Below are 54,730 nucleotides of genomic sequence, written 5' to 3' on the forward strand. Positions count from 1 at the left end.
GCTTCTCCTGCGCCTCGCGCCGCACGCGCACCACGATTTGCCCCTGCTGGGTGAATTTCACCGCGTTGCCGATCAGGTTCCACAAAATCTGCCGCAGGCGCGTGCCGTCGGTCACGATCTGCTGCGGCAGCGGCGTTTGCGGCTCCATGATGAACTGCAGCCCTTTCGGCTGCGCCAGCAGGCCGGAGAGATTCTCCAGATCCGCCAGGAAACCGGTGAAGTCCACCGGCTGGTTGTCGAGCTGCACCTTGCGCCGCTCGAGCTTGTCCATTTCGATAATGTCGTTGAAGATATTGCCGAGGGTGATGGCGCTGACGTGAATGGTCTTCAGGTATTTCAGCTGCTCGTCGTTCAGCTCGGTATCGAGCAGGATGCGGCTCAGGCCGACGATGCCGTTAAGCGGCGTACGCAGCTCGTGGCTGATGGTGGAGATAAAGGTGGTCTTCTCCCGGCTGGCGTTCTCCAGCGCGTCCTGGTAGCGCTTACGCTCGGTAATATCGCGGCCGAAGCCCATCAGCCCGTGGCGTTTGCCCACCCGGTCGTAAAACGGCACCTTGCGCAGTTCGAAACAGGCCTTGCGGCCGTCGGGATACACCAGCCATTGTTCGTAGGTCAGCGAGACGTTGTGGCGGAACACCTTCTCGTCGGTCTCAATGACCTTTTCGGCGATCTCCTGGCCGTAGACGTCGAACGGCGTCAGGCCGATCAGCTGCTTCTCGCTCTTACCGGTCAGCAGCTCCATCGCGCGGTTGCAGCCGGAGAACTCTTTGTCTTCGTTGCGGTAGTAGACCAGGTCCGGCGAGGCGTCGAGGAAGGAACGCAGCAGCGCCGACTGCTGGCCCAGCTCAATCTGCGCCAGCTCGCGCTGTTCCATCTCTTCCGTCAGCTTCTCCATCACCTGCAGGCGCTCTTCTTCCGCCTTGATGCGATCGGCGATCTCCTGATTCAGCTGACTGATATTGTCTTTGAGCTGCTGATTGAGCTCCAGATCGCGGTGGCGCATCTCTTCCAGCTTGTCCACCAGCCGCGCCAGCCGTTGGCGCGACTCCTCCAGCTGCTCCACCACCACCGAGAGGAAGTAGACCGCCCACGGGGTGATCAACAGGCCGAAGAAGATTGAACGCACCACGTCGATGCTTTCCACTTCGCCGCGCAGCAGCATGGTCACCGCCATCTGCACCACCATCGCCAGCACCACCAGCGCCGAGGCCAGCAGCAGCGAGAAGCGCACCAACCCCAGTTTCACCATTAAATCAACGTAGTACTGGGCCAACACCCGGATTTGCTTCATAGCGGCTCCCATCAGACACAATCTTTTGAATCATACCGTAAATTTTTCCGCCGTGTCTGAGAGTCAAGTCCTGCTAACGGAAAATAGCGGCGTCTGGCGTGCATCGGGCGGTTCATTGCCGTCGACACCGTGGAAAAGCACGTTGATCAATCCGCTCATACTTAGGGATTAATCACTTGTAACTAAAAGATTTTTTCTGTGACGCACCCCACACCTCAGCCGCTTGAGAAGGCCTTTCCGTTAATATATTAATGATGCACCGTGCATGACGCATGCTTTAGCAGACACGGATAGCGAAGCCCTGAGGCTTAAAGTAAGGGAAAGGATGTTATCCCGCGGTTTACTTTCACCGGCAGCAGCGTTGTGGCCAGCCCGGCAGGCTTCCTCATTTCCCTGACGTGAGGATTGACCATGTTAACCATCTATCGCACTACCCTGTTCGTCCTGTCTTTGACCGTTATTTTGCCCCTGAAGGCCGCCACTGCCGTGACCGGCTACCTGAATGCAGAGCAACGGCAAATCGCCACGCTGTTGCCGCCGCCGCCTTCAACGGATACGCCGCAGAATCGGGCGGATCTGCAGGCGGTGCTGGCCATTCAGGCTAACCGCACGGCGGAACAAATCGCCAAAGCCAAGCGGGACGACCACCTGGAAGACGCCGCCTTCCCCTTCGCCCGCGAGATCTTCGGCCCGACCTTTACCGTCGATCGCCATCCGCTCACCGCCGCCCTGTTCCGCCGGGTCTATCAGGACTTTGAACAAAGCCTGATGCCCGCCAAGGCCTTCTATGGCCGCCCGCGCCCCTATGAGGCCGACAGCCGCGTGAAACCGCTGCTGCCGCCGCCGGAAGGCGATTCCTACCCTAGCGGACACGCGATGGACAGCTACCTGACGGCACTCCTGTTGGCGCAGATGGTGCCGGAAAAACGCAGCGCGCTGTTTGAGCGGGCGGCAAGCAATGCGCAAAGCCGGGTGATTGCCGGCGTTCACTACCCGAGCGATCTGGAAGGCGGCAAGTTGGCGGCGACGGCGCTCGCCGCACGACTGCTGGCGAATCCGCAGCTGCAGGCCGATCTGCAGCGCGCCCGCGTGGAGGTGCGCGCCAACCTGCAGTTATAACGTCGGTGAATAATGCAGGGCGGCATCCAGCGCGCTGCCCTGCCCGCCGTATTGCTGCAGATAAGCACCCACCGCCTGCATGCCGCGCCAGCGGTTTTCGCACCACAGCGGCGCCAGCAGCGTAGGCCGACGGGCGCTGGCGGACAGGCGGTGATACACCACCTCGCCCGGCGTGTGGCGGATCATCTCCCCGGCGCTGACGGCGTAATCTTCCAGCGCCAGTTCGGGCAAGCGCCCGGCGCGCCACGCGCGGGCCAGGGTGCTACCGGTAACGACGTGCAGCGGATGCAGCTTGATGCCATCCACGCCGCTCTCCACCACCCGCTGCAGCGTGAGCAGATGATCGCGCTGGGTTTCTCCCGGCAGCCCGACGATCAGATGGCAGCACACCTTCAGCCCGCGCTGCCGAGCCCGTTGCGCGGTCTGCTGATAGCAGCGGAAATCATGGCCGCGGTTGATGCGTTTGAGCGTTTTATCGTGCGCCGTCTGCAGCCCCAGCTCCAGCCACACTTCATAACCCTCTTCGCGATACCCCGTCAGCAGATCCAATGCGGCGGGCGGCACGCAGTCCGGGCGAGTGCCGACGCACAGGCCGACCATGTCGCTCTGCGCCAACGCCTGCCGATACATCGACGCCAGCAGTTCGACCTCCGCATAGGTGCTGGTATAGGCCTGAAAATAGGCCAGATAGCGCCGCGCCCGGTCGACCCGCGCGGCCTGCTGCGCCAGCTGTTCGGCGATACTTTGCCGCTGCATCGCCTCATCGGCGAATGAAGCGACGTTGCAAAACGTACAGCCGCCGCGCCCCAACGTGCCGTCGCGGTTAGGGCAGTTGAATCCGCCATGCAGCGTGAGTTTATGGATCTTTTCGCCATGGCGGCGCTGGAGATCCGCGCCAAACATATTGACTAATTGCGGCAACTGCATAATCTTGGTGATTCTCTGTGTTCAAAGCCGCGATGCTAATAAGAAACGGCTTTTCCCGCGATGACAGAGATCAACGCTTTCCCCGCAAGGCGCCACCAGGCATAACTATTCATCATAAACGCAAATAAATTCACTATAATTCTGATGAATTATTCTAATCGTCACGCAACCGTTAACGGCAATATGACAACACGGTGAAAAATAGTCATAAACATCAACTAAGCAATATCTTATAGAATAAAACTCTGCCATTAACCCCCGCACTAGCATGGTGCAGAGATTAAGGGGTTGCACTATAGTGAGACAGCTCACACTTCTGCGGGGATCGGCGTTGCCCCACGATAGTGCAAAAATGCATTAAACACCTTATTTTTCAAATAAATAAATACCATAAATTCGATAAGAATCTATCTTAAGCCCACATTTGACCTGCGAATTCTTTCTCGCTAAGTTGGAAGTCCGCTGGAAGCTTTCTGGACGGGCAAACGTCTCGTCATATTTATGCAGTAATTGAAGACTCCCTCTTAAAACAAGTCCTATACCACTTGTGAGACCGTCACGAGAGGCCATTGATGGAGGGCGGAAAAGCAGATTGGCGGGGTTAACTTGCTGATTGGACTTCTGCCTGAAATTGGGAAGCCCCCTCGCAGTAGGTTGTGAGAGTCACGCAGAGCCTGGGGAGGTTCACGATATGTTGTACGATAAATCCCAAGAGAGGGACAACTGTGGTTTCGGCCTGATCGCCCACATAGAAGGCGAACCTAGCCACAAGGTGGTGCGCACCGCCATTCACGCGCTGGCCCGCATGCAGCACCGCGGCGCGATCCTGGCCGACGGCAAGACCGGCGACGGCTGCGGCCTGTTGCTGCAAAAACCCGATCGCTTCTTCCGCATGGTGGCGGAAGAGCGCGGCTGGCGTTTGGCCAAGAACTACGCCGTCGGCATGATGTTCCTCAGCCAGAATGAAGAGGAAGCGCGCCTCAGCCGCCGCATCGTGGAAGAAGAGCTGCAAAACGAAACGCTGTCGATCGTCGGCTGGCGCGAAGTGCCGACCAACCCGGACGTGCTGGGTGAAATCGCCCTCTCCTCCCTGCCGCGCATCGAGCAAATCTTCGTTAACGCCCCGGCCGGCTGGCGCCCGCGCGATATGGAGCGCCGCCTGTTCGTGGCGCGCCGCCGCATCGAGAAACGCGTGCAGGACAACAGCTTCTACGTCTGCAGCTTCTCCAATCTGGTGACGATCTATAAAGGCCTGTGCATGCCTGCGGATCTACCGCGCTTCTATCTCGATCTGGCGGACCTGCGCCTGGAATCGGCCATTTGCCTGTTCCACCAGCGCTTCTCCACCAACACTGTGCCGCGCTGGCCGCTGGCGCAGCCGTTCCGCTACCTGGCGCACAACGGCGAAATCAACACCATCACCGGCAACCGCCAATGGGCGCGTGCCCGTACCTACAAATTCCAAACGCCGCTGATCCCGGATCTGCAGGCCGCCGCGCCGTTCGTCAACGAAACCGGCTCCGACTCCAGCTCGCTGGACAACATGCTGGAGCTGCTGCTGGCGGGCGGGATGGATCTCATCCGCGCCATGCGCCTGCTGGTGCCGCCGGCCTGGCAGAACAACCCGGACATGGACGGTGATCTGCGCGCCTTCTTCGACTTCAACTCGATGCACATGGAGCCGTGGGACGGCCCGGCCGGCATCGTGATGTCCGACGGCCGCTACGCCGCCTGTAACCTCGATCGCAACGGCCTGCGCCCGGCGCGCTATGTCATCACCAAAGACAAGCTGATCACCTGCGCCTCCGAAGTCGGCATCTGGGATTACCAGCCGGATGAAGTGGTGGAAAAAGGCCGCGTCGGCCCCGGCGAGCTGATGGTGATCGACACCCGCAGCGGCCGCATCCTGCACTCGGCGGAAACCGACAACGATCTGAAAAGCCGCCATCCGTATAAAGAGTGGATGGAGAAAAACGTCAAACGTCTGGTGCCGTTCGAAGATCTGCCGGACGATCAGGTCGGCAGCCGCGAACTCGACGACGCACAGCTCGAAACCTACCAGAAACAGTTCGGCTACAGCAGCGAAGAGCTGGATCAGGTGATCCGCGTGCTGGGCGAGATCGGCCAGGAAGCCACCGGTTCGATGGGCGACGATACCCCGTTCGCCGTGCTCTCCAGCCGGCCGCGCATCGTTTACGACTATTTCCGCCAGCAGTTCGCGCAGGTCACCAACCCGCCGATCGATCCGCTGCGCGAAGCGCACGTCATGTCGCTGGCCACCAGCATCGGCCGTGAAATGAACGTGTTCTGCGAAGCCGAAGGCCAGGCGCACCGCCTGAGCTTCAAATCGCCGATCCTGCTGTACTCCGATTTCAAACAGCTCACCACGCTGGAAGGCGAATACTATCGCGCCGAGACGCTCGATCTGACCTTCGATCCGCAACAGCAGGATCTGGAGCAGACCATTCGCGCCCTGTGCGACGAAGCGGAACGTAAGGTGCGCGAGGGCGCGGTGCTGTTGGTGCTGTCCGACCGCGCCATCGCGCCCGGCCGCCTGCCGGTCCCGGCCCCGATGGCCGTTGGCGCCGTGCAAACCCGCCTGGTAGAGAAAAGCCTGCGCTGCGACGCCAACCTGATCGTTGAAACCGCCAGCGCCCGCGATCCGCACCACTTCGCAGTGCTGCTCGGCTTCGGCGCGACCGCCATCTACCCGTACCTGGCCTATGAAACCCTGGCCAAGCTGGTGGACAGCCAGGCGATCGACAAGAAATACCGCGACGTGATGCTGAACTACCGCAACGGCATCAATAAAGGCCTGTACAAGATCATGTCCAAAATGGGCATCTCGACCATCGCCTCTTACCGCTGCTCCAAGCTGTTCGAAGCGGTCGGCCTGCATCGCGATCTGGCGGATCTGTGCTTCCAGGGCGTGGTCAGCCGCATCGGCGGCGCCAGCTTCAGCGACTTCCAGCAGGATCTGCAGAACCTTTCCAAGCGCGCCTGGCTGAAACGCAAGCCGCTGGAGCAAGGCGGCCTGCTGAAGTTCGTGCACGGCGGCGAATACCACGCCTACAACCCGGACGTGGTGAACTCGCTGCAAAAAGCGGTGCACAGCGGGGAATACAGCGACTATCAGGCCTACGCCAAGCTGGTGAACGAGCGGCCGGTCGCCATGCTGCGCGATCTGCTGGCCATCACGCCGAAAGGCGAACCGATCCCGGTCGATCAGGTTGAACCGGCGGAGTCGCTGTTCAAACGCTTCGACACAGCGGCGATGTCGATCGGCGCACTGAGCCCGGAAGCGCACGAGTCGCTGGCGATCGCCATGAACGGCCTCGGCGGCTTCTCCAACTCCGGCGAAGGCGGCGAAGATCCGGCGCGCTACCGCACCAACAAGGTGTCGCGCATCAAACAGGTGGCCTCCGGCCGCTTCGGCGTGACGCCGGCCTACCTGGTGAACGCCGACGTGATCCAGATTAAGGTGGCGCAGGGCGCCAAACCGGGCGAAGGCGGCCAGCTGCCGGGCGACAAGGTGACTCCGTACATCGCCAGACTGCGTTACTCGGTGCCGGGCGTAACGCTGATCTCCCCGCCGCCGCACCACGACATCTACTCGATCGAAGATCTGGCACAGCTGATCTTCGACCTGAAGCAGGTCAACCCGAAAGCGGTGATCTCGGTGAAACTGGTTTCCGAGCCGGGCGTCGGCACCATCGCCACCGGCGTGGCGAAAGCCTATGCCGATCTCATCACCATCGCCGGTTACGACGGCGGCACCGGCGCCAGCCCGCTGTCCTCGGTGAAATACGCCGGCTGTCCGTGGGAGCTGGGCCTGGTGGAAACCCAGCAGGCGCTGGTGGCCAACGGCCTGCGCCACAAGATCCGCCTGCAGGTGGACGGCGGCCTGAAAACCGGCGTCGACATCGTCAAGGCGGCGATCCTGGGCGCGGAAAGCTTCGGCTTCGGCACCGGGCCGATGGTGGCGCTGGGCTGCAAATACCTGCGCATCTGCCACCTCAACAACTGCGCGACCGGCGTCGCGACTCAGGACGACAAGCTGCGCCGCGATCACTACCACGGCCTGCCGGAACGCGTGACGAATTACTTCCAGTTTATCGCGCGTGAAACCCGCGAGATCATGGCACAGCTGGGCGTGAGCCAGCTGGTGGATCTGATCGGCCGCACCGAGTTCCTGACTTCGCTTCCCGGCATTTCCGCCAAGCAGAACAAGCTGGATCTGTCGCCGCTGCTGAAAACCGCCACGCCGCATCCGGGCAAAGCGGTGTACTGCACCGAAAGCAGCAACCCGGCGTTCGACAAGGGCCTGCTGAACAAAGAGCTGCTGGCGCAGGCGCAGCCGCATATCGAAGCGAAGCAGGGTAAAACCTTCTACTTCGACATTCGCAACACCGACCGCTCCGTGGGCGCCATGCTGTCCGGCGCAATCGCCGACGTGCACGGCGATCAGGGCATGGCGGCCGATCCGATCAAGGCGCACTTCTCCGGCACCGCCGGGCAGAGCTTCGGCGTCTGGAACGCCGGCGGCGTCGAGCTGACCCTGACCGGCGACGCCAACGACTATGTCGGCAAAGGCATGGCCGGCGGCAGCATCGCGGTGCGTCCGCCGATCGGCTCCGCCTTCCGCAGCCATGAAGCCAGCATCGTCGGCAACACCTGCCTGTACGGCGCCACCGGCGGCAAACTGTTCGCCGCCGGCCGCGCGGGCGAACGCTTCGCGGTGCGCAACTCCGGCGCCATCACCGTGGTGGAAGGCATCGGCGACAACGGCTGCGAATACATGACCGGCGGCATCGTCTGCGTGCTGGGTAAAACCGGCATCAACTTCGGCGCCGGCATGACCGGCGGCTTCGCCTACGTGCTGGACGAAGACGGCGAGTTCCGCAAGCGCGTGAACCCGGAACTGGTGGAAGTGCTGGATGTCGATCAGTTGGCGATCCATGAGGAGCACCTGCGCGGCCTGATCACCGAACACGTGCAGGCGACCGGCTCTTCCCGCGCGGAAGAGATCCTGGCCAACTGGCCGGAGTGGGCGCCGAAGTTCGCCCTGGTCAAACCGAAGTCCAGCGATGTCAAAGCGCTGTTGGGTCACCGTAGCCGTTCCGCAGCCGAGCTGCGGGTGCAGGCGCAGTAAGAGGTAGGTCATTAATGAGCCAGAACGTTTATCAATTTATCGACCTGCAGCGTGTTGATCCGCCAAAGAAACCGCTGAAGATCCGCAAAATCGAGTTCGTCGAGATCTACGAACCGTTTTCGGAAACCCAGGCCAAGGCCCAGGCTGACCGCTGTCTGTCCTGCGGCAACCCGTATTGCGAGTGGAAGTGCCCGGTGCACAACTACATCCCGAACTGGCTGAAGCTGGCCAACGAAGGCCGCATCATGGAAGCGGCGGACCTGGCGCACCAGACCAACAGCCTGCCGGAAGTGTGCGGCCGCGTGTGCCCGCAGGATCGCCTGTGCGAAGGCTCCTGCACCCTGAACGACGAGTTCGGCGCGGTCACCATCGGCAATATCGAGCGCTACATCAGCGATAAGGCCATCGAAATGGGCTGGAAGCCGGACATGTCGCACGTGCAGCCGACCGGCAAGCGCGTGGCGATCGTCGGTGCCGGCCCTGCCGGGCTGGCCTGCGCCGACGTGCTGACCCGCAACGGCGTCAAAGCGGTGGTGTATGACCGTCATCCTGAAATCGGCGGCCTGCTGACCTTCGGTATCCCGGCGTTCAAGCTGGAAAAGGAAGTGATGGTCAAACGCCGCGGCATCTTCAGCGAGATGGGCATCGAGTTCCAGCTGAACACCGAAGTGGGCAAAGACATCAGCATGGAGACCTTGCTGAGCGAGTACGATGCGGTATTCCTCGGCGTCGGCACCTATCAGTCGATGCGCGGCGGCCTGGAGAACGAGGAAGCGCAGGGCGTGTACGACGCGCTGCCATTCCTGATCGCCAACACCAAGCAGCTGATGGGCTATGAAACCGAGCAGCACGAGCCTTACGTCAGCATGGAAGGCAAGCGCGTGGTGGTGCTGGGCGGCGGCGATACCGCCATGGACTGCGTGCGAACCTCGGTGCGCCAGGGCGCGACGCAGGTCACCTGCGCCTACCGCCGCGACGAAGCCAACATGCCGGGTTCCAAGCGCGAAGTGAAGAACGCCCGGGAAGAAGGGGTGGACTTCCAGTTCAACCTGCAGCCGCTGAGCATCGAACTGAACAGCGCCGGCCGCGTGGCCGGGGTGAAAATGGTGCGCACCCAGCTGGGCGCGCCGGATGCCAACGGCCGTCAGGCGGCGGAGCAGGTACCGGGTTCCGAACACGTGATCGACGCCGACGCGGTGGTGATGGCGTTCGGCTTCCGCCCGCACCGCATGGACTGGCTGGCGGCGCACGACGTGCAGCTCGATAAACAGGGCCGCATCCTGGCGCCGGAGGGCAGCGACAACGCGTTCCAGACCAGCAACCCGAAAATCTTCGCCGGCGGCGACGCGGTGCGCGGCTCCGACCTGGTGGTGACAGCGATTGCCGAAGGCCGCAAAGCGGCAGATGGCATCATGAACTACCTGGAAGTGTAAACCTTCCGTACCATCGGAGGCCCGGCATATTGCCGGGCCTCCGTTTTTAGCCTGCCACGCTTTGTCACTCCTTCCCCTCTCCTCACCGTCTCAACGCGCTATATTATTGAGTTGGCACCATTGCGGGGCGCGGCTGCGCCTGACACCGAGATAAGGATAGCGAACATGAAATGCTCCATTTCCCTGTTGGCCGGCGCGCTGCTGGCCGTCAGTTTCAGCGCTTCAGCCATGGCGCTGGATTCGCAGGAGGTTGGTTACAATATCGAAGCGCGCGGCGCGCGGCCGGTCGTGGCTCAGTTAGGCAAGGCCGGGCAGTTCAACGCCGTGGAAAACAGCATCCGGCTGGGGGACGACAATTGGATTGCCCTGGCGCCCAAGCTGGCCGGCGGCGGCAATGCCGGCTTTACCGCCGGCATCAAATCGGCCCTCTCCGCCGCCCTGATCTACAATCCGGCGGCGGTGTTGCAGGCGCTCAACAAAGGCAACGATCTGCCGCTCAATGACATTTGCACCGCGCCGCCGGAAGTGCAAGGCGACACCGCCGTCACCAGTTTCCGCCAGCGCGCAACCCGCGCCTTGTCCACCGTGCGCGTAGGCGATCTCAGCGCGCCGCGCGATGCCTGCATTGCCGCCTTGAAAGGCTGATTCATTTCTGCCGGGCAAAAAAAAGCACCCCATAGGGTGCTTTTTCGTATGTTCGCGCGGGCTTATTTCACCACGCGCAGCGCCGGGCGGCCACCGCGCGGCGGCTGCGGCGGTTCGTCGTCCGGGCCGTTGTCTTCCGCGGTGTCCGGGCGATCGCCGTCGATCACCGACATCAGCGTTTCCGAAGGGATCGTCTCATTGTCCAGGCCTTCGAACACGCCTTCGCTCTCGTCGTAGGCGGCTTCCGGTTCGAACATCGTGCCGGCGCCGTTTTCACGCGCATAGATCGCCAACACGGCGGCCATCGGCACCGAAACCTGACGCGGCACGCCGCCGAAGCGCGCGTTGAACTGCACGTCTTCGTTGCCCAACGCCAGGTTGCCTACCGCGCGCGGCGCGATATTTAGCACGATCTGGCCGTCACGCGCGAACTCCATCGGCACCTGCACGTCCGGGCGAGTCACGTCGACCACCAGGTGCGGCGTCAGCTGGTTATCCAGCAGCCAGTCGTAGAACGCCCGCAGCAGATACGGGCGACGCGGCGTCATCTGAGACATGTCCATCGCGCTTAGCCCCGGGTCTGCAGGCGCATTTCACGCTCGGCTTCGGTCAGGGAAGCCAGGAAGGCGTCGCGTTCGAAGACGCGGGTCATGTAGCCTTTCAGCTCTTTGGAGCCGGCACCGCTCAATTCGATGCCCAGCTGCGGCAGACGCCACAACAGCGGCGCCAGGTAGCAATCCACCAGGCTGAACTCTTCGCTCATGAAATACGGCGTCTGACCGAAGATCGGCGCGATCGCCAGCAGCTCTTCACGCAGTTGGCGACGGGCGGATTCCGCTTCCTGGCCGCTGCTCTTCTCGATCTTGTCCATCAGCGAGTACCAGTTCTTCTCGATGCGCAGCATCATCAGACGGCTCTCGCCACGGGCAACCGGGTAAACCGGCATCAGCGGCGGGTGCGGGAAACGCTCATCCAGGTATTCCATGATGATGCGGGATTCATACAGGGTCAGTTCGCGATCGACCAGCGTAGGCACCGTCTGGTAAGGGTTGAGGTCAATCAGATCTTGCGGCAGGTTATCCATTTCGACCTGCTCGATCTCGACGCTGACACCTTTCTCCGCCAGTACGATGCGTACTTGATGGCTAAAAATGTCGGTCGGGCCAGAGAACAGCGTCATTACCGAACGTTTGTTGGCAGCGACAGCCATGAAAACCTCCAAGTTATCTAGAAAATACTGCGAATAGCCAACTGACAGGCTGCTATCCTGAATAATCTTGCCGCAGGCCGGCAGCACGCAGCGCGACCCGAGCCCATGAAAAACCGGCCCAGGGGGTCAACTGCACGGCGAACAGGCGCAAAAGTGGGTGATAGTTTACCAGATTTTGCTTGTTTTGTGGGGGCGGTGCGGCGAATTCATGTTGAATTGTCTGATATGCCACAGATTTTAGTCGGGGATGGCGGATTTCAGGCATAAAAAAACCCGGTGAAGCACCGGGTTTTTTGCGTAAATCGCACTGCCGAAGCAGCGAAAATTAACGCTTGGAGAACTGCGGACGACGACGTGCTTTACGCAGACCGACTTTCTTACGTTCAACCTGACGAGCGTCACGGGTGACGAAGCCAGCTTTACGCAGTTCAGAACGCAGAGTCTCATCGTATTCCATCAGTGCACGGGTGATACCGTGACGGATAGCGCCAGCTTGACCGGAGATACCACCACCTTTAACGGTGATGTACAGATCCAGTTTGCCAACCATGTCGACCAGTTCCAGCGGCTGACGAACTACCATGCGGGCAGTTTCGCGACCGAAGTACTGTTCCAGGCTGCGCTGGTTGATAACGATGTTACCGTTGCCCGGCTTGATGAAGACGCGAGCGGCGGAGCTTTTGCGGCGACCAGTGCCGTAGTATTGATTTTCAGCCATTGCCATTAATCCCGATTAAATGTCCAGAACTTGCGGTTGCTGTGCCGCGTGATTGTGCTCGGTGCCCGCGTAAACTTTCAGTTTACGGAACATAGCACGACCCAGCGGGCCCTTTGGCAGCATGCCTTTAACCGCGATTTCAATCACGCGCTCAGGACGGCGGGCAATCATCTCTTCAAAGGTCGCTTGCTTGATACCACCGATGTGGCCGGTGTGGTGGTAGTACACTTTGTCTGTACGCTTGTTGCCGGTTACAGCAACTTTGTCAGCGTTCAGAACGATGATGTAATCACCGGTATCCACGTGCGGGGTGTATTCCGCTTTATGCTTGCCGCGCAGGCGACGAGCCAGTTCAGTAGCGAGACGGCCTAAAGTTTTACCATCTGCATCAACAACGTACCAGTCGCGTTTTACGGTTTCTGGTTTAGCTGTAAAAGTTTTCATTAGAAAGCTTACCCAATAATTAGTTACACGTTGGTGAACACCCAAACGCTCGAAAACAGTTGAGGCTCACACGACCATACAAGTCCAGCAAACCTACCCCTTCGAATAGCCATTGCCGGCACTATAAAGTTTTTGGGAAAAAAAACTTTGTTGTAACGTGGGGTCGCAAGATTATAGAGAAGTCGCTCACAAAGATCGAACGGTTTTTGAATGGAAAATAAATTTATCGCCGGCGGCAGGCAACCGGCGATAGGCCCGGCGGCAAGCCCGCCGGATTCAAGGCAAATGCGGCAGCTTGAGGTACTCTTCGCTCTGCATTTCCTGCAGGCGCGACAGGCAGCGCTGGTACTCGAACTTAAGTCGTTCCCCCTGGTAGATCTCGAACATCGACGCCTCGGCGCCGATCACCAGCTTGACGTGCCGCTCGTAGAATTCGTCCACCAGCGCCAGGAAACGGCGCGCGGTATTCTCTTTCAGCGGCCCCATCACCTGCACATTATACAGGATCACGCTGTGATACAGCCGCGACAGCGCAATGTAATCCAGCTGGCTGCGCGCCTCTTCGCACAGCGTGTGGAAATCCACCGCCAGCACGCCGTCCACCGAACGAATAGCCTGCAGCGGCCGATGGTTGATCTGCAGCACCGGCGCCTCCTCCCCCGCCTTGCCCGCCAGTTTGACGAACATCCGATCCAGGGTCGCGCGCGTCTGGTCGTTCAGCGGCGTCAGATAGAGGTGAGCCTGGGTCAGGGTGCGCAGACGATAGTCGATGCCGGCGTCGACGTTCATCACGTCGCAGAACTCGTTGATCAGATCGATAGCCGGCAGGAAACGCGCCCGCTGCAGGCCGTTGCGATACAGATCGTCCGGCGGGATGTTCGACGTAGCCACCAGCGTGATGCCGCGGGCGAACAGCGCCTGCAGCAGCGTGGCCAGCAGCATGGCGTCGGTGATGTCGGACACGAAGAATTCGTCGAAGCACAATACGTCGGTTTCGGCCTTGAAGCCGTCGGCGACGATGTCCAGTGGGTTTTCCCGCCCTTGCAGCTCGGTCAGCTCTTCATGCACCCGCAGCATGAAGCGGTGGAAGTGCAGACGCATTTTGCGATCGCCCGGCAGGCTGTGGAAGAACATGTCCATCAACCAAGTTTTGCCGCGCCCGACGCCGCCCCACATATACAGCCCCTGCACCGGGCGCTGCGGCGCCGTTTCGCCGCCTTTGCCCAGCAAACGGCTGAGCTTGCCGCGCAGCCCGCCGGCCGGCGCGCTCGCCGCCGGTTTTTGCAGCAAGGCCTGATAAATGCGATCCAGTTGAGTGACGGCCCGGCGTTGAACCTCATCGGCCTGATATTCCCCCGCCTCCAGCGCCTGCTGGTAGCGAGATAACGGTGATAGTGCCTGCATCTGTTCGATGTTCCCTAAGAACGCTTAGAAATTATTTAGCCAACGTTGGCGGCAAGTTGATGTCGATTCGCACCGTTATCGCCACAAATGCCCGCTGCGGGCGCCGCTGAAAACCCTGTAAACACTGGGTGGAAGCGCATCAGGATTCCACTCTGACAAGGTTAACGGTTATAGTGGATATTATTAAGTGAAAAATCCCTGCGGAACAACGAAGTCAAAATAGGAGTCATCATGACCTGGGAGTATGCGCTGATTGGTTTGGTCGTCGGTATCGTGATTGGTGCGGTGGCGATGCGTTTTGGCAACCGTAAATTACGTCAACAACAAGTCCTGCAGAACGAGCTGGACAAGAGCAAAACCGAGCTGGAAGAGTACCGTCAGGAGCTGGTCGGCCACTTTGCCCGCAGCGCCGAGCTGCTGGACAACATGGCGCGCGATTATCGTCAGCTGTATCAGCATATGGCGAAAAGCTCCAACAACCTGCTGCCGGATCTGCCGATGCAGGAGAACCCGTTCCGCTATCGCCTGACCGAAGCGGAAGCGGACAACGATCAGGCGCCGGTGGAAATGCCGCGCGACTATTCTGAAGGGGCCTCCGGCCTGCTGCGCGGCCAAAGCGCGCGCCGCGACTGATACCCCTTCTTCACCCGCGGGGCCACCCGCGGGTTTAACCCCGTTTGTGCCTTATTGACCTTCCTTCGCATTACCTTTACTGAACTTTGCACGCAAATTCACGGTCTTACCCTTCACTATGACAAGGTGATTGCCTTATCATCAAATTTTCATCGGCAGGTATTGAGAGAGTTATCATCAATGAAGAAAAAGTCGTTAATTCTTAGTGCATTGGCAATGAGCCTCGGCCTGGCGCTCAGCGCCGCACCGGTGGCCAACGCGGCCCTGCCCGTCGCCGTTCAGGGGCAGCCGCTGCCGAGCCTGGCGCCGATGCTGGAAAAAGTCTTGCCCGCCGTCGTGAGCGTACATGTCGCCGGCACCCAGGTGCAGCGTCAACAGCTGCCGGAAGAGTTCAGACGCTTCTTCGGCCCCAATTTCCCCGGTCAGCAGCAGAGCTCTCGCCCGTTTGAAGGGCTGGGCTCCGGCGTCATCATCGACGCTGCCAAAGGCTACGTGCTGACCAACAACCACGTCATCAACAACGCCGATAAAATCCGCGTGCAGTTGAACGACGGCCGCGAACTGGACGCCAAACTGGTCGGCCGCGATGAGCAATCCGACATCGCCCTGCTGCAGCTCAGCGACACCAAAAACCTGACCGCCATCAAGATGGCCGATTCCGATCAGCTGCGCGTCGGCGACTTCGCCGTGGCGGTCGGCAACCCGTTTGGCCTGGGCCAAACCGCCACCTCCGGCATCATCTCGGCATTGGGCCGCACCGGCCTGAATCTGGAAGGGCTGGAAAACTTCATTCAGACCGACGCCTCGATCAACCGCGGCAACTCCGGCGGCGCATTGGTCAACCTGAACGGCGAGCTGATCGGCATCAATACCGCCATTCTGGCGCCGAGCGGCGGCAACGTCGGCATCGGCTTCGCCATTCCGAGCAATATGGCGCAGAACCTGAGCCAGCAGCTGATCGAATTCGGCGAAGTGAAACGCGGCCTGCTCGGCATCAAGGGCAGTGAAATGACCCCGGACATGGCCAAAGCCTTCAACACCGACGCGCAGCGCGGCGCCTTCGTCAGCGAAGTGCTGCCGAAATCCGCCGCCGCCAAGGCCGGCATCAAAGCCGGGGATATTCTGGTTTCCGTCGACGGCAAGCCGGTGAACAGCTTCGCCGAGCTGCGCGCCAAAGTCGGCACCACCGCACCGGGTAAAACCCTCAAGGTGGGCCTGCTGCGCGACGGCAAACCGCAGGAAGTCTCGGTCACGCTGGACAACAGCGAGAGCGCCTCGACCAATGCCGAAACGCTGTCGCCGGCGCTGCAGGGGGTTTCCCTCAACAACGGCGCGCTGCCGAGCGGCGACAAGGGCGTGAAGGTGGAGAACGTGGATAAAGGCTCGACGGCGGCGCAAATCGGCCTGCAAAAAGGCGACGTGATCATCGGCGTCAACCGCCAGCGCGTGGACAGCATCACCGCGCTGCGCAAGGTGCTGGAAGCCAAACCGCCGGTGATGGCGCTCAATATCGTGCGCGGTAACGAAACCATTTATCTGCTGCTGCGTTAATTTGTGCAAAAACCGGGCTCGGTGACATACTGCGCCCGGTTAACTCATGCTATCCTCCGAACATCGTTCACCACACCACGAAAACTCCATGTTTGCTAAGCTCTTGCGTTCTGTCGTTATCGGTCTCATCGTTGCCGGCCTGCTGTTGGCCGCTCTGCCCGTGCTGCGCTCTTCCAACGGCCTGTTTGCAGAGAAAACCGAGAATACCAGCGACGAAACGCCGGTGAGCTACAACAAAGCAGTGCGCCGCGCCGCGCCCGCCGTGGTGAACATCTACAACCGCAACCTGAACGGCGCCGCCAACGTGCTGTCGCTCGGTTCCGGCGTGATCATGAACGAACGCGGCTATATCATCACCAACCGCCACGTGATCAAAGACGCTCAGCAGATCACCGTGGTGTTGCAGGATGGCCGCCGCTACGAAGCGCTGCTGGTCGGCTCCGACGGCCTGACCGATTTGGCGGTGCTGAAGATCGATCCCGGCAACCTGCCGGTGATCCCGACCAATAAAAATCGCGTTGCCCACGTCGGCGACGTGGTGCTGGCAATCGGCAACCCGTACAACCTGGGGCAGACCGTGACTCAGGGCATCCTCAGCGCCACCGGGCGCATCAGTATGAGCACCACCGGCCGGCAGACATTCCTGCAGACCGATGCCTCAATCAACCGCGGCAACTCCGGCGGCGCGCTGGTCAACTCGCTGGGCGAGCTGATCGGCATCAATACCCTGACCTATGACAAAATCACCGACGGCGAAACGCCGGAGGGCCTCGGCTTCGCCATTCCGATCGAACTGGCCACCAAAATCATGGACAAGCTGATCCGCGACGGCCGCGTGATCCGCGGCTATTTCGGCATTCAGGGTAAGGAGATCATTCCGCTGCGTTCCTCCAATTCCGGCATCGATCGCCTGCAGGGCATCATCGTGACCGAAATCACGCCGAATGGCCCGGCGAGCAGCGCCGGTTTCCAGATCAACGACATCATCATCAACGTGGATAACAAACCGGCGGTGTCCGTGCTGGAGACCATGGATCAGGTGGCGGAGATCAGGCCGGGCACCGAGATACCGGTTATCGTGCTGCGCGACGGCAAACGCATTACGTTGAAAATGACGGTGGGCGAATTCCCGGAAGACAACAATTAAAAAAGGGCCGGCATTGATAGCCGGCCCTTTGATTTTCATCCTGCCGACGCAGCCGCGCCGGCGCTAATGACTTACTCGCCTTTCACTCGCTCGATGTTCGCACCCAGCGCGCGCAGCTTGTCTTCAATACGCTCATAGCCGCGATCGATGTGGTAGATACGATCGACGACGGTCACGCCGTCGGCGATGCAGCCGGCGATCACCAGGCTGGCGGAAGCGCGCAGATCGGTCGCCATCACCTGAGCGCCGGACAGCTGCTCAACGCCGTGGCAGATCACGGTGTTGCTCTCGATTTCCGCGTGCGCGCCCATGCGGATCAGTTCCGGCACGTGCATGAAGCGGTTTTCGAAGATGGTCTCGGTGATGACGCCGGTGCCTTCCGCCACCAGGTTCAGCAGGCTGAACTGGGCCTGCATGTCGGTCGGGAAGCCCGGGTGCGGCGCGGTGCGCACGGTGACCGCTTTCGGGCGTTTGCCGTGCATGTCCAGGCTGATCCAGTCTTCGCCCACTTCGATATCGGCACCGGCTTCGCGCAGCTTGGCCAGCACCGCATCCAGTGTGTCCGGACGAGTGTTGCGGCACATCACTTTGCCGCCGGAAACCGCGGCGGCGATCAGGAAGGTGCCGGTCTCGATGCGGTCAGGCAGCACGCGGTACACGCCGCCGCCCAGACGCTCGACGCCCTCGATGGTGATCTTGTCGCTGCCGGCGCCGCTGATCTTCGCGCCCAGCGTATTGAGGAAGTTGGCGGTATCGACAATTTCCGGCTCACGCGCGGCGTTCTCGATAACGGTGGTGCCGGTCGCCAGGGTCGCGGCGCTCATGATGGTCACGGTCGCGCCCACGCTCACCTTGTCCATGACGATGTGCGCGCCCTTCAGGCGGCCCTCGACGGACGCCTTGACGTAGCCTTCTTCCAGCTTGATCTCGGCACCCAGCTGCTCGAGGCCGGTGATGTGCAGATCGACCGGACGCGCGCCGATCGCACAGCCGCCCGGCAGGGAAACCTGACCGCGGCCGAAACGCGCCACCAGCGGCCCCAGCGCCCAGATGGAAGCGCGCATGGTTTTCACCAGATCGTAAGGGGCGCAGAACTCGTTCACGCCGCTGGCGTCCACGAAGACAGAACCGTTGCGCTCAATCTTGGTACCCAACTGGTTGAGTAGTTTAATGGTGGTGTCGATGTCCTTCAGTTTGGGGACATTCTGCAGCTCGACCGGCTCTTCCGCCAACAGGGCGGCGAACAGGATCGGCAGGGCGGCGTTTTTGGCCCCGGAAATAGACACTTCACCGCTCAGGCGAGTCCGACCCTGCACACGAAATTTATCCATCTGACTACTCTCTGTTATCTAATCTGAAGCTGCCCGCCCGGCAGGGCAAACAGCCTTAAAATCCGTTGAGTTTGCGGTCTCGCTGCCACTCTTCAGGGGTGTACGCCTTGATAGACAAGGCATGAATGCGGTTGTCCGCAATGTATTCCATCAGCGGTGCGTAAACCGTCTGCTGTTTTTTGACGCGGCTCATGCCGGCGAACAATTCGCCGACCACGATCGCCTGGAAATGGCTGCCGTCGCCCGTCACATGTACTTCATCCAGTGCCAATGCCTGCATCAGCACGTCTTTAATCTCGTTGGTTTCCATAGTATCCAGTTCTGCCGCTAAAGGATCATAAACAGCCTAGTATCTTAGTGGAATACGATGTTTTCTTAAACTAAAGAAAAAGCCCCTGCATAACAGGGGCTTTGTATCGTTTTACCACGCAAGGGCGGCGTAAAACGCCGCTAACCGGCGGTATCGACAGGCATTATCGCCTGCAGGTTGTAGAGCGCAATCAGCGTTTTCAGGCGCTCGGTGGCGCCGAAAATTTTCAGCGCGACGCCGCGCTCGCGCTGCTCTTCCTGCAGATGCAGCAACAGAGCCAGCCCGGCGGAGTCTACGCGCTGCAGTTGCGCCACGTCGATCGCGGTTTTATCCGCCATCAGCGCGTCGCGCTGCCGCCACAGCGGCTGCAGCGTTTCCCGGTCCAGTTCACCGCGCAGGATCAGCGTCTGCTGCTCTGATTCGAAGCTGAGCGCTGCCGACATCAGTTTTTCTTGTCCAGCGTGATAGGCTGCGCGGCGGCGGCCTGCAGCTGTTTGGTCAGGCCGTCGATGCCCTGAGTACGCAGCGTGGACGCCCACTCGTTCTGCTTGGTGGTGATCATGCTGACGCCTTCGGCGATCATGTCATAGGCCTGCCAATAGCCGGTTTTGCTGTTCTTGCGCCATTGGAAATCCAGACGCACCGGCGGGCGGCCGCCGTTGTCGATGATGGTGACGCGAATGGCCACGATGTCGGCATTGCCCAGCGGCTGTTCAGGCGCGATCAGGTAAGTCTGGCCGTGATACATCGCCAGCGCCTGGCCGTAAGCCTGCTCCAGGTAAGCCTGGAAGGCGGTGAAGTAAGCTTCGCGCTGCGCAGGCGTCGCCTCTTTGTAGTAGCGCCCCAGCACCAGCGCGCCGGCGTATTTCACCTGCACGAACGGCATCAGTTCCTGATGCACGATGGAGCGCAGGTAGTTCGGGTCCTGCTTGATCTTCGGCTGTTCATTCTTCAAACGGCTGAAGGTCTTCTGCGCCGCTTCTTGCATCATGCTGTAAGGATTGGTTTGGTCGGCTGCGCTCGCCAGCGGTGCAACCACCAGCAGAGCCACCATCAGTAAACGTTTAAACATGCAGGTATCCTCTCTTAATGATTTGGAACAGCGGGTTGCGGTGCGGCGCCGGCAGCCGGCTCAGCGGCCGCGTCTCCCGGTTTGGCGCTGTCCTGACCGCCGCTTTTATACAGGAACTGGCCGATCAGGTCTTCCAGAACCATGGCTGATTTGGTGTCCTGAATGGTGCCACCGTCTTTCAGGATGGCGGTGCCCATATCAGGATCTTCGAAGCCCACGTTAAGCGCCAGATATTGCTCGCCCAGCAGGCCGGAGGTGCGGATCGCCAGCGAGCTGGTATCCGGGATTTGGTCGTACTTTTTCTGGATATCCAGCGCCACGCGCGGCGTGTAGGTTTTCGAATCGAGTTCGATGTCCGCCACGCGGCCGATCACCACGCCGCCAATCTTCACCGGCGAACGCGGTTTCAGGCCGCCGATGTTGTCGAACGTCGCGTAAATGCGGTAGGTCGGCTCGCTGCCGATCGATTTAAGGTTCGCCACCTGCAGGCAGATAAACACGATGGCGCACAGCGCGATCAGCATAAATGCCCCAACCCAGATTTCACTCTTCTTCGTTTGCATCGAATCAATTCCCAAACATCAGTGCTGTCAGCACGAAATCCAATCCCAACACCGCCAGTGACGAATGCACCACGGTACGCGTCGTCGCCCGGCTAATCCCTTCAGAGGTAGGCACGGCGTCGTACCCGTTGAAAATGGCAATCCAGGTTACGGTAATGGCGAATACCACGCTTTTGATCAGGCAGTTGAGCAGATCTTTTTTCCACTCTACGGCGCCCTGCATCGCCGACCAGAAGAAGCCGCTGTCGATGCCCTTCCAGTCCACGCCGACCACCGAGCCGCCCCAGATGCCGATCGCCACGAAAATGATGGTCAACAGCGGCATGCTGATCAGCCCCGCCCAGAAACGCGGCGCCACGATGCGCCGCAGCGGATCGACCGCCATCATCTCCAGGCTGGAGATCTGCTCCGTCGCCTTCATCAGGCCGATTTCCGCCGTCAGCGCGGAACCGGCGCGGCCGGCGAACAGCAGCGCCGTCACCACCGGCCCCAGCTCGCGCAGCAGCGACAGCGCCACCATCATGCCGAGGCTGGCCTCGGCGCTGTAGGTGGTGAGCACGATATAGCCCTGCAGGCCCAGCACCATGCCGATGAACAGCCCGGAGACCATGATGATCAGCAGCGACTGCACGCCGACGCTGTAGAGCTGTTTCAACAACAGCGGCCACTGCTTGCCGGGTTCCGGCCGGCCAATCAACGCGTTGAACAGCATCAACCCGGCGCGGCCGAAGCTGGCGCTGGTGTTGATGCCACTGCGCCCCAACGACGCTAACGCTCTTAATAACATGAGCTTATTTACTCCCTAAGCCTAGCAGTTCGGTCTGATAATCCCCGGCCGGATAGCGGAACGGCACCGGCCCATCCGCTATACCATCCAGAAACTGGCGCACGCGCGCATCAGGATTGTTCTGCAATTGCTGCGTGGTGCCTTCGGCGATCACCCGGTGATCGGCCACGATATAGGCGTAGTCGGCGATGCTCAGCACCTCCGGCACGTCGTGCGACACCACGATGCAGGTAATGCCCAGCGCATGGTTCAGCTCATCTATCAGCTTGACCAGCACCCCCATGGTGATCGGATCCTGGCCGACGAAAGGTTCGTCGAACATGATCATCTCCGGGTCCAGCGCGATCGCGCGCGCCAACGCCGCCCGGCGCGCCATGCCGCCGGAAAGCTCATTGGGCATCAGCTGGGCCGCGCCGCGCAGCCCCACCGCTTCCAGCTTCATCAGCACCGTGCTGCGCAGCAGGGGTTCAGGCAGGTTGCTGTGCTCGCGCAGCGGGTAGGCCACGTTTTCGAACACGGTCAAATCGGTGAACAGCGCGCCCGACTGGAACAGCATGCTCATCTTTTTGCGCGCGTCGTATAACTGACGGCGGGACAACGCGGGAATGTTGTCGCCGTCGAACCAAATCTCCCCGCTGTCCGGCGCCAGCTGGCCGCCTATCAGGCGCAGCAGCGTGGTTTTGCCGATGCCCGATGGCCCCATGATCGCCGTGACCTTACCGCGAGGCACCGTCAGGTTGATGTCTTCAAATATCCGTCGGTCGCCGCGCGAGAAGCTCATGTCGCGCACTTCGACCAAATTATCTGCCTTTTGGAGCATGTTAATGGACCCTTTACGACTCATCTTTTGCTGAATCTACCCGTGATGTTAAAGCAATGGGCGCAATCCGTCTCATCTTTACAAAAACTTACTGCCATTTCGCAACCAATGGTGCCATTGGTTTTACTTTTCCGCGCCACCCGGTCAAAATTGGCGCCATAACGAAAAAAAACGAAACTGTTCAACTATTAGCCGGGAAAAACCGTTGCTGCGGCTCACGCGCGCGCAACGGAGGGCAAGCAATACCGCCGCATTGACGGCTTTAACCAACGAACCGGGATAATACCCGACAAAGGACCCTGCATGTTTCTCGCGATAGCATTATTAATCGTTGGTTTATTTCTACTGGTGTATGGTGCAGACCGCTTAGTTTATGGTGCTGCCGTGATTTCCCGCTCGCTCGGCGTCCCGCCGTTGATCATCGGCATGACCATCGTCGGCATCGGCACTTCGCTGCCGGAGCTGATCGTGTCCACCACCGCCGCGCTGAACGGGCAGATAGATATGGCCGTTGGCAACGTATTAGGTTCCAACATCACCAACATCTTATTGATCCTGGGCGTGGCGGCGCTGATTCACCCGCTGGCCGCGCGTTCCGAGATACTGCGGCGCGAACTGCCGTTGATGTTAGCGGTCACAGTATTGTGCGGTTTCGTGTTGATGGACGGCACCCTGAGCAGGCTGGACGGCGTGCTGCTGCTGGCCGCCGCCGCCGGCTTCATCCTGCTGATGCTGAAAATCGCCCGGCTGGCGCAGCGCGAGGGCAGCGACAGCCTGACCATGGAGCAGATCGCCGAGCTGCCGCAGGACAGCAGCAACACCGTGGCGGTGCTGTGGCTGGTGCTGGCGTTTATCATTCTGCCGCTCTCTTCCAGAATGGTGGTCGATAACGCGACGGTGATTGCGCACTATTTCGGCCTGAGCGAACTGGTGGTCGGCTTGACCATTATTGCCATCGGCACCAGCCTGCCCGAATTGGCTACCTCCATCGCCGGGGCGCTGAAGGGCGAGGATGATATGGCGATTGGAAATATCATCGGCTCCAATATTTTCAACACGGTGATCGTGCTGGGCGTCCCCGCCCTGCTGTCGCCGGGCAGCGTAGACGCCGCCGCCTTCCAGCGCGATTACTGGGTGATGCTGGCGGCCAGCGTGCTGCTGAGCGTACTGTGCATCGGCCGCAAGCATCGCATCGGTCACCTGGCGGGCGCTCTGTTATTATGTGGCTTTATTGCGTATCTTGCGGTGCTGTTCTTTAACCCTTTCAGTACTTTCGGCTAAACCGACGGGAATGAGTATGTCGAACATTGAGTTGCAACCGGGCTTCGATTTTCAGCAGGCCGGCAAAGAAGTGCTTCAGATAGAGCGTGAAGGGCTGGCTCAGCTCGACAGCTACATCAACGCAGACTTCACCCGCGCCTGCGAAACGATCGCCGCCTGCGGCGGCAAAGTGGTGGTGATGGGCATGGGCAAATCCGGCCATATCGGCTGCAAGATCGCCGCGACCTTCGCCAGCACCGGCACCCCCTCATTCTTCGTTCACCCGGCGGAGGCCAGCCATGGCGATTTGGGCATGGTCACCCCACAGGACATCGTGCTCGCCATCTCCAACTCCGGCGAGTCCAGCGAGATCCTGGCGCTGATCCCGGTATTGAAACGCCAGCAGATCACCCTCATCTGTATGACCAACAATCCGGAAAGCTCGATGGGCAAGGCGGCGGATATCCACCTGTGCATCAAGGTGCCGCAGGAAGCCTGCCCGCTGGGGCTGGCGCCGACCACCAGCACCACCGCCACGCTGGTGATGGGCGATGCGCTGGCCGTCGCGCTGCTGAAAGCGCGCGGTTTCACGCAGGAAGATTTCGCGCTGTCGCATCCGGGCGGCGCACTCGGCCGCAAACTGCTGCTGCGGGTTAGCGATATCATGCACAGCGGCGACGAAATGCCCCACGTCAGCGCCGACGCCTCGTTGCGCGACGCGCTGCTGGAAATTACCCGCAAAAATCTGGGCCTGACGGTTGTCTGCGACGATTTGATGAAAATCGCCGGCATCTTCACCGACGGCGACCTGCGCCGGGTATTCGACATGGGCATCAACCTGCACGAGGCGAAGATCGCCGATGTCATGACGCCGGGCGGCGTACGGGTGCGCCCCAACATCCTGGCGGTCGATGCATTGAACCTGATGCAACAACGCCACATCACCGCGCTGCTGGTTGCCGATGGCGACCAGTTGCTGGGTGTGGTACATATGCATGACATGCTGCGCGCCGGCGTCGTTTAATTAAGGAATAGAACGGAATGGGTATGGTAGAAACCTGCTACGGGCCGGTAGAACAAGAGGTTATGGCGCGTGCCGGGAACATCCGCCTGTTGATTTGCGACGTTGACGGCGTGCTGTCGGACGGCCTGATCTTCATGGGCAACAACGGTGAAGAATTGAAAGCGTTCAACGTGCGCGACGGCTACGGCATCCGCTGCTTGAAAACCTCGGACATCGAGGTGGCGATCATCACCGGTCGCTCCGCCAAGCTGCTGGAAGACCGCGCGCAGACGCTCGGTATCACCCATCTGTATCAGGGGCAATCCGATAAGCTTTTGGCCTTCCGCGAACTGTTGGATAAACTGTCGTTAACGGCGGATCAGGTCGCCTATATCGGCGATGACCTGATCGACTGGCCGGTAATGGCGCAGGTCGGCCTGGCGGTCGCGGTGGCGGACGCCCACCCGCTGCTGACGCCGCGCGCCCACTACGTCACCCGCATTGCCGGCGGCCGCGGCGCGGTGCGCGAACTGTGCGACATCATTCTTTTGGCTCAAAATAAGCTGGAGGACGCCAAAGGGCTGTCGATATGAGTAAAACCAAACTGTGGATCACCATCCTGTTGACGGTGATCGTTCTGGCGCTGATCGGCTGGAACATGACGGATTTTAGCGACGACACGGCCCCTGGCCCGGTCAACGATAAGGATCCGACCTACCAGAGCCAGCACACGGTCACCGTGGTGTACAACCCGGCCGGCAAGCTGAATTACAAACTGGTGGCGGAAGACGCGAAGTATTACACCGCCGGCGAGCTGAGCTGGTTCACCCAGCCGGTGATGACGCTGTTCGATGAGAATGCGGTGGCCACCTGGTCAGTTCGCGCCGATCGCGCCAAACTGACTAAAGACCGGATGCTGTATCTGTATGGTCACGTCGAGGTAAACAGCCTGACCACCACCTCGCAGCTGGAAAAAATTAAGACGGACAACGCTCAGGTAAACCTGGTCACCCAGGACGTCACCTCCGATGACGAAGTCACGATTTACGGGACCAATTTTACCTCTAACGGCATGAAAATGCGTGGGAACCTGCGGACCAAAACCGCTGAGCTGATTGATAAGGTTAAGACCAACTATGAAATTCAGAACCAAAAACCAACTCCGTAACCTGTTGCTCGGCAGCTTAGTTTTGGCCGCCAGCGCCCCCGCTCTGGCGCTGAAATCCGACTCCAGCCAGCCGGTCAGCATCGACTCGCTCAAGCAGTCGTTGGACATGCAGAGCAACGTCAGCACCTTCACCGACAACGTGGTGATCAAGCAAGGCACCATCGATATTCGCGCCGACAAGGTGGTGGTCACCCGCCCGGGCGGAGATCAGAATAAGACCTATATTGAAGCGTTCGGCAACCCGGTAACCTTCTACCAGATGCAGGACAGCGGCAAGCCGGTCAAAGGCCACGCGCAGAAAGTGCGTTACGACGTGGCGACCCAGCTGGTGACCCTGACGGGCAACGCCTATCTGGAGCAGCTCGACAGCAACGTGAAAGGCGATCGCATCACCTATCTGGTGCAACAGCAGCAAATGCAGGCGTTTAGCGACAAAGGCAAACGCGTGACAACGGTTCTGGTACCGTCGCAGTTGCAAGACAAAAACGAGCAGAAAAAGAGTAACTAATCACTTATGGCAACACTCATCGCAGAAAACCTGGCGAAAGCCTACAAGGGCCGTAAAGTTGTCGAAGACGTCAGCCTGAAAGTGAAATCCGGCGAGATCGTCGGCCTGCTCGGGCCGAACGGCGCCGGTAAAACCACCACCTTCTACATGGTGGTCGGCATCGTGCCACGCGACGCCGGGCGCATCGTGATCGACGAAGAAGACATCAGTCTGCTGCCGCTGCACGCCCGCGCGCGCCGCGGCATCGGTTACCTGCCGCAGGAAGCCTCGATCTTCCGCCGCCTGAGCGTGTACGACAACCTGATGGCGGTGCTGGAGATTCGCCCCGACCTCACCAGCGAACAGCGCGAAGACCGCGCCAAGGAGCTGATGGAAGAGTTCCATATCTCCCATCTGCGCGACAGCCTCGGCCAGGCGCTGTCCGGCGGTGAGCGTCGCCGTGTCGAAATCGCCCGCGCGCTGGCGGCCAACCCGAAATTCATACTGCTGGACGAACCCTTCGCCGGGGTGGATCCGATCTCCGTTATCGATATCAAGAAAATCATCGAGCACCTGCGTGACAGCGGCCTGGGCGTGCTGATCACCGACCACAACGTGCGCGAGACGCTGGACGTGTGTGAACGCGCCTACATCGTCAGCCAGGGCAAACTGATTGCTCACGGCACGCCGGATGCTATTCTGGCCGACGAGCAGGTTAAACGCGTTTATCTGGGCGAAGAGTTCCGCCTCTAAGCGCCGGCGCGCCCTGCGGGGCGACACCGTTAACGGAAGTAGACAGAAAACTATGAAGCAAGGTTTGCAACTCAGGCTCAGCCAACAGCTGGCCATGACTCCTCAGCTCCAGCAGGCGATCCGCCTGCTGCAGTTGTCCACGCTTGAGCTTCAGCAAGAAATCCAGCTGGCGCTGGAGAGCAATCCGCTGCTTGAACAGACCGATCTGCACGACGAAATCGACGCCAAAGAAACCCAGGAGACCGAGGGGCTCGATACCCGCGAGGCGCTGGAACAGAAAGACATGCCGGAAGAGCTGCCGCTGGACGCCACCTGGGATGAGATCTACACCGCCGGCACGCCGTCCGGCACCGGCACCGACTACAGCGACGACGAACTGCCGGTCTATCAGGGCGAGACCACCCAAACGCTGCAGGATTACCTGATGTGGCAGGTGGATCTGACGCCGTTCTCCGATACCGACGCCGCCATCGCCACCTCCATCGTCGACGCGGTGGACGACACCGGCTATCTCACCGTGCCGCTGGAAGACATTCTGGAAAGCCTGGGCGACGAGAACGTGACCCTCGAGGAAGTCGAGGCGGTATTGAAGCGCGTGCAGCGTTTCGATCCGATCGGCGTCGCCGCGCGCGATCTGCGCGATTGCCTGCTGGTGCAGCTCTCCCAATACGCCAAAGACACCCCTTACCTGGCCGAAGCGCGGCTGATCATCAGCGACCATCTGGATCTGTTGGCCAACCACGACTTTCGCAGCCTGATGCGATCAACCCGGCTAAAAGAAGATACACTGAAAGAAGCGATGCTGCTGATTCAGTCGCTCGATCCGCGCCCGGGGCAGTCGATCAATACCGGCGAGTCGGAATACGTGATCCCGGACGTGCTGGTGCGCAAGACGCAGAACAAATGGACGGTCGAGCTCAACGGCGACAGCGTGCCGCGTTTGAAGATCAATCAGCAGTACGCCGCGCTGGGCAACAGCGCCCGCAGCGAAGCCGACGGCCAGTTTATCCGCAGCAACCTGCAGGAAGCCAAGTGGCTGATTAAAAGCCTGGAGAGCCGCAACGAGACGCTGCTGAAGGTCACCCGCTGCATCGTCAGCCAACAGCAGGCGTTCTTCGAGCAAGGCGAAGAGTTTATGAAACCCATGGTGCTGGCGGATATCGCCCAGGCCGTGGAGATGCATGAATCGACGATCTCGCGCGTCACCACGCAGAAGTTTCTGCACAGCCCACGCGGCATTTTTGAATTGAAGTATTTCTTCTCCAGCCACGTGAATACCGACAGCGGCGGCGAAGCCTCCTCGACGGCGATCCGCGCGTTGGTGAAGAAATTGATTGCGGCGGAAAACCCCGCCAAGCCACTCAGCGACAGCAAGCTGGCCACCCTGCTCGCCGATCAGGGGATCATCGTGGCGCGGCGCACCGTCGCCAAGTACCGAGAGTCTTTGTCCATCCCGCCGTCGAACCAGCGTAAACAGTTGGTTTGACCTCTATTGAGAAGGAAGACACTATGCAGCTCAACATTACCGGACACCACATCGAAATCACCGATCCGTTGCGCGAGTTCGTGAACAACAAGTTCGCCAAACTCGAACAGTATTTTGATCGCATTAATCAGGTGTATGTTGTATTAAGTGTGGAAAAAGTGCAGCAAATTGCGGAAGCAACGGTGCACGTGAATGGAGGCGAGTTGCACGCCACCTCGGAAGACGAGAATATGTATGCCGCAATTGATACGCTGATCGACAAATTGGCACGTCAATTGAACAAACATAAAGACAAATTGAAGCAACACTGACACCCTAACCCACTCCATGAGGCGGCATCCGTCGCCGCCTCGCCCTTCGGCGCGTGACCCGCATGGGTGACGCGCCGAACGGTAATCAGGGTTAAAACCGACGAAAAACCGCCTTGCCGGGTGCGCCCGGCGGCGCGGTTTTAAGTGAAGATGAGATGAACAACGAATATATGCAATTAAGCTCGGTGTTAAACATCGAGTGCACCAAAAGCTCGGTACACTGCACCAGCAAGAAGCGGGCTTTGGAAATTATCAGCGAACTGGCCGCCAAACAGCTCAATCTACCTTCGCAGGTGGTGTTTGACGCGGTTCTCACCCGGGAGCGCATGGGCAGCACCGGTATCGGCAACGGTATCGCCATTCCCCACGGCAAACTGGAAGAGGACACACTGCGGGCCGTTGGCGTGTTTATCCGTCTCGACCAACCCATCGCTTTCGACGCTATCGACAACCAGCCGGTCGACCTGCTGTTCGCGCTGCTGGTGCCTGCCGATCAGTGCAAAACCCATTTGCATACCCTGTCGCTGGTCGCCAAACGCCTGGCCGACAAAACCGTATGCCGCCGCCTGCGCGCCGCGCAAAGCGACGAAGAACTTTACCAAATCATCACCGAGTGATGCCCGGCCGGCGTGACTTCCAGCCCGGATAACGTTACTGTTTCACGATGATGGATCCGGCCTCGGCCGGAATAACAAAGTTTCCACCGGTGGCGATGAACGCCGCCGCGATGCCAGGGGAGTTGCCACATGGTGCTGATGATTGTCAGCGGCCGTTCCGGTTCCGGAAAATCCGTCGCCTTGCGGGCGCTGGAAGACATGGGTTTTTACTGCGTTGACAACCTGCCGGTGGTGCTGCTGCCGCAGCTCGCCAATACGCTGGCGGAACGCAATATCTCCGCGGCGGTCAGCATCGACGTGCGCAACATGCCGGAATCGCCGGAAGTGTTCGAATACGCGATGACTCAGCTGCCGGACAGCTTCTCGCCGCAGCTGCTGTTCCTCGACGCCGATCGCAACACGCTGATCCGCCGTTACAGCGACACCCGCCGCCTGCACCCGCTCTCCAGCAAAAACCTGTCGCTGGAAAGCGCCATCGACGAAGAGAGCGATCTGCTCGAACCGCTGCGCTCGCGGGCTGACCTGATTATCGATACCTCGGAAATGTCGGTGCACGAGCTGGCCGAAATGCTGCGCACCCGCCTGCTGGGCAAGCGTGAGCGCGAGCTGACCATGGTGTTCGAATCCTTCGGCTTCAAGCACGGCATCCCGATCGACGCCGACTACGTGTTCGACGTGCGCTTCCTGCCGAACCCGCACTGGGATCCGAAGCTGCGGCCGATGACCGGTCTGGATAAGCCGGTCGCGTCGTTCCTCGATCGCCATACCGAAGTGCACAACTTCATCTACCAGACCCGCAGCTACCTGGAGCAATGGCTGCCGATGCTGGAAACCAACAACCGCAGCTACCTGACGGTCGCCATCGGCTGTACCGGCGGCAAGCACCGCTCGGTGTACGTGGCGGAACAGCTGGCCGATTACTTCCGCTCGCGCGGCAAGAACGTGCAGTCGCGCCACCGCACGCTGGAAAAGCGCAAACAATGACGGTCAAACAGACGGTTGAAATCAAAAACAAGCTGGGCATGCACGCGCGCCCGGCGATGAAACTGTTCGAGCTGGTACAAAGCTTCGACGCCGAAGTGATGCTGCGCAACGAAAGCGGCACCGAAGCCGAGGCCAGCAGCGTCATCGCGCTGCTGATGCTGGACTCCGCCCAGGGCCGGCATATCGAAGTCGAAGCGACCGGCCCCGACGAAGTCAACGCACTGGAGGCGGTCGTCGAGCTGTTCAACTCCGGGTTTGATGAAGATTAGCCGCTGAGCCCAATCCCCCATATCCTCTCCCACTCAGCTCCGGCTCAAGCAGTCCAGCGCCACCGCTTTAAAGCTGTCGAAGCTGTCGCTGCTCAGCAGGAGGCTCATTGAGCGTTCACGCACGAAGGTGACGAACAGCTCGTAGATCGCCATCGCCTCTTCATAGTCGCTCTTGCTGATCGCCAGCAGGAAAATCACGTGCGCGACCTCGCCTTCTCCCCAGGCGACGCCCTGCGGCGCCAGCAGCGTCACCACCACGGTCTTTTTGGCCAGCAGCCCCAGCGAGTGCGGCAGCGCGATGCCCTCGCCCAGCAAGGTGGAGACGATCGCCTCGCGTTCGACCACCGACGGATAAAAGTCCGCGCCGACGTACCCTTCCCGCTCCAGCTGGCCGCACACCCGGCTGAACAGTTCCGCCTGCGTCAGCGGCTCGTTGAGCACCATGAAATGCTCGGCGTCGAAAAACTTCTCCAGCATGTACGGTCGGGTGCGATCCACCAGCACCAGCTTGCCCAGCTGCTCCAGCTGGTAATCGGTTGGGAACGGCGACATCACCACCACCGGCTTGTTCTTTTCGCCGATGCGGGCGGTGGAAATCACGAAGTCTTCGTCGATATGCGCAAGCATCTCGTAATCGCGCAGCGAGACGATGCGCGTCATCACCAACTGCGGATACTTACGCGCAATCTGCGCCTGGATCATGCGCACCGTCGAGTTGCCGGTATCGCACACCAGCATCACCTGCGGGTGGCGTTCATAACCGATGTTGTAATGCCGCTCCAGCCCCACGCCGATGTGCAGCACCAGGTAGCCTATCTCATTCTCGCTCAGGGTATAGGGGGTGTATTTGCCCCAGCTGGAGACCGCCGCCAGCGTCACGTCGTAAGCCATCGGATAGTGCTGCTTGATGTTGGCCAACAGCGGATTGGGGATATTGATCTGGTATTTCACCCGCGTAATCATGGTCTTGATATGGGTGAGCAGATCGGCCCGCAGCTGCTCGTCGCCCTGCAGGTTGTAGTTATAGTGTGCGTTGATGTAGGACAGGATGTAGTCCACCAGCGCTTCTTCATCGTCGGCGTTGATCTCGGTCGGCTGCACGTCCTGCACGCGCCGCGCGGCGATATTGACCCGCAGATAGGCCTCTTCGGCCATCGAGATCTCTTTGCCGGAGGCCGAACGCAGTTCCGCCGCCAGGCGGGTCGATACCTGGCGCACCGCGTCGTCGCCGTCTTCCACCTCGAAGTCCGGCAGCGGATAGCCGTCGTTGATGCGCCGCAGCGCCACCGCGCAGTAGAAGATCAGGTACTGCTCGCCCTCGTCGGTCAGGCGAATGGCGTATTGCGACAGCAGCGGGTGCAGCAATCCGGCGAACGCCGCTACCTGCGGCTGCAGCAGGATCTCGTTGTTGAGCAGCGGGTTCTCGGCGTCGGCCAGCTGCAGTTGGAACAGCAGATCGGTCAGGCAGGCGCGGATCGCCATCTCCGTGCCGAACAGCTTCATGCCGTAACGCGGCTTGGTTTCAATCGTCAATTGATAGTGCGCCAGACGCTCTCTCACCTCAGCCATGTCGTTTTGCAACGTACCGCGGCTGACGAACCACTCGTCGGCCAGATCTTCCAGTTTAAGGGAGAAGGCTGAGGTCAAAAAACGCACCAGCAGATAATGCACACGCTCCTGCGCGCTGCGCGGGGTGGCATGCTTGCGGCGCTCCTGATGCTGCAGGGCGCTGAACAGCGCGGCGTTATCGACCTGCAGGCGATAGCCGGCCCCGCGGTTATGCACGAAACGCGCGCCGTATTTGTCCAGAATCTCGTTCAGCGCGGTGATGTCCGCCCGCACCGTGCGGGTGGACACGGCGAAACGCTTCGCCAGCTCATCCTGCGGCAAAGTCTCGGTTTGCAAAGCATCGAACAAGTAAGCCAAACGCGGGTAAGGAAATCGCACCATTCTGTGTCCGTCAATCAGGCGACCCGCCCGGCGAACCGGGCGGGCCACGGGTTACTTCGGCGGCGGCAGAAACGCCATTTGCGAGGGGCTGCCGATCGGCAGATAGCCGCCCACAACGCTGAGTTTGCCGTCCGTCGGGTTTACGCTGAAGCGGGTGATGTTATCGCTGCGCTGGTTCAACGCATACAGATAGCGGCCATCCGGGCTCAGCGCCAGCGAACGCGGGTAATCGCCGCGCGTCCAGGTTTCCGCCACCGGTTTCAACTCACCGCCGGCGCCCACGCTGAACTGGGCAATGCTGTTATGCAGCCGGTTGGCGACGTATAGCGTGTCGCCGTTCTTGCTGAGCGCCAGCCCCGAAGCGAAGCTGGTGCCCTGATAGTCGGCGGGCAGCGCGGAAACCGCATGCAGTTGTTTCAGAGTACCTTTTTGGCGATCAAAACGGTAGCTGGTCAACGTCGAGGCCTCTTCGTTCACCAGCAGCACGGTTTCTCCGTCCGGATGGAACACAAAGTGACGTGGACCCGCGCCGGCGGAAGAGGCGGCGATCCACGGTGGATCGTTCGGCGTCAGCCGGCCGCTCGTGGCGTCAAAGCGCCATTGGTAGATGCGATCCAACCCCAGATCGGTGGAGAACACGAACTTGCCGCTCGGATCGCTGGCGATCATATGGGCATGCGGGCCGTTGTGATCGCTGATGGCGAAGCTGCCGTTCACCGCCGCCGCCGGTTTGGCCGCGCCCGCCGGGCCCTGCTGTTGCTGCACCGAGCTGGCGGCGCCCAGGCTGCCGTCCGCTTCGATCGGGAAAGCCGCCACGCTGCCGCTGACGTAGTTGGCCACCAGCAGATGGCGCCCGTCCGGTGTCGATGAGAGATACACCGGCCCCGCTCCCTGCGAATCCACCTGGTTGAGCTGCGTCAGGCCGCCGTCGGCCGGATTGACCCGGTAAGCGGTGATGCCGCCGTGCTTGCCGCCGTTGAAATCGGCCACTTCGCTGGCGACATACAGCGTCTTGCCATCAGCGCCCAGCGTCAGCTGCGCCGGATTCGGCACTTTGCTGACCAGCGTAACCTGGCTCAGCGCGCCGCTGACCGGATCGACCTGCACCCGGTAAACGCCTTCGCCGTTGGGATTGTAGGTGCCGATATAGGCGAAATGAGATGACGTGGAATTCATTGCATCCTCAGCATGCAGCGCCGGGCCGGTCACGGCCAGCAGCGCCAGGAACAACGCGGTGCGTCGGGTTGGAGCCTGCCAGTTTCGCATAGTTATCCTCAGACCTGAGTATAGGTAACGGCGCGGCATGCCGCGCCAGGGGAAAGCCTTCGCCTCCCAGCCTTTACCTCATCCCATTGCGCGTTCAGCCCACCAGCTTTTTGGTCATCGCCAGCAGAGTTTTCACGTCCTGTGGGCGCGTATCGCCGCTGGCGGCGTCGATGATCGAACTGTAGATATGCGGGATCACGCGTTTCACGCCGGCCGCCAGCGCGATCTCGACGATCGGCTCGTAGTTCTCCAGATCGATGCCGCCGGTCGGCTCCAGCATAAAGTCATGCTCGGCGCAGGCCTTGGCTACGTACTGATATTCGTCCTTGCACTTCAGGCCGCCCATCGGGAAATACTTGATGGAGCTGCCGCCCATGTCTTTCAGCAGGGCGATGGCGGTTTCCACCGGCACGATGCCGTCCGGCGCCGCGGCGCTCAATGGGCCGGTAGAGATCTTCACCCAGCCAACGCGGCCGGTTGGCGACACCAGGCCGTTGACCACGCTGTCGTTCTGGCCCAGCAGCGCGCGGCTGGCGCCAACGCCGGTAAACACCTGGTTGACGTGCTGCGGCTGCACCTGCTGAGCGATCAGGCTGACCATCGCCGACTGCTTCGGATCGCCGGCGCCCAGGCCGACCGAGAGCGCGTTTTCGATCAGGCGCGCATAGCGCAGCATGTCGGTCACCGCGCTGTCGACGTCCGGGTAGTTCTTGGAGAGCACGCCCACCAGCACATGGCCTTCCGCCGCGGCGTAGATGTCCTGCGCATTGGCTTTGGAGCCGGCCAGCACGTTCAGGCAGACGCGGTCGCGATAGTAGTTAGGCTGCAGCTTCATGCTTGTTTCTCCGTAAACAGGTTTTTGATACAGGTAAAGACGGTCATCAGCTGTTGCTCATCGACGCTGCGCACGTCGACCTCAATCTTGCCCTCGTTGGCCTTGTAGCCGCGGAAGTAGATGGCGATGTCGCCGGTTTTCAGCGCCTGGACGATGTCATAGGTCGACCGCCCCAGCACCGCTTCGTCGAAGGCGATCTCGGCGCGGGCGATATCGCGGCCGGCGCTGTCCCAGACGGTTCTGGCGCTGACGCCGGTCAGGGTGTTGAGGCTGTCGAGGAACGGCGTCATCCGCGCCACCATCTGTTGCCCGGTGGTTTTCTCAAGCGTCAGATAGCTTTCGATCGCCTGCGTCAGGCCGAGGATGCCCTCTTTGCCGACCTTCATCGCCCGGCCGATGCCGCCGGACTGCAGCTTCACCCACTCGACGTACTGTTTCTTGCCGATAACCAGGCCGCTGGTCGGCCCCTCGATGGCTTTGGCGCCACTGTAGATCACCAGATCGGCTCCCATCTGGTAGTAACACATCAGATCTTCTTCCGCCGCGGCGTCGACGATCAGCGGCAGGTTATGCTTGCGCGCCACCACCGCCGCCTGTTCGACGGACAGAATGCTTTTCTGCACGCAGTGGTGCGATTTGACGTACAGGATCGCCGCCGTCTGCGGCGTGATGCAGGCTTCAATCTGCTCCGGCGAACATTCGTTGGCGTAGCCCGCTTCCACCACCTTGCCGCCGCCCAGCGCCACCATGGTGTCCACCGGCGCGCCGAAGTTGACGTTGTGGCCGCGCGGCAACACGATCTCACGCGGCACGGCGATCGGCGCCGAGTGCAGGTTCACCAGCAGATTGGCGTTATCTTTGACGATCACCGCCGCCACCGACTGGGCGATGCCCGCCGAGGCGCAGGAAACGATCACCGCGTCCTCCACGTTGAGCAGATCGGCGATGTAGGCGCCGGTCTTGTTGACCAGATCCTTGATTTCGAAATAGTGATTCAGGCCGTAGTCAACGGCGTCGATCACATCCTGGCGCGGCGTGGAAACGCCGAGAATGGTCATGCGGCCGGAGGTGTTGATCACCTGCTTCAAACCGTATTTTTCATAAATCGAAGACATGGCTTGCCTCCCCTTGTTCGGTTAATAGGATTTCCCCGGCCACCACCGCGGCCAGCGGCACCAACAGCTGTTCGCCCTCGGCGGTTTGCCCTTCGGCGTCGGCGAACACCTGCGGTTCGCGGCGCAGTTCAAACAGCGTGAAATCGGCGTCATAGCCCGGCTCCAGCCGCCCTTTGCCGCTGAGCTGCAGCGCCGACGCGGCGTTCTCCGTCACGCAGGCGATCACCTGCGGCAGCGTCAGGCCGACGCTGAAAAATTTGGACATCACCGTCGCCAGGCTGTGCACCGGCCCGTTTATGCGGTTGCGGCAGTAAATATCGGAGCTGATGGTGTGCGGCAAAATGCCCAGCTTGATCGCCTGGCGCGCCACCTCGAAGCTGAAGCTGGCGGTGCCGTGCCCCACGTCGAGCAACACGCCGCGCCGCAGCGCGCGCTGGATCGACTCGCGCAGCGTGCCCGCCGGCGTCAGAATGCGGTTCGGTTTGCCGTTGTAGCAGTGGGTGATGATGTCGCCACGGGTCAGCAGATCGGCGATCTCGTCCAGATTCGGCGGGTTGTTGCCGATATGCACCATCAGCGGCAGCTGGCGGTTTTCCCACTGGATCTCTTTGGCCAACACCAGCGGCCGGGTGCCGTTCTTGCCCACCACGCTGCTGCTCATGCGCGCCTTGATGCCGATAATGAAACCGGGATGGTTGGCGATGGCCTGGCCAGCCTCGCGCTTGTCGATGTCCGTCAACTCCGCCAGCTCGTTCTGCCGCAGCAGGCCGATGCGCGAGATGTTGAGGAAGGCGAACACGTTGGTTTTGGCGCTGCGCGTCAGCTGATAAAAGGCGTCGATATCGTCGGCGCCGGTGCTGCCGGCATCGACCACGCTGGTGACGCCGCTGGCGACGCCGACCCGATCCGGCTCGTCATGGTAAATCGGCGAGTCGGGATAGCAGTGCACGTGCGCATCGATCCAACCGGCGCTCAGGCGGCAGTTGCCCGCCAGATCCAGTTGGCGAACGGCGCTGACGTCCGCCGCCAGCCGCCCCACCGAGGCGATTTTGCCGTCTTTCACCGCCAGATCGATCAGCGTGTCGTCCGCCAGTCTGGCGCCTCTGATTACTAAGTCATACATACCGCATTGCTCCTGTTAGCCCGGGCGCCGCCGCATCGGGCGGCACCTGGCGCAGGCCTCTCAAGAAATGGCTACCGGGAAGATCGCCCCCAGGATCATCGCGCCGAGGATCGCTCCGCCGGTGATCGGTTTACCCCAGATATAGAACAGCAGCGCGCCGAGCAGCGAACCGATGCCGATCGGGATCGAGGCGGTCATCGCCGACAGGATGATCAACGGCCCGAGGAAACGGCCCGACGAGTTGCCCGCGCCCATCATCACGTCCGCCCCGTAGGTGGAGTTGCTCTGATTGATGGTGAATTTGCGCGCCAGGATGATCACGTAACCGATCGCCAGGCCGATGACCAGGCCGGTCACCAGCGAAGCGGCGAAGTTGGCGACCGGGAACACGATGCCGGCTCCCAGCAGCAGCGCCGGCACGCCCAGCCCAACGCCGGTCTGGATCGCGCCGCCGATGTCCAGGATGCCCACCAGCGAGCCTTCGATGATGCGCGCGAACAGGAAGCTGGCGCCGAACGCCGCCACCGCGCCGTATACGCCGGTATCCATCCCCGCCCGCAGCATGGAAACGAACGCCACTTCGTTAAAGGCGCCGATGCCGTACAGGTAATACATGTGCGTCCCGGCGAACACGCCGGAGGACAGCAGGCCAACAAAAATCGGGAATGACCAGTCGGCGTACCAGAAGCCTTTTTGGGTTTGCTCTTCCATCATCCCGCTCCTTATTTACCGCTCAGGGTGTTGTGAATGGCGTCCAGCCAGCCCGGCACGCCGAGGCTGAAGGACTCGAGAACTTTCATGTCGAAGCCGCGGAAGAAGCCGCTCAGCACGAACAGCAGCACGATCACCGCCATCATGATCTTGGTGATCTTGTTCCAGCCGCTCTCTTCCACGCCTTTGCCGATCAGAATGCCCAGCACCAGGCCCGGCACGGCGTTGCCCATGATCAGCTGCGCCAGGCCGCCGAAGATGGTGCCCCAGAAGCCGGAACGGCGCCCGGCGTCGATCGCCGCCAGCCAGAAGATCACTGGCATCACGGTGTTCACCAGCAGGTTGGCCGCCGGCACCAGCACCTTGATCGCGGTGACCTGCAGCGCGGCCGGCACGGCGGAAGCGGTGGTATTGAGGAAGGCCACCACCAGCATGCCGATGATGCCGCAGGCGATGGCCATTTTTTTCGGATCGTGCAGCGTTTGCGCCAGATTGCGGTTCTTGACCATCAGGGCCGCCGCGCCCCAGTGCGGGATGATGCGGTGGTCGACGTCCTGCGTGAAGGAACCCGCCGCCACGGAAGACGCCCAGGCGTTGAAGAAGAAGCCCAGACCGAATGAGAAGTGGGAAGCCGGATCGCCCTCGCAGGAATTCAGCTCGCCCAGGGTGCGAAACGCCCCCATGCCCTGTGTTGTCGGCGCGTGGAACATGCGTGCGGCGCCGGCCCCTACGCCGACCCCCACCAGCCCACCGATAATAATCGATTTAAATAAGATGATTAAAAACATCAGTATACCCTTTCATTTATGCTAACGTTTTTATTTCGTGACGAAGACAACCTTCTCGGTATTGATAATGGTTACGTTCACGGTTATTTCCAAAGAAACGGCATAGCTCTTTCTTTCACGCGGCAAAAAGAAGAAAAGAAATTTCTCTTTAGTTATTTTCTCTTCCGCTCTCACGACGCTGACGTCCTGCGGCTCGATACGCAGCAGAATATTGTTGGTGGACTTTAATACCGCACCCTGCACATTAGCCAAGGCGGAAGCAAAAGCTTTCGCTTTGCTGTCGCCTTTACCCTCCACCTTTACCGATGTGGTATATTGCTCTTTCATTATGGATTGCCATGTTTTTTGATGTAGGCTTCCACCAATTTCTGGCCCAACTCTTCTTTATCCATAAAGCCGAAGCCCAGCACGTTGCAGCCTTCGTTAATTGCCGTCACGCCCTCTTCCACCGAACGCATGCCGTATTTGGCTTTGTAGCCGTGTTTGGTTTGCGCGGTAATCGCGCCGGCGCCGCCGCTGCCGCAAAAAGAGATGCCCAGCTGCGCGTTTTCCGCTTTCATGACGTCACCCAGCTTCATATCCGCCGCCACGCCGGGGATAACCACCGCTTTTCCGCCTGCGTTTTCAACGCCCTGGCCGACTTTTTGCCCTTTACCCAAACGATCGCCGATCACTACGGTAATTTGACCCATGGTATATTCTCCTGATTGAAATCGATGCGTTAACCGCTATGCGTTATTATCTTTCGCCACTTCGAAGTGCACTGACAATAAATAGGCTTCTTCGATAGGCAATGTGCCAAACTGATTCACCACGCGCTCCGCCATTTGCATGGATTCGGCGGAGATTTCGTCGAACAACGATTTATCCACCTCCGGCAACGGCTCGCCGGTTATTGAACGCAGCACCATGGCGCGAATATGCGATTCCAGCATCTGTTGCTGCACCGCATTGGTATAAATATTTTCAGCATTCAGCATCGCGGCAATATCCGCCAACACCCGAGCGGTGATCTCACCGGCTGCGCTGACATCGGATTGTTCAATTTCTTTTATCGAAGCAGATCCATCATTCACTTTTCAGTACCCCTAGATCCCACATTAATCAGTAAGCCGTAAAGCGCATCACCTGAATAACCCGCTTTCTGTGATGTCTTTACCCTACCCCCGGTAGGATTTTCTGTGTAGACCGGTTTTTTCCAGTTCGAAGTGGAAATCGCATGACGCGCGGGGATCCATTTCGCAAAACGGCGCTGCGGTGAAAAAGTTAATGAGATAACAAATAGATAACCGGGCTAACCGTTTCTTTCGCCACAATTGACGATAAAAGCCTTCGTGATCGGGATCTCTTTCTTTTCTCGTCCCAACCGCCTACTATCAATGGGACAAATCGACATTACCCACACCCCCGCTCCTCTGGCGCGGGGGTGTTGCTTTGTGTTGTTTTTCCGAATTTATGGGTGCACAGACTGGCACCCTTTGATTTGACTGGAGAGTGGAATGACCAAACCCATCATTACTATTAATGAGCTGGATGCGGAACGCCTGGATGCGCTATTGGAACAACCGGCCTTTGCCAACACCGACGTCGCCGCCGCGCTGAACGACGAGTTGGATCGCGCGGAAATCCTGCCGCCGGAGAAAATGCCGGCCAACGTGGTGACCATGAACAGCCGCGTGCGTTTTCGCGATCTGCACACCGATGAAGAGCACGTGCGCACGCTGGTTTACCCGGCATCGCTGAAAGACAGCCATGATCAGCTGTCGGTGATGGCGCCGCTGGGCGCAGCGCTGCTCGGCATGCACGTCGGCAAGCAGATTTCCTGGCAATTGCCGAACGGTGAAGAAGCGCGGATTGAAGTGCTGGAATTGCTGTACCAGCCGGAAGCGGCGGGCGAATACCACCGTTAAGCGGTTCTCAGGGCGGCATCCGGCCGCCCTTTCTGTTTCAAACGCAGATAGCGATCAGCACGGCGATCAGCAGCAGCACGTAGATTTTGGCATGCAGCGCATCGCTCACCTTAGGCAAACAGCGCCTGGCAAATACGATCCCCGCAATCCCCGCCACCACCAGCAGCCCCAGAACGTTCAGATTGACGTAGCCCAGATACTGCGGCCCGCTCATCTCGCGCCACCCTAACACGATATACATCAGCGCGCCGATCACCGCCACCGGGATCGACAGCGGGTTGGCGGCGCTGACGCAATACTTCATGTCGTAGCCATGGCGGCGCAGCAGCGGCACCGTCATCACGCTGCCGCCCACCCCCAGCAGGGTGGCGATGCCGCCGATCAGCGGCCCGCCGCCCCACAGCGTGGCGGGGGAAAGTTCGGCGCGCGCCGGTTTGATCAAAAAACCCCGGCGGAACAGACAGTCGGCGATGGTCACCGCCATATAGGCCACGAATAGCCCGCGGATCACGCCGTCCGCCAGCAGCGAGGAGGCGAACGCGCCCAGCGCCGCGCCGATGCCGATGAAAAAGATCAGCGGCACGATGGTTTCGCGCAGTAGGTTGCCGCTGCGCCAGTTGGTCAGCGTGGCGTAACTCGCGTTGAGGATCATCACCGCCGTCGAGGTCGCCACCGCGATATGCATCGCCTGGCCGGGCTGCTCGCCCGACGCGGAGATCAGGTGATAGACGAAGGGCACCACCACAAAGCCGCCGCCGAAGCCGAACAGAATGGTGGTGATGCCGGTCAGAAAACCGGCACCCAGTACAATCAAGGTTTCAATCATGGCCGTGCGCCCGCACGAAGTCGTCGAACCCGGCGCAGAACTGCCCCGCCAGCGGGTGGAAACGATCGCCGACGAACAGCCCCAGATACTGCTCGCGCACGGCGTCATGGTCCACCAGCTCAATGCCCGCCTGTTCCGCCTGCGCCAGCGTCTGCGCGTCCGGGAAGCCCCAATAGCGCGAATCGCCCTGCTTTTCCGCCGCTATCGCTTCGCTGTGCTCCGCCCGCATCAGCTGACGCGCCAGGAAGGAGCCACTCTGCACGCCCAACAGCATCATGTTTTCCAGGAACGACAGATCGTGACGCAGCTCGGCGGGCAGGCGGGCGATAACCGGGCCGGCATCCCAGTGCTCATCCATTTCATGCAGCGTTACCGCACAGTCCCTGTCACCGTTCATCAACGCGCGGAACAGCGTCATCACCCCGCGATAACGCGGCAAGTCCCCCGGATGCAGGTTCCACAGCAGCTTGCCACGTCGGCTGAAGGCGCGCACATAGTCGGCGGAGAATTTCTGATAACAGCGCAGGGAGATCACCCCATCCATATGCCCCAGGCTGCTGATAAACGCGGCGTCATTGATGTCGAGAACGCGATGCGCTTTGACCCCGGCGGCGGCCAGGAACAGGGCCGGCGGCTGATAGGCCCCCTCGCAGGCGGCGGCGTTGCGGCCAACGAACGGGAACACGAAATCGTTCAGCACTTCGCGCTCATACAGCCCCAGGCGGCGAACCGCCGGCTCCTGCGTGCGCCCGGCGCTTTTCGCCAGGGGGAAATACACCGTAAAGGCACACTCGCCCTTCAGGGTGGCGATCAGATCCTGACACACCAGCCAGGAGAAAATGTCGTTGCCGACAAAGAGCGCTACGTTTTTCATGCTTCAGCCTTCTTTGCGTTGAAAATAGGGTTGTTGAACACGATCTTGCTGATATCTCGCGTGATGGACTCCATCGCCGAGGTGTAAAAAAGATCGCCCTTGGCAGGCGCGCCGAGCGAGTAGAGATGCTGCTCGCGGCCGCGTCGGTCGGCGATTTTCAGCGTGTGCGGGTTGCACTTCACGCCGCCGAACAGGTTCTCTTGCACCAGCCCGTCTTGCAGCAGTTGCTGGCTCAGACGGTTGGGCGGCAGTTGATAGGACGGCGTGGTGCAGTTGAACAGATACTGCGCATGTACCCGCGCCTCATGGCAACGAAGGATAAACCCGTCCGTTCCCTTGCTGATATCCGCCAGGCCGCCACAGGCGCGCAGGCGTTGGCTCTCCAACGCCGCTACGATCTTGTTGGCGTTCTTGATCGGCATGGCGTGCCGATTGCGCATCCAGGAGGAGTTGTAAAAGCGCATGAAGACCTGCCGGTTGTTGGCATCCATCTTGACCCAGGCGGCGCACACCGCCGGGTGGATCGCCGCCAGATAGCTGCAGATATGCTCCCGGGCAAAACGCGCGCGATCGAGGCTTTCCGCCAGATCGCGGTAACAATCGCGCCTTTCCCCCAGCGCCGAGAGCACCGTCAACCGCTCCGGCCCCGGATAGTGGCGCGCCAGCGCGGCGTTGATCGCATGCACCAGCTGGTGCGCGTCAATGAAATCGCGGCCGGCGACAAAGCGCCGCACCCCCTCCACAAACGCCTCCGGCGGCGGACGCATCAGCGCCGGCTGCACGCTGGGGAACAGGCCCGAGCGCGACAGGGCGCAGATGTCGGTCGCCCCCAGGCGCTCCATCAGCTCAACGATGGCGTCAATCGCCGTCAGGCTGCAGCCGATCACGCCGATGCTCGAATAAGGGTTGATCGGCGGCAGATCCTGGTGGGCCTGATAAGCGATCACCCCATCCACCGGATAGAGACATTCCGGCGGGTTGTGCCCCGAACACAGCACCAGCGCGTTCATCTGTTCGGCGCCGCCACAGGTGGTGGTCAGCCGGTAGTCGGCTTCCAGCGGCGCGATGGCATTCACTTCGGCGGTTATGAAATTCAGCGCTACGTTGCTGTCCGCCGCCATATAAATCGTCATGTCGCGAATAAAATCGAGATATTCACGATACAGCCAGCGCGGCGGATAACGATCCTGGCAAAACTGTGGGAAATGCATGGTGATCCAATCGACGAAGTGCGCATCGTCGAAAATATCCGCCGACATATTTTCCGGCGTCATATTTAATATATGGCTGTCAAAATCGCTGCTGTATGCCATACCGCCCTTGAAGCCCTGCTTGTCGAACACCGTCAGGGAAAGCGGCCTTTTGCAATGATTAACCGACTTATTTTTTATAAAGTTATACGCAAAAGCGATCCCGGCGGCTCCGCCGCCAACCACACCGAACTTATACATGAAATATCACCTTATAGTCATTGAACTGCGCTAAGAACTATTGCTTCAGGTGTTGGAATAAAAAGACGATTTATTCCTTATTAACTTCTTGTATTGCGAGAACGAAAATCTTCGTCCCACCCCGGTGTGAAAACTTGCACGGGCTATATGGCCGATAAAATAGCGGCGCCCCGAACAAGCGTTATTTTTCTGCTCCGATAGTAGGGCGACGGCCGTTGGCTTGCTTTATATGAAAGGCCAACTATCATTGCGTTTCGGCCAATCTGCCCGCCAAAGGGAACACATGCGCAACGTCCGCATTGATGACATCGACCACGTAACGCGCGCGGTGATCGCCATCGGCACCGATTATCCGCCGGGGCACCTGCTGCCGATGCACAGCCACCGGCGCGCGCAGTTGTTGTACGGCGCCACCGGCGTCATGCACGTTTTCACGCAGCAAGGCAATTGGGTCGTCCCGCCGCAGCACGCAGTGTGGCTGCCGCCGCAGATGCCGCACGCGGTGAGGATGGTCGGCGTCACCACCCGCAGCCTGTATCTCGAACCCGGCGCGTTGCCCGCCGAACGGCCGCAGGTCTGTCAGGTGGTCAGCGTCACCCCGCTGATGCGCCAGCTGTTGATGGCGGCGGTGGATATGCCGCTGGAGTATGCACAAGAGGGGCGCGACGGAGCGCTGGCGACGCTGTTGCTGCATGAGCTGGCTCGGCTGCAGCCCTTGCCCCTGCACATCCCGCTGCCCGCCGATTCCCGGCTGGGCGAGCTGTGCCGCGCCTTTTTGCAGCACCCCGACGCTCACGACTCCGCGCAGCGGTGGGCCCCTCGTCTGTACATGAGCATTCGCACCTTCAGCCGCTTCTTTCGCGCGCAGACCGGCCTGCCGTTTTCGCAATGGCGCCAGCGCGCCTGCGTGGTGCTGGCGTTGGCGCTGCTGGCCGAAGGGCGCAGCGTAACGCAGGTGGCGATGGAGATGGGATATGACAGCAGCGCGGCGTTTTCAACCATGTTTCGCCGCGTGCTGGGGCAGGCGCCCTCCTCCTATCTGACGGAAGACGGGCGCGACGGTTGACGGGTTAGCGGAATTTCTTGTGGTTGGCGTCGCGGGTTTGCTTGAAGCCCTGCGCCAGCTGCTTCGCTTCGGCGACTTTGCCCTGATTGGCCAGCGCCAGCGCCTGATCGATCTGGCCGATCAGGGTATCCAGCCCGTGACGAAAATCTTTCATCTCCGGGCTGTCGGCGGCTTTGTCTTCCAGCTTCGGCGGGGTGCCCTGTTTGGCGTCCTGCGCGGCGGCGCGCATGTTTTGCAGGCTCTGTTTGAGGGTGGCGGCGGAATCGGTATTCAGCACCGTTTTGTAGTTTTCTGCCAGGGTGTCCATATCGTCGCCCAGATCGGCGGCGACCGCCAGCGAGCTGGCTGCCAGCAGCGTCAACGCCGCCAGCGCTTTCAGGGTATTCTGCATGTTTGCTCACCTTCCAGTTATTGTTTTAATTAACCCACCGTTACCATAGGCAAGGCCGGGCAAAACCGAAACCGGAGATTTGTAAGCAAGGTTAAGACTGGATAACGCGCGGCCGGCGGGCGCCGGCCGCGCCGCGGATCACTGACCGGCGATCTTCATTTCCGGCAGCAGCACCGAACCGCACTGGATATTGCTGCGGGTTTCGATATCGCTGCCGACGCTGACGATGTTGCGCAGCATGTCTTTCAGGTTGCCGGCGATGGTGATCTCGCTGACCGGATATTGGATCTCGCCGTTTTCCACCCAGAAACCGGCGGCGCCGCGCGAGTAATCGCCGGTGACGCCGCTGACGCCCTGGCCCATCAGCTCGGTGACCACCAGGCCGGTGCCAAGCTGTTTCAGCATGCCGGCGAAGTCGGCGCCCTGCCCGGCAATGCGCCAGTTATGGATGCCGCCGGCATGGCCGGTGCTGTGCAGGCCCAGCTTGCGCGCCGAGTAGCTGGTCATCAGCCAGGTTTGCAGCACGCCGTCCTTGACGATATCGCGCCGCTGGGTGCGCACGCCCTCGCTGTCGAACGGCGTCGACGCCAGCCCTTTCAGCAGGTGCGGATGCTCTTCGACGGTCAGCCACGCCGGCAGGATCTGCTTGCCGAGCGAGTCCAGCAGGAAGGTCGATTTGCGGTAAACGCTGCTGCCGCTGATGGCGCCCACCAGATGACCGAACAGCCCGGTGGCCACCTCGGAGGCGAACAGCACCGGCGCCTTCATGGTCGACAGTTTGCGCGGCGCGAGACGCGCCAGCGTGCGGCGGGCGCACTCCTGCCCCACCCACTCGGGGCTTTGCAGATCGCCCATCGCACGGCCGATGGTGTAAGCGTAATCCCGCTCCATATCGCCGTCCTGCTCAGCAATGACGCAGCTGGACAGCGAGTGGCGGCTGGAACAGTAGCTTTGCAGCATGCCGTGGCTGTTGCCGAACACCTTGATACCGTAGTGGCTGTTGAAGCTGCCGCCTTCGGTGTTGGTGATGCGCTTGTCCGCCGCCAGCGAAGCCTGCTCGGCGCGCGCCGCTAGCTCGATGCCGCGCTCGGCGTCCAGCTCGATCGGGTGGAACAGATCGAGATCCGGCGCCTCGAACGCCAGCAGATCTTTCTCCGCCGGGCCGGCGCAAGGATCCTCAGAGGTGTAGCGCGCGATATCCAGCGCCGCCTGTACGGTGCGGGCGATGGCGTCCGGGCTGAGATCGGTGGAAGAGGCGCTGCCTTTGCGCTGGCGGTGATACACGGTGATGCCCAGCGCGCCATCGCTGTTGAACTCGACGTTTTCCACCTCGCCGAAGCGGGTGCTGACGCTGATGCCGGTCGATTTGGTGACCGCGACTTCCGCCGCGTCGGAACCGGCGCGGGCCAGCTCCAGCGCCTGAGAAACGGCCTGTTCCAGCGCCTTGCGCTGTTCTGCAACTTGAGTGACTACTTTCATCAATCTGCCATAATTAATCAGAAAATCGTTGAGAAAAGTGCCGGAGCGGCGTAGTTGTGCACGCGGAGCGGCGCGCAAAAATCCTGAGATCTCTGCCGTTGAGTCTAACAGGAACCGCGTTGAATTTCGCATAAAGCCGAACGGCAAAGCCGGGATAACATGCAAAAGCCGTGCATCACTCGACGATCAGTTTTACCGACTTGCCAATATTCGCCATCATGTTGACCAACGCATCCAGCGTGAACTTCTCGGTTTTCTGATTCACCACGTCGGACACGCGCGGCCGGGAAGTGTGCAGATAACGCGCCGCCTCCTCCTGGCGATAACCTTCTTCCTCAATCCACGCGCTGATCTCACCCATCAGCTGTTTTTTCAGTGCGATAAGCTGCGCAATTTCCGCATTGGACTGCGCTTGCAATTGCCGAGCCTCGTCGGCGGAAAATCCAAGATCCGCAAACACATTGCCGCCTGCGGGCGTAACGTGGCGCGAATCGATATCAATCGGCTTGGTCATGACCTTTACTCCGCTCATTAATGACCGCGTCATAACGCGCTTTGATTATCTGAATATCGTGGCGGCTGGTTTTCTCCGCCTTCTTCTGAAAGCTGTGCAAGACATAGATCGCTTCGCTGAACTTTGCCACATAGACCACCCTGAATGCCCCACCGATGGCATATAAACGGATTTCGATAACGCCGCTTCCGCAGTTGGCCATCGGTTTCCAATTACCGGGTTCCAGACCTCTTTGCACTTTACTCAGTTCAAATCCTGCCGCTTTTCGCGCATCGATTGGGAAGGCCAGCAAATCCTCTAGCGATGAGCCACGCCAATCAATGGCTTTCTCGATGCCATCATCCATGAATATCACCTCCTTTTGTATAAAATTTTATACAGACAGGGTGATAAAAACAACCGTGCAAATTCCCAAGACGGGCAGCCAGGCGCGATAATCCCCCAACGTGGCAGCTATACTCAGTTTGCTCAAGGCACGCAATTGGCGGGTTGCCGGACAACCTGTTAGGATTAGCCTCTTTTTAACGGAGCCTACCATGAACAAACAGCCTGAAGACTGGCTCGACGATGTCCCGGAGAATGAAAACGAGGACGATGACGAGATTATCTGGGTCAGTAAAAGTGAGATTAAACGTGATGCCGAAGCGCTGAAAGACCTGGGGGCCGAAATGGTCGATCTGGGCAAAAACGCGCTGGATCGCATCCCGTTGGACGAAGATTTGCGCGCCGCCATCGAGCTGGCGCAGAAGATCAAGAAAGAGGGCCGTCGCCGTCAGCTGCAGCTGATCGGCAAGATGCTGCGCGCCCGCGATATCGAGCCGATCCAGACCGCGCTCGACAAGCTGAAAAACCGCCACAACCAGCAGGTTTCGCTGTTCCACAAGCTGGAAGCGCTGCGCGACCGTCTGGTGGAAGAAGGCGATGACGTGATTCCGTCGATCCTGGATCTGTATCCGGCCGCCGATCGCCAACAGCTGCGTTCACTGGTGCGCAACGCGCAGAAAGAGAAGGCCGCCAACAAGCCGCCTAAGGCTTACCGCCAGATCTTCCAATACCTGCGCGAGCTGGCCGAAGCGGCCGACTAAGCGCCGCCGCCATCCCGGGATGAACCCATTTCATCCCCGGTGATGGGCCGGTTCGCCGCTGCTTTCGCGGATATTGAAACGCAGGCTGCCTTCCAGCTCTTCTTCCGCCTCTTCAAACAGCAGAATGATCGCGCCGAAACGACGCTTGCTGCGGGCATTCAGGTGAGTGAACTCGATTTCCACCGGCAGGCCGATATCGCCGGTCACCACGTCCCACAGCGCGTCGAGGTTGGCGCCGAACCCCTCGTCCAGCGCAAACTTGTGCGCGAAATCGCGGTAGAAGGTCGGCACATCCTGGATCTGTTCGAAATCAAACTCTACTTTTGCCATCAAACTCACTCCACACGAATGAAGTTTTTGTAATGGTCGCGCGTGACGAAGATCAGACCGTCGCTCGAATACAGCAGGCGATCGGCGCCGCGCCGGCCACACTGATAATTGATGTCCGCTTCGCGCCAGACCCGGCCGCCGGCGCTCGGCAGTTGCCCTTCACGGTTAGAGAACCGATCGCCGCCAATCGCCTTGCCCGGCAATACCGCACAGAGGTTGCCTGAACGCGGATCCCAGCCCTGCTCGCGCGCCTGCTTCTTGGTGACGTAATAGCCCGGCAGCCGCTGATGCTGCTGCAGGTAACTCACCACCGTTTGCTGCTGCGTGAGCCGATCGATGCTCTGCTGCTGTCCCGCCGGCGCTTGGGCCACCGCCGGGTTGCCGTCGATCGCACGGTGCTCGTTGCCGCGCAGCGCGCTGAAGACGGCGATGACCACGGCGATGACAATCGCCAACAGAATCCGCTTGTTCATGACATTCCCTGAAATTATGCCGCCGAAGGCACCGCAGCGCCCCCAGGCTAGTTAGCTATATAGTCGACCTGGATGAAACTAAGATGACCGGCACGTCACATTTTCGCGGCGGTAAGAGTTTCATCCATTCATGACAATGATGCCACTTTCCAGCCGTTCTGGCACTCGGAGTCGCTCTGAAAAGGGGCCGCACCACATGAGACGGCCCGCCGTGCCAGGCGCTGCTTTCAGTATAGTCGGGGAAGGCGCCGCACAACGCGGCGCAACAGGCGGGAACGCATCAATCGATCAAGGCGTGGCGATAGCGATGCAGCATGTCGGCCAGGCGCTTCACCGGCCCGGTGACGCTGAGCGGCGCCTGATTGTCTACCAATTTTTGCTGGTACTCGTTCATTTCACCCAGCAAGCGATCGTAGTAATAGGCGCGCTTGACGTCGTTTTTGGCCGAGACCACCCGATCGGCGGTGCTGCGGATCTGGCGGTGGAAGGCCGACAGCTCTTCGCTGACCGGAATCTCCGCCCGCTGCATGCGCTGGTGGGCGATGATCAGGTTCAGCGCCAGACGATATTTGGCGATGTCGTTCGGGAACATCATCAGCAGCTGGTTAAGCTGCTGATACAGCGCAGGCAGGTGGTTCTGCCGACGGCGCGCCGCCTTGGTGGTCAGCGCCGACACCGCGCTGCTGACGAACTGGTTGAGCAACGTGCGGCCGGTGCGTTCGCGCGAATTGTCGCGGATCAACAGCAGCACCATCAGCCCGACGCAGCTGCCGAGGAACTGGCCGAGCGCTCCGTCGAGAAACTGGGTGACGTTGAACTCCATCGGGTTGCTCAGCACCAGAATGTTGATGGTCCCTGCCAGCAGCCCCAGCGAACCGAGCCGCCGCTTCTGCACCTCGATGCCGATGAAAAACGCCAGCAGGCCGAGGCTGAGGCACAGCAGCAAAATGCTCTGCTGTGTCGCCGGCAGGATCACCATGAAGAACAGGGAGCCGACCGGGATCGCCGCCAGCATGCCCAGCACGAAATCCATCGCCACCATGCGCGGCGCCGGGGTGCGCATCGCCAGCGAGGTGATTACCGCAATGATCACCATAAAGCCGCTGCCGGACGTCCAGCCGGTCCACAGCCACAGCAGGCAGCCGAACGCCGTGGCCACAAAGGTGCGCAGGCCGTTGATCATCGCATGATGCCCTTCCGCCGAGGTCGGCTTGACCACCGTTTCATTGCTCAACACGTCCTCTTCCACCGCGCTGATGCTGCCGTTGGTGTGTACGCCCTTCGACAGCAGCAGGTAGCGCGTTGCCGCGCCGACCCAGCCAGTGAGGGTCGGCAGCGTTTCTTCGGAGCGATGCGTGGTCAGCACCTGGCGCAACAGCTTCATGCGCCTGTGGATCTCCTGCGGGGTTTCCGCCGGCACCATCAGCTGTTCCCGCAGGCTCGCTTGCAGCGCGTCCGGGTGATTCAACAGGATCAGGTAGGTTTCGCAAGCCTGGGTAATCAGCGTCAGCGACAGGGTATGCAGCGCCTTCACCCGGCGATTGACCTTCTGCCAGCGCGAAGACTCCATCATCAGGTTGTTGCGCATGCCGTCCAGCGCCGTGGTGCTCTTCACCAGATTGCTCCAGGCGCGGTCGATGTCTTCTTTGTCGGCGTTGCTGATGCACATCTGCATCAGGCGATATTGATCCACCAGCAGCTGATCCACCGCCCGATCGATATCCTGCTTGATCGAACGCGGCGAGAACAGCAGATCCGCCAATACGGCGCTGACGATGCCCAGCACGATCTCGCTGCAACGCTCGATGGCGAACTGCGGCGCTTCCAGCAGATGGGCCTCGCTGGTGGCGACCGTCACGATGATGATCAGCGCGGTATAGCCGGCCAGGCCCCAGGCGTAGGAGTTCTCGACCTTGATCAGTGAAGAGAGCCAGGTGCAGAAACCGGCCCAGATGCAGCACAACAGCAGCATCACCACCGGCGCGCGGGCGGTGGTGATGATAATGAGCAGGCCGACGAAGCAGCCGATAAAGGTGCCGATGATGCGCAGCCAGCCGCGGTGGCGGATGGCGCCGGAGAAGGGTTCACCGCCGGCGGCAAAGGCCGGGCCGGCGGCGACGATGGCGGCAGTCATCGCCGACCAGCGCGGGGTTTCCAGATTGAGATGGAAGCCGACGAACAGCGCAAACACAATCGCGAAGCTGAGCTTGAAGGCGAATCTCAGCCGGATAAAGGTTGGGCTGTTCATTAGCCGAACTCACGCAGCCGGTGCATCAGGCGCACAAAAGGCGAGCCGCTGTCGGCATTGCGATCGTTCTTGCCGACGATCACCACGGTGGCGGTGGTGCCGGCCGGGTACGGATGCTGTTGGTCCTTGGCGTCCAGCAGGATCTTCACCGGCACGCGCTGCGCCAGGCGCACCCACTCCAGGTTGCTGTCGATCGAGGCTAATCCTTTGTTGTTCACCGTGCTGCTGCTGTTGTTCACCGCCGCCGCCACGCTGTCGACGGTGCCATGCATGATGCGGTTGCTGCCGAGCGGGGTGATCTCCGCACGATCGCCCTTATTCAGGCCGTTCAGCTTGGTTTCTTCCAGATAGGCCAGGATGTAGAAGGAGTCTTTCTTCACCAGCGCCACCGCCACCGAACCGCGGGTGATGTATTCGCCGGCGTGTACGTTGAGGTTGGTGATCCAGCCATCGGCCGGAGCGCGCACCGTGGTGCGTTCCAGATCCAGCTGCGCCAGCTCACGCGTCGCCACGGCCTTCGCCAGCTGGTGTTGCACGGTCTGCAGCGAGTTGTTCGACTGGTCGATTTCTTCCTGCGACATCGCCTGCACGCCCAGCTTCACGCGGCGGCCGGCCTCGCGCCGCTTTTCCGCCGCCAGCGTCTGATAGTAGGCGACGTCGGCACTGGCTTGCGCCAGCGCCTGCTCATAGCGCGGCCGATCGACCACGAACAGCACCTGCCCTTTCTTCACCAATTGGTTATCCACCACCGGCACGTCGGTCAGCAGGCCGCTGACGTCCGGCGCGATCGCCACCACGTCGGCGGTGAACTTGGCGTCACGCGTCCACGGCGACTCGGTGTAAAACACCCAGGCCTTGAATACCGCGACGATGCCCAGCAGCACAAGAATCAAAGTGATCGCGATTCGGGTTATTTTTATCGAAAAATTTTTCACAGCGACCTCAAACAAAAAGACATGAAATCAGATAAAACAAGCAGCAATACAGCGCGGTGTTAAACAGCGCCGGATGCCAGACAAAATCGTAAATCCCCGTCGGCTGCAGCAGGCGGCGCAAGAGGAAAAACAGCGCCAGCGACACCAGCAGCTCGAAAAACACCGGCGGAAACGACAGTCCGAAGATGACCATAACCGGAAGCAAACTCATCACTTTTTCCTTATTGTTCACTGCGCCGGGGAAAGACAGGTCTCGCCATTCACATTCTCTTTACATTTTAGCGTGCGCGCGCCACAAATCTTGACCAGGCAGCTTGTCCAGGTCACGAACCCGAAAAAAGGTTAAACTTTGGGGCAGACATCCACGACAGGGATTGCGAGGGTGCCGGAGGAGCGGCAGGATTGCGTTGCCGATCGCTCTCGCACGTTGGTAAGGTCTATTCACCCGACCACGTTATATTAGCCTGCTTACTATCAAGGCATCAACAATCTGTGATCTAAATCACTTTTAAGCCAGAGTGAATAATGGAAAGATTAAAACGGATGTCGGTATTCGCCAAAGTGGTTGAGTTCGGGTCGTTTACCGCGGCCGCGCGCCAACTCGGCATGAGCGTTTCATCGATCAGCCAAACCGTCTCGAAACTGGAAAATGAGCTGCAGGTCAAGCTGTTGAACCGCAGCACGCGCAGCATCGGCCTGACCGAGGCCGGCAAAATCTACTATCAGGGCTGCCGACGCATGCTGCAGGAAGTCAGCGAAGTGCATGAGCAGCTGTATGCGTTTAACAATACCCCCGCCGGCACGCTGCGCATCGGCAGCTCATCCACCATGGCGCAAAACGTGCTGGCGAACATGACCGCCGAGATGATGAAAGAGTACCCTGGCCTGACGGTCAACCTGGTGACCGGCATTCCGGCGCCGGATCTGATCACCGACGGGCTGGATCTGGTGATCCGCACCGGTGAGCTGCAGGACTCCAGCCTGTTCTCCCGCCGCCTGGGGCAGATGCCGATGGTGGTGTGCGCCGCCAAAAGCTACCTCAGCCAGCACGGCACGCCGCAAAAGCCGAGCGACATGGTCAACTTTTCCTGGCTGGAGTACAGCGTGCGGCCCGACAGCGAATTTGAACTGATGTCGCCGGAGGGCATCACCACGCGCATTTCCCCGCAGGGGCGCTTCGTCACCAACGACTCCTCCACCATGATCCGTTGGCTGAAAAACGGCGCCGGCATCGCCTACGCCCCGCTGATGTGGGTGATCGAAGAGATCAAGCGCGGCGAGATCGAGATCCTGTTCAAAAGCTACCATTCGGATCCGCGGCCGATCTACGCGCTCTATACCGAGAAGGACAAACTGCCGCTGAAGGTGCAGGTGTGCATCAACTACCTAACCGACTATTTCGAACGCGTGGCGGCGGTCTATCAGGGCTATCGCTGAGCGGCGCTCAAATAGCGGTGCGCCAGCGCGCCCAGCAGCATCAGCGCCAGCATGCCGAGGCCCCACAGCAGCCAGACGGCGTAGCCGGCCCAGTTCAGCAGCAGAGGAAAATAGCTCGCCAGCCAGCTGCCCAGCTGTTTCAGCCACGGCAGCCAGGCGTCCAGCACCGCCTGCGGCACCAGGCTCAGCGCGCTGTTCACCGGCAGCGATACGCCGCCGGCCGCTTCCGCCAACGCCGGGAGCCAGGCCAGCACGCCGGCTACGCCCCAGGCCAGCAGCGTCCATAGCGCCATGGCGCCCAGCAGCAACGCTAGCGTCCAACCGCCCCGGTTCACGGCACACCGCCGCCGCACTGCGGGCAAAAGCGGCTGCCCGGCGGCAGCGGCGCGGCGCACTGGCCGCAGGTGGCGCTCAGCGCGGCAAACGGCTGACCGCAGCGGTGGCAATAACGCGCGCCCGATTTATTCACCGCCCGGCATTCCGGACACTGCGGCCCCGGCTCGCCATGCTGGTTATAGCGGTTGCCATGATGCCCGCCGCCGTGGCCCGCGCGCTGATGACCGCGGTTAATACCGCCTTGCCCCAACAACCTTTTCAGTAAGCTCATCCCGCCTCTCCTCTGTGCATTGACGCTGAAGCTCACTGTAAACCCTGGAGTAACCTCCAGGGTAAAGCCCGGCGAGCAGGCTTTACGTTTCATTACATCGTAAAAGTGGCAAGGCTTTGATGCCGTTAACAAAAGCACCATCGGCATTATCCCACGCCGCCGCGCTGCGTTATGCTGCGGGAACCTCTCCCTGCATCAGGAATAATCATGAAAAAAATCATACTGGACTGTGACCCGGGGCATGACGACGCCATCGCCCTGCTGCTGGCCTGGGGCAATCCGCAGATCGACCTGCTGGCGGTCACCACCGTGGTGGGCAATCAGACGCTGGACAAAGTGACGCGCAACGCGCTGGCGGTGGCGCGCATCGCCAATATCACCGGCGTGCCCTTCGCCGCCGGCTGCCCGCGCCCGCTGGTGC

61 protein-coding genes (2 of these 61 only partly in view) are annotated in these 54,730 nt (G+C 60.4%); 23 read left to right on the top strand and 38 right to left on the bottom strand.

The genetic code is table 11. The features are described 5' to 3' along the window. A protein-coding gene (gene arcB, locus SSARUM_RS21030) for an aerobic respiration two-component sensor histidine kinase ArcB (protein WP_033649005.1) crosses the window boundary here: on the bottom strand, positions 1-1,291 show its 5' portion. It extends 1,049 nt beyond the left edge of the window; only the first 1,291 of its 2,340 coding nucleotides appear in the window; its start codon is at positions 1,289-1,291; its stop codon lies beyond the left edge, outside the window. A gap of 411 nt (positions 1,292-1,702) precedes the next feature. Here arcB and SSARUM_RS21035 point away from each other — a divergent pair, with 411 nt between their 5' ends. Beyond that, complete coding sequence (locus SSARUM_RS21035; protein WP_049196177.1) at positions 1,703-2,410, top strand: acid phosphatase; 708 nt, start codon at positions 1,703-1,705, stop codon at positions 2,408-2,410. On the opposite strand, the gene mnmL is transcribed toward SSARUM_RS21035, so the two are convergent. Continuing rightward, entirely contained in the window at positions 2,405-3,337 is a 933-nt protein-coding gene (mnmL, locus tag SSARUM_RS21040) for a tRNA modification radical SAM protein MnmL/YtqA (RefSeq protein ID WP_048321982.1), read from the bottom strand. The two genes, SSARUM_RS21035 and mnmL, sit on opposite strands and share 6 nt — an antisense overlap. A 691-nt stretch (positions 3,338-4,028) precedes the next feature. On the opposite strand from mnmL, the gene gltB reads away from it, so the two are divergent. The 3 genes from gltB (at position 4,029) to SSARUM_RS21055 (ending at position 10,567) form a co-directional block, all read left to right on the top strand. Continuing rightward, complete coding sequence (gene gltB / locus SSARUM_RS21045; RefSeq protein WP_060430952.1) at positions 4,029-8,489, top strand: glutamate synthase large subunit; 4,461 nt, start codon at positions 4,029-4,031, stop codon at positions 8,487-8,489. A gap of 14 nt (positions 8,490-8,503) precedes the next feature. Continuing rightward, entirely contained in the window at positions 8,504-9,922 is a 1,419-nt protein-coding gene (locus SSARUM_RS21050; RefSeq protein ID WP_038879621.1) for a glutamate synthase small subunit, read from the top strand. 165 nt (positions 9,923-10,087) lie between these two features. Beyond that, a complete protein-coding gene (locus SSARUM_RS21055) occupies positions 10,088-10,567 on the top strand; it encodes a hypothetical protein (protein ID WP_033649000.1) in 480 nt (159 codons plus the stop codon). A gap of 62 nt (positions 10,568-10,629) precedes the next feature. On the opposite strand, the gene sspB is transcribed toward SSARUM_RS21055, so the two are convergent. The 5 genes from sspB to zapE form a co-directional block, all read right to left on the bottom strand. Then, entirely contained in the window at positions 10,630-11,130 is a 501-nt protein-coding gene (gene sspB, locus SSARUM_RS21060; protein ID WP_004937084.1) for a ClpXP protease specificity-enhancing factor, read from the bottom strand. Positions 11,131-11,135: 5 nt separating this feature from the next. Next, positions 11,136-11,777, bottom strand: coding sequence for a stringent starvation protein SspA (gene sspA / locus SSARUM_RS21065; RefSeq protein ID WP_025304366.1), 642 nt, complete (start codon positions 11,775-11,777; stop codon positions 11,136-11,138). A 325-nt stretch (positions 11,778-12,102) separates the two neighbouring features. Further along, complete coding sequence (gene rpsI, locus SSARUM_RS21070) at positions 12,103-12,495, bottom strand: 30S ribosomal protein S9 (RefSeq protein WP_004937080.1); 393 nt, start codon at positions 12,493-12,495, stop codon at positions 12,103-12,105. A 15-nt stretch (positions 12,496-12,510) separates the two neighbouring features. Further along, a complete protein-coding gene (gene rplM / locus SSARUM_RS21075; protein WP_004937079.1) occupies positions 12,511-12,939 on the bottom strand; it encodes a 50S ribosomal protein L13 in 429 nt (142 codons plus the stop codon). A gap of 276 nt (positions 12,940-13,215) precedes the next feature. Then, complete coding sequence (gene zapE / locus SSARUM_RS21080) at positions 13,216-14,343, bottom strand: cell division protein ZapE (protein WP_033648999.1); 1,128 nt, start codon at positions 14,341-14,343, stop codon at positions 13,216-13,218. 231 nt (positions 14,344-14,574) lie between these two features. Between zapE and zapG the strand changes: the two genes are divergently transcribed. From zapG to degS, 3 genes are all read left to right on the top strand, one after another. Beyond that, positions 14,575-14,976, top strand: coding sequence for a Z-ring associated protein ZapG (gene zapG / locus SSARUM_RS21085; protein ID WP_004937074.1), 402 nt, complete (start codon positions 14,575-14,577; stop codon positions 14,974-14,976). A gap of 180 nt (positions 14,977-15,156) precedes the next feature. After that, the gene (gene degQ / locus SSARUM_RS21090; RefSeq protein ID WP_060430950.1) at positions 15,157-16,527 is read left to right on the top strand and encodes a serine endoprotease DegQ; all 1,371 of its coding nucleotides are present in this window, start codon (positions 15,157-15,159) and stop codon (positions 16,525-16,527) included. A gap of 88 nt (positions 16,528-16,615) precedes the next feature. Beyond that, positions 16,616-17,674, top strand: a complete 1,059-nt coding sequence (gene degS / locus SSARUM_RS21095; protein ID WP_033636127.1) for an outer membrane-stress sensor serine endopeptidase DegS — start codon at positions 16,616-16,618, stop codon at positions 17,672-17,674. Between the two features lie 71 nt (positions 17,675-17,745). On the opposite strand, the gene murA is transcribed toward degS, so the two are convergent. The 7 genes from murA to mlaF all read right to left on the bottom strand — a co-directional run bounded on the left by murA (position 17,746) and on the right by mlaF (position 22,557). Continuing rightward, a complete protein-coding gene (gene murA, locus SSARUM_RS21100; RefSeq protein ID WP_004937068.1) occupies positions 17,746-19,005 on the bottom strand; it encodes a UDP-N-acetylglucosamine 1-carboxyvinyltransferase in 1,260 nt (419 codons plus the stop codon). Between the two features lie 55 nt (positions 19,006-19,060). Then, the gene (gene ibaG, locus SSARUM_RS21105; protein ID WP_004937066.1) at positions 19,061-19,315 is read right to left on the bottom strand and encodes a BolA family iron metabolism protein IbaG; all 255 of its coding nucleotides are present in this window, start codon (positions 19,313-19,315) and stop codon (positions 19,061-19,063) included. 140 nt (positions 19,316-19,455) lie between these two features. Beyond that, positions 19,456-19,758, bottom strand: a complete 303-nt coding sequence (gene mlaB, locus SSARUM_RS21110; RefSeq protein WP_016930202.1) for a lipid asymmetry maintenance protein MlaB — start codon at positions 19,756-19,758, stop codon at positions 19,456-19,458. Next, positions 19,758-20,387, bottom strand: coding sequence for a phospholipid-binding protein MlaC (mlaC, locus tag SSARUM_RS21115; RefSeq protein WP_060430947.1), 630 nt, complete (start codon positions 20,385-20,387; stop codon positions 19,758-19,760). Before mlaC ends, mlaB begins: the two co-directional genes overlap by 1 nt. Positions 20,388-20,401: 14 nt before the next feature. Then, positions 20,402-20,950, bottom strand: coding sequence for an outer membrane lipid asymmetry maintenance protein MlaD (mlaD, locus tag SSARUM_RS21120; protein WP_033636129.1), 549 nt, complete (start codon positions 20,948-20,950; stop codon positions 20,402-20,404). Between the two features lie 4 nt (positions 20,951-20,954). Beyond that, positions 20,955-21,737 carry a lipid asymmetry maintenance ABC transporter permease subunit MlaE gene (mlaE, locus tag SSARUM_RS21125; RefSeq protein ID WP_004937059.1) on the bottom strand — a complete coding sequence of 261 codons (783 nt, stop codon included), beginning with the start codon at positions 21,735-21,737 and terminating at the stop codon, positions 20,955-20,957. Positions 21,738-21,741: 4 nt separating this feature from the next. After that, positions 21,742-22,557, bottom strand: coding sequence for a phospholipid ABC transporter ATP-binding protein MlaF (gene mlaF, locus SSARUM_RS21130; RefSeq protein ID WP_028127533.1), 816 nt, complete (start codon positions 22,555-22,557; stop codon positions 21,742-21,744). A gap of 303 nt (positions 22,558-22,860) precedes the next feature. Here mlaF and SSARUM_RS21135 point away from each other — a divergent pair, with 303 nt between their 5' ends. The 11 genes from SSARUM_RS21135 (at position 22,861) to npr (ending at position 30,895) form a co-directional block, all read left to right on the top strand. Then, positions 22,861-23,838, top strand: a complete 978-nt coding sequence (locus SSARUM_RS21135) for a calcium/sodium antiporter (protein ID WP_025160120.1) — start codon at positions 22,861-22,863, stop codon at positions 23,836-23,838. A 16-nt stretch (positions 23,839-23,854) separates the two neighbouring features. Beyond that, the gene (kdsD, locus tag SSARUM_RS21140) at positions 23,855-24,841 is read left to right on the top strand and encodes an arabinose-5-phosphate isomerase KdsD (protein ID WP_033648998.1); all 987 of its coding nucleotides are present in this window, start codon (positions 23,855-23,857) and stop codon (positions 24,839-24,841) included. A gap of 17 nt (positions 24,842-24,858) precedes the next feature. Continuing rightward, the gene (gene kdsC / locus SSARUM_RS21145) at positions 24,859-25,413 is read left to right on the top strand and encodes a 3-deoxy-manno-octulosonate-8-phosphatase KdsC (protein ID WP_021505108.1); all 555 of its coding nucleotides are present in this window, start codon (positions 24,859-24,861) and stop codon (positions 25,411-25,413) included. Next, entirely contained in the window at positions 25,410-25,988 is a 579-nt protein-coding gene (lptC, locus tag SSARUM_RS21150) for an LPS export ABC transporter periplasmic protein LptC (RefSeq protein ID WP_033636134.1), read from the top strand. The genes kdsC and lptC overlap by 4 nt, the downstream gene beginning before the upstream one ends. Next, entirely contained in the window at positions 25,957-26,496 is a 540-nt protein-coding gene (gene lptA, locus SSARUM_RS21155) for a lipopolysaccharide ABC transporter substrate-binding protein LptA (RefSeq protein WP_004937045.1), read from the top strand. The genes lptC and lptA overlap by 32 nt, the downstream gene beginning before the upstream one ends. Positions 26,497-26,502: 6 nt before the next feature. Beyond that, entirely contained in the window at positions 26,503-27,228 is a 726-nt protein-coding gene (lptB, locus tag SSARUM_RS21160; protein ID WP_004937040.1) for an LPS export ABC transporter ATP-binding protein, read from the top strand. 52 nt (positions 27,229-27,280) lie between these two features. Then, positions 27,281-28,714, top strand: a complete 1,434-nt coding sequence (gene rpoN / locus SSARUM_RS21165; RefSeq protein WP_033648997.1) for an RNA polymerase factor sigma-54 — start codon at positions 27,281-27,283, stop codon at positions 28,712-28,714. A 23-nt stretch (positions 28,715-28,737) separates the two neighbouring features. Next, positions 28,738-29,025, top strand: a complete 288-nt coding sequence (hpf, locus tag SSARUM_RS21170) for a ribosome hibernation promoting factor (RefSeq protein WP_004937038.1) — start codon at positions 28,738-28,740, stop codon at positions 29,023-29,025. 155 nt (positions 29,026-29,180) lie between these two features. Continuing rightward, positions 29,181-29,642 carry a PTS IIA-like nitrogen regulatory protein PtsN gene (gene ptsN / locus SSARUM_RS21175; protein WP_016930212.1) on the top strand — a complete coding sequence of 154 codons (462 nt, stop codon included), beginning with the start codon at positions 29,181-29,183 and terminating at the stop codon, positions 29,640-29,642. Positions 29,643-29,771: 129 nt separating this feature from the next. Then, positions 29,772-30,626, top strand: coding sequence for an RNase adapter RapZ (rapZ, locus tag SSARUM_RS21180; RefSeq protein ID WP_015379177.1), 855 nt, complete (start codon positions 29,772-29,774; stop codon positions 30,624-30,626). Beyond that, a complete protein-coding gene (gene npr, locus SSARUM_RS21185) occupies positions 30,623-30,895 on the top strand; it encodes a PTS phosphocarrier protein NPr (protein ID WP_033648996.1) in 273 nt (90 codons plus the stop codon). Before rapZ ends, npr begins: the two co-directional genes overlap by 4 nt. Before the next feature lie 33 nt (positions 30,896-30,928). Here the strand turns inward: npr and SSARUM_RS21190 are convergent, their stop codons facing one another. The 10 genes from SSARUM_RS21190 to SSARUM_RS21235 all read right to left on the bottom strand — a co-directional run bounded on the left by SSARUM_RS21190 (position 30,929) and on the right by SSARUM_RS21235 (position 39,738). Further along, positions 30,929-32,845: a BglG family transcription antiterminator gene (locus SSARUM_RS21190; RefSeq protein ID WP_060426828.1), complete on the bottom strand. Its 1,917-nt coding sequence runs from the start codon at positions 32,843-32,845 to the stop codon at positions 30,929-30,931. Between the two features lie 51 nt (positions 32,846-32,896). Continuing rightward, positions 32,897-34,111, bottom strand: coding sequence for a lactonase family protein (locus SSARUM_RS21195; RefSeq protein ID WP_060430946.1), 1,215 nt, complete (start codon positions 34,109-34,111; stop codon positions 32,897-32,899). 94 nt (positions 34,112-34,205) lie between these two features. Beyond that, the gene (gene dagF, locus SSARUM_RS21200) at positions 34,206-34,946 is read right to left on the bottom strand and encodes a 2-dehydro-3-deoxy-phosphogluconate aldolase (protein ID WP_033648993.1); all 741 of its coding nucleotides are present in this window, start codon (positions 34,944-34,946) and stop codon (positions 34,206-34,208) included. After that, positions 34,943-36,061 carry a DgaE family pyridoxal phosphate-dependent ammonia lyase gene (locus SSARUM_RS21205; RefSeq protein ID WP_033636145.1) on the bottom strand — a complete coding sequence of 373 codons (1,119 nt, stop codon included), beginning with the start codon at positions 36,059-36,061 and terminating at the stop codon, positions 34,943-34,945. The genes dagF and SSARUM_RS21205 overlap by 4 nt, the downstream gene beginning before the upstream one ends. Continuing rightward, positions 36,045-37,184, bottom strand: coding sequence for an amidohydrolase/deacetylase family metallohydrolase (locus tag SSARUM_RS21210; protein ID WP_060430944.1), 1,140 nt, complete (start codon positions 37,182-37,184; stop codon positions 36,045-36,047). Before SSARUM_RS21210 ends, SSARUM_RS21205 begins: the two co-directional genes overlap by 17 nt. A gap of 60 nt (positions 37,185-37,244) precedes the next feature. Beyond that, positions 37,245-37,895 (bottom strand): DUF4310 family protein, encoded by a 651-nt coding sequence (locus SSARUM_RS21215; RefSeq protein ID WP_033636148.1) that lies wholly within the window; start codon positions 37,893-37,895, stop codon positions 37,245-37,247. A gap of 11 nt (positions 37,896-37,906) precedes the next feature. After that, on the bottom strand, positions 37,907-38,683 hold the full coding sequence (locus SSARUM_RS21220; RefSeq protein ID WP_004937006.1) for a DUF4311 domain-containing protein: 777 nt from the start codon (positions 38,681-38,683) through the stop codon (positions 37,907-37,909). A gap of 30 nt (positions 38,684-38,713) precedes the next feature. Further along, positions 38,714-39,010: a DUF4312 family protein gene (locus tag SSARUM_RS21225; RefSeq protein ID WP_033636150.1), complete on the bottom strand. Its 297-nt coding sequence runs from the start codon at positions 39,008-39,010 to the stop codon at positions 38,714-38,716. Next, entirely contained in the window at positions 39,010-39,375 is a 366-nt protein-coding gene (locus SSARUM_RS21230) for a glycine-rich SFCGS family protein (protein ID WP_033636151.1), read from the bottom strand. Before SSARUM_RS21230 ends, SSARUM_RS21225 begins: the two co-directional genes overlap by 1 nt. Before the next feature lie 36 nt (positions 39,376-39,411). Further along, positions 39,412-39,738 (bottom strand): glycine dehydrogenase, encoded by a 327-nt coding sequence (locus SSARUM_RS21235; RefSeq protein WP_089185451.1) that lies wholly within the window; start codon positions 39,736-39,738, stop codon positions 39,412-39,414. Between the two features lie 444 nt (positions 39,739-40,182). Here SSARUM_RS21235 and rnk point away from each other — a divergent pair, with 444 nt between their 5' ends. After that, positions 40,183-40,593, top strand: a complete 411-nt coding sequence (gene rnk, locus SSARUM_RS21240; protein WP_004936993.1) for a nucleoside diphosphate kinase regulator — start codon at positions 40,183-40,185, stop codon at positions 40,591-40,593. 37 nt (positions 40,594-40,630) lie between these two features. Here rnk and SSARUM_RS21245 read toward each other — a convergent pair whose 3' ends face one another. The 3 genes from SSARUM_RS21245 to SSARUM_RS21255 are packed head-to-tail and all read right to left on the bottom strand — an operon-like array spanning position 40,631 to position 43,744. After that, complete coding sequence (locus SSARUM_RS21245; RefSeq protein ID WP_033636153.1) at positions 40,631-41,419, bottom strand: sulfite exporter TauE/SafE family protein; 789 nt, start codon at positions 41,417-41,419, stop codon at positions 40,631-40,633. Then, on the bottom strand, positions 41,412-42,293 hold the full coding sequence (locus tag SSARUM_RS21250) for a formyltransferase family protein (RefSeq protein WP_033648989.1): 882 nt from the start codon (positions 42,291-42,293) through the stop codon (positions 41,412-41,414). The genes SSARUM_RS21245 and SSARUM_RS21250 overlap by 8 nt, the downstream gene beginning before the upstream one ends. Then, positions 42,290-43,744: an FAD/NAD(P)-binding protein gene (locus SSARUM_RS21255; RefSeq protein ID WP_033648988.1), complete on the bottom strand. Its 1,455-nt coding sequence runs from the start codon at positions 43,742-43,744 to the stop codon at positions 42,290-42,292. Before SSARUM_RS21255 ends, SSARUM_RS21250 begins: the two co-directional genes overlap by 4 nt. Before the next feature lie 283 nt (positions 43,745-44,027). Between SSARUM_RS21255 and SSARUM_RS21260 the strand changes: the two genes are divergently transcribed. Further along, positions 44,028-44,810, top strand: coding sequence for an AraC family transcriptional regulator (locus SSARUM_RS21260; RefSeq protein WP_033648987.1), 783 nt, complete (start codon positions 44,028-44,030; stop codon positions 44,808-44,810). Between the two features lie 4 nt (positions 44,811-44,814). Here SSARUM_RS21260 and cybC read toward each other — a convergent pair whose 3' ends face one another. From cybC to SSARUM_RS21280, 4 genes are all read right to left on the bottom strand, one after another. Beyond that, positions 44,815-45,201, bottom strand: coding sequence for a cytochrome b562 (gene cybC, locus SSARUM_RS21265; protein WP_033636156.1), 387 nt, complete (start codon positions 45,199-45,201; stop codon positions 44,815-44,817). A 138-nt stretch (positions 45,202-45,339) separates the two neighbouring features. Next, positions 45,340-46,680, bottom strand: a complete 1,341-nt coding sequence (gene pmbA / locus SSARUM_RS21270; RefSeq protein ID WP_033648986.1) for a metalloprotease PmbA — start codon at positions 46,678-46,680, stop codon at positions 45,340-45,342. Between the two features lie 175 nt (positions 46,681-46,855). Then, entirely contained in the window at positions 46,856-47,194 is a 339-nt protein-coding gene (locus tag SSARUM_RS21275; protein ID WP_047570411.1) for a helix-turn-helix domain-containing protein, read from the bottom strand. After that, positions 47,178-47,540, bottom strand: a complete 363-nt coding sequence (locus SSARUM_RS21280) for a type II toxin-antitoxin system RelE/ParE family toxin (RefSeq protein ID WP_033648984.1) — start codon at positions 47,538-47,540, stop codon at positions 47,178-47,180. Before SSARUM_RS21280 ends, SSARUM_RS21275 begins: the two co-directional genes overlap by 17 nt. A 190-nt stretch (positions 47,541-47,730) precedes the next feature. Here SSARUM_RS21280 and yjgA point away from each other — a divergent pair, with 190 nt between their 5' ends. Further along, positions 47,731-48,279, top strand: coding sequence for a ribosome biogenesis factor YjgA (gene yjgA, locus SSARUM_RS21285; protein ID WP_004936968.1), 549 nt, complete (start codon positions 47,731-47,733; stop codon positions 48,277-48,279). A gap of 30 nt (positions 48,280-48,309) precedes the next feature. Here yjgA and SSARUM_RS21290 read toward each other — a convergent pair whose 3' ends face one another. The 5 genes from SSARUM_RS21290 to aaeX form a co-directional block, all read right to left on the bottom strand. Next, positions 48,310-48,609: a barstar family protein gene (locus SSARUM_RS21290; RefSeq protein WP_004936963.1), complete on the bottom strand. Its 300-nt coding sequence runs from the start codon at positions 48,607-48,609 to the stop codon at positions 48,310-48,312. A 5-nt stretch (positions 48,610-48,614) separates the two neighbouring features. Next, the gene (locus tag SSARUM_RS21295; protein WP_033648983.1) at positions 48,615-49,082 is read right to left on the bottom strand and encodes a ribonuclease; all 468 of its coding nucleotides are present in this window, start codon (positions 49,080-49,082) and stop codon (positions 48,615-48,617) included. Positions 49,083-49,362: 280 nt separating this feature from the next. Continuing rightward, positions 49,363-51,330 carry a p-hydroxybenzoic acid efflux pump subunit AaeB gene (gene aaeB / locus SSARUM_RS21300; protein WP_039569416.1) on the bottom strand — a complete coding sequence of 656 codons (1,968 nt, stop codon included), beginning with the start codon at positions 51,328-51,330 and terminating at the stop codon, positions 49,363-49,365. Next, positions 51,330-52,265 (bottom strand): p-hydroxybenzoic acid efflux pump subunit AaeA, encoded by a 936-nt coding sequence (gene aaeA, locus SSARUM_RS21305; protein ID WP_033648981.1) that lies wholly within the window; start codon positions 52,263-52,265, stop codon positions 51,330-51,332. Before aaeA ends, aaeB begins: the two co-directional genes overlap by 1 nt. 7 nt (positions 52,266-52,272) lie before the next feature. Then, complete coding sequence (aaeX, locus tag SSARUM_RS21310) at positions 52,273-52,476, bottom strand: p-hydroxybenzoic acid efflux pump operon protein AaeX (protein WP_004936952.1); 204 nt, start codon at positions 52,474-52,476, stop codon at positions 52,273-52,275. A gap of 314 nt (positions 52,477-52,790) precedes the next feature. Between aaeX and aaeR the strand changes: the two genes are divergently transcribed. After that, a complete protein-coding gene (aaeR, locus tag SSARUM_RS21315; protein WP_033636163.1) occupies positions 52,791-53,702 on the top strand; it encodes an HTH-type transcriptional activator AaeR in 912 nt (303 codons plus the stop codon). On the opposite strand, the gene SSARUM_RS21320 is transcribed toward aaeR, so the two are convergent. Both SSARUM_RS21320 and SSARUM_RS21325 read right to left on the bottom strand, forming a co-directional pair. After that, positions 53,693-54,037: a hypothetical protein gene (locus tag SSARUM_RS21320; protein WP_060430942.1), complete on the bottom strand. Its 345-nt coding sequence runs from the start codon at positions 54,035-54,037 to the stop codon at positions 53,693-53,695. The two genes, aaeR and SSARUM_RS21320, sit on opposite strands and share 10 nt — an antisense overlap. Continuing rightward, a complete protein-coding gene (locus SSARUM_RS21325; protein WP_041036845.1) occupies positions 54,034-54,309 on the bottom strand; it encodes a zinc ribbon domain-containing protein in 276 nt (91 codons plus the stop codon). Before SSARUM_RS21325 ends, SSARUM_RS21320 begins: the two co-directional genes overlap by 4 nt. A gap of 207 nt (positions 54,310-54,516) precedes the next feature. Between SSARUM_RS21325 and uriH the strand changes: the two genes are divergently transcribed. Then, a protein-coding gene (gene uriH, locus SSARUM_RS21330) for a uridine-preferring nucleoside hydrolase UriH (protein ID WP_170310559.1) crosses the window boundary here: on the top strand, positions 54,517-54,730 show its start. Its footprint extends 728 nt past the window's final position; only the first 214 of its 942 coding nucleotides appear in the window; the start codon lies at positions 54,517-54,519; its stop codon lies beyond the right edge, outside the window.

The organism is Serratia sarumanii (assembly GCF_029962605.1).
GTDB lineage: Bacteria > Pseudomonadota > Gammaproteobacteria > Enterobacterales > Enterobacteriaceae > Serratia > Serratia sarumanii.

What these genes read in the sequence shown, in the direction of transcription:
- dagF (WP_033648993.1), bottom strand. Translation starts at nt 34,946, where the DNA reads ATGAAGCTGCAGCCTAACTACTATCGCGACCGCGTCTGCCTGAACGTG.
- SSARUM_RS21295 (WP_033648983.1), bottom strand. Translation starts at nt 49,082, where the DNA reads ATGAACAAGCGGATTCTGTTGGCGATTGTCATCGCCGTGGTCATCGCC.
- aaeX (WP_004936952.1), bottom strand. Translation starts at nt 52,476, where the DNA reads ATGAGTTTGCTTCCGGTTATGGTCATCTTCGGACTGTCGTTTCCGCCG.
- murA (WP_004937068.1), bottom strand. Translation starts at nt 19,005, where the DNA reads ATGGATAAATTTCGTGTGCAGGGTCGGACTCGCCTGAGCGGTGAAGTG.
- SSARUM_RS21205 (WP_033636145.1), bottom strand. Translation starts at nt 36,061, where the DNA reads ATGTCTTCGATTTATGAAAAATACGGTTTGAAGCAGGTGATCAACACC.
- SSARUM_RS21245 (WP_033636153.1), bottom strand. Translation starts at nt 41,419, where the DNA reads ATGATTGAAACCTTGATTGTACTGGGTGCCGGTTTTCTGACCGGCATC.
- kdsC (WP_021505108.1), top strand. Translation starts at nt 24,859, where the DNA reads ATGGGTATGGTAGAAACCTGCTACGGGCCGGTAGAACAAGAGGTTATG.
- rapZ (WP_015379177.1), top strand. Translation starts at nt 29,772, where the DNA reads ATGGTGCTGATGATTGTCAGCGGCCGTTCCGGTTCCGGAAAATCCGTC.
- cybC (WP_033636156.1), bottom strand. Translation starts at nt 45,201, where the DNA reads ATGCAGAATACCCTGAAAGCGCTGGCGGCGTTGACGCTGCTGGCAGCC.
- SSARUM_RS21035 (WP_049196177.1), top strand. Translation starts at nt 1,703, where the DNA reads ATGTTAACCATCTATCGCACTACCCTGTTCGTCCTGTCTTTGACCGTT.
- rpoN (WP_033648997.1), top strand. Translation starts at nt 27,281, where the DNA reads ATGAAGCAAGGTTTGCAACTCAGGCTCAGCCAACAGCTGGCCATGACT.
- SSARUM_RS21250 (WP_033648989.1), bottom strand. Translation starts at nt 42,293, where the DNA reads ATGAAAAACGTAGCGCTCTTTGTCGGCAACGACATTTTCTCCTGGCTG.
- SSARUM_RS21220 (WP_004937006.1), bottom strand. Translation starts at nt 38,683, where the DNA reads ATGTTTTTAATCATCTTATTTAAATCGATTATTATCGGTGGGCTGGTG.
- mnmL (WP_048321982.1), bottom strand. Translation starts at nt 3,337, where the DNA reads ATGCAGTTGCCGCAATTAGTCAATATGTTTGGCGCGGATCTCCAGCGC.
- aaeR (WP_033636163.1), top strand. Translation starts at nt 52,791, where the DNA reads ATGGAAAGATTAAAACGGATGTCGGTATTCGCCAAAGTGGTTGAGTTC.
- rnk (WP_004936993.1), top strand. Translation starts at nt 40,183, where the DNA reads ATGACCAAACCCATCATTACTATTAATGAGCTGGATGCGGAACGCCTG.
- SSARUM_RS21215 (WP_033636148.1), bottom strand. Translation starts at nt 37,895, where the DNA reads ATGGAAGAGCAAACCCAAAAAGGCTTCTGGTACGCCGACTGGTCATTC.
- mlaD (WP_033636129.1), bottom strand. Translation starts at nt 20,950, where the DNA reads ATGCAAACGAAGAAGAGTGAAATCTGGGTTGGGGCATTTATGCTGATC.
- mlaF (WP_028127533.1), bottom strand. Translation starts at nt 22,557, where the DNA reads ATGCTCCAAAAGGCAGATAATTTGGTCGAAGTGCGCGACATGAGCTTC.
- ptsN (WP_016930212.1), top strand. Translation starts at nt 29,181, where the DNA reads ATGAACAACGAATATATGCAATTAAGCTCGGTGTTAAACATCGAGTGC.
- SSARUM_RS21290 (WP_004936963.1), bottom strand. Translation starts at nt 48,609, where the DNA reads ATGGCAAAAGTAGAGTTTGATTTCGAACAGATCCAGGATGTGCCGACC.
- lptC (WP_033636134.1), top strand. Translation starts at nt 25,410, where the DNA reads ATGAGTAAAACCAAACTGTGGATCACCATCCTGTTGACGGTGATCGTT.
- SSARUM_RS21190 (WP_060426828.1), bottom strand. Translation starts at nt 32,845, where the DNA reads ATGGTGCGATTTCCTTACCCGCGTTTGGCTTACTTGTTCGATGCTTTG.
- SSARUM_RS21260 (WP_033648987.1), top strand. Translation starts at nt 44,028, where the DNA reads ATGCGCAACGTCCGCATTGATGACATCGACCACGTAACGCGCGCGGTG.
- rpsI (WP_004937080.1), bottom strand. Translation starts at nt 12,495, where the DNA reads ATGGCTGAAAATCAATACTACGGCACTGGTCGCCGCAAAAGCTCCGCC.
- lptA (WP_004937045.1), top strand. Translation starts at nt 25,957, where the DNA reads ATGAAATTCAGAACCAAAAACCAACTCCGTAACCTGTTGCTCGGCAGC.
- lptB (WP_004937040.1), top strand. Translation starts at nt 26,503, where the DNA reads ATGGCAACACTCATCGCAGAAAACCTGGCGAAAGCCTACAAGGGCCGT.
- rplM (WP_004937079.1), bottom strand. Translation starts at nt 12,939, where the DNA reads ATGAAAACTTTTACAGCTAAACCAGAAACCGTAAAACGCGACTGGTAC.
- degQ (WP_060430950.1), top strand. Translation starts at nt 15,157, where the DNA reads ATGAAGAAAAAGTCGTTAATTCTTAGTGCATTGGCAATGAGCCTCGGC.
- pmbA (WP_033648986.1), bottom strand. Translation starts at nt 46,680, where the DNA reads ATGAAAGTAGTCACTCAAGTTGCAGAACAGCGCAAGGCGCTGGAACAG.
- SSARUM_RS21225 (WP_033636150.1), bottom strand. Translation starts at nt 39,010, where the DNA reads ATGAAAGAGCAATATACCACATCGGTAAAGGTGGAGGGTAAAGGCGAC.
- mlaB (WP_016930202.1), bottom strand. Translation starts at nt 19,758, where the DNA reads ATGTCGGCAGCGCTCAGCTTCGAATCAGAGCAGCAGACGCTGATCCTG.
- zapG (WP_004937074.1), top strand. Translation starts at nt 14,575, where the DNA reads ATGACCTGGGAGTATGCGCTGATTGGTTTGGTCGTCGGTATCGTGATT.
- zapE (WP_033648999.1), bottom strand. Translation starts at nt 14,343, where the DNA reads ATGCAGGCACTATCACCGTTATCTCGCTACCAGCAGGCGCTGGAGGCG.
- hpf (WP_004937038.1), top strand. Translation starts at nt 28,738, where the DNA reads ATGCAGCTCAACATTACCGGACACCACATCGAAATCACCGATCCGTTG.
- SSARUM_RS21255 (WP_033648988.1), bottom strand. Translation starts at nt 43,744, where the DNA reads ATGTATAAGTTCGGTGTGGTTGGCGGCGGAGCCGCCGGGATCGCTTTT.
- mlaC (WP_060430947.1), bottom strand. Translation starts at nt 20,387, where the DNA reads ATGTTTAAACGTTTACTGATGGTGGCTCTGCTGGTGGTTGCACCGCTG.
- gltB (WP_060430952.1), top strand. Translation starts at nt 4,029, where the DNA reads ATGTTGTACGATAAATCCCAAGAGAGGGACAACTGTGGTTTCGGCCTG.
- SSARUM_RS21050 (WP_038879621.1), top strand. Translation starts at nt 8,504, where the DNA reads ATGAGCCAGAACGTTTATCAATTTATCGACCTGCAGCGTGTTGATCCG.
- degS (WP_033636127.1), top strand. Translation starts at nt 16,616, where the DNA reads ATGTTTGCTAAGCTCTTGCGTTCTGTCGTTATCGGTCTCATCGTTGCC.
- sspA (WP_025304366.1), bottom strand. Translation starts at nt 11,777, where the DNA reads ATGGCTGTCGCTGCCAACAAACGTTCGGTAATGACGCTGTTCTCTGGC.
- SSARUM_RS21195 (WP_060430946.1), bottom strand. Translation starts at nt 34,111, where the DNA reads ATGCGAAACTGGCAGGCTCCAACCCGACGCACCGCGTTGTTCCTGGCG.
- ibaG (WP_004937066.1), bottom strand. Translation starts at nt 19,315, where the DNA reads ATGGAAACCAACGAGATTAAAGACGTGCTGATGCAGGCATTGGCACTG.
- SSARUM_RS21135 (WP_025160120.1), top strand. Translation starts at nt 22,861, where the DNA reads ATGTTTCTCGCGATAGCATTATTAATCGTTGGTTTATTTCTACTGGTG.
- SSARUM_RS21280 (WP_033648984.1), bottom strand. Translation starts at nt 47,540, where the DNA reads ATGGATGATGGCATCGAGAAAGCCATTGATTGGCGTGGCTCATCGCTA.
- mlaE (WP_004937059.1), bottom strand. Translation starts at nt 21,737, where the DNA reads ATGTTATTAAGAGCGTTAGCGTCGTTGGGGCGCAGTGGCATCAACACC.
- npr (WP_033648996.1), top strand. Translation starts at nt 30,623, where the DNA reads ATGACGGTCAAACAGACGGTTGAAATCAAAAACAAGCTGGGCATGCAC.
- sspB (WP_004937084.1), bottom strand. Translation starts at nt 11,130, where the DNA reads ATGGACATGTCTCAGATGACGCCGCGTCGCCCGTATCTGCTGCGGGCG.
- aaeB (WP_039569416.1), bottom strand. Translation starts at nt 51,330, where the DNA reads ATGAACAGCCCAACCTTTATCCGGCTGAGATTCGCCTTCAAGCTCAGC.
- SSARUM_RS21275 (WP_047570411.1), bottom strand. Translation starts at nt 47,194, where the DNA reads ATGACCAAGCCGATTGATATCGATTCGCGCCACGTTACGCCCGCAGGC.
- yjgA (WP_004936968.1), top strand. Translation starts at nt 47,731, where the DNA reads ATGAACAAACAGCCTGAAGACTGGCTCGACGATGTCCCGGAGAATGAA.
- SSARUM_RS21055 (WP_033649000.1), top strand. Translation starts at nt 10,088, where the DNA reads ATGAAATGCTCCATTTCCCTGTTGGCCGGCGCGCTGCTGGCCGTCAGT.
- SSARUM_RS21325 (WP_041036845.1), bottom strand. Translation starts at nt 54,309, where the DNA reads ATGAGCTTACTGAAAAGGTTGTTGGGGCAAGGCGGTATTAACCGCGGT.
- kdsD (WP_033648998.1), top strand. Translation starts at nt 23,855, where the DNA reads ATGTCGAACATTGAGTTGCAACCGGGCTTCGATTTTCAGCAGGCCGGC.
- SSARUM_RS21230 (WP_033636151.1), bottom strand. Translation starts at nt 39,375, where the DNA reads ATGGGTCAAATTACCGTAGTGATCGGCGATCGTTTGGGTAAAGGGCAA.
- SSARUM_RS21210 (WP_060430944.1), bottom strand. Translation starts at nt 37,184, where the DNA reads ATGTATGACTTAGTAATCAGAGGCGCCAGACTGGCGGACGACACGCTG.